We start from the raw sequence: 57591 nt of genomic DNA, 5'->3' as shown, positions 1-57591 counted from the left end.
TCTGGGCCGTGTCTCAGTCCCAGTGTGGCTGATCATCCTCTCAGAACAGCTAGGGATCGTCGCCTTGGTGAGCCATTACCTCACCAACTAGCTAATCCCACCTAGGTTCATCCAATCGCGGAAGGCCCGAAGGTCCCCTCCTTTCCCCCGTAGGGCGTATGCGGTATTAGCAGTCGTTTCCAACTGTTATCCCCCTCGACTGGGCAGATCCCTAGGCATTACTCACCCGTCCGCCGCTCGCCRCCTCAGGAGTAAACTCCCTTGYGCTGCCGCTCGACTTGCATGTGTTAGGCCTGCCGCCAGCGTTCAATCTGAGCCATGATCAAACTCTTCAATTAAAGTTTTGTTGCTTCCGTCTTGCGACTTCAGCGGCTCAATGAATTCTGATTTTTTGTTTCTAACTAAAGAAACAAACTGTACATATTACTATGAACACTCATTGTTACATTGATTTAAATTTTTGACTGCCAACCCGAAGGYTAAGCAGTTTCGATTAACTCAACACCTGTGAGTGTCCACACAGATTTCTTGTTTTATCTTGTTAAAGAGCAACTCAGTATTCGTAAGAGAACTTGAGTACCACACTGAGCGTCGAACGCTTCCAGTTGGCTAGGGCTGCGTATTCTACGCATTTCCCGTTTCGCGTCAAGGAGTTTTTGCAAACTTTCTTTTCGCTCATCAATCAGTAAACTCATCGATGAACTGTCATATCAGGCTGCTTAACGCTGTCTGCCGTGTCAGTGGATGCGCATTATAGGGAGCAGGAGATTTTGTGCAACCCCTATTTTAAGGAAATTTGCAGTTAATTCCAATTACCTAATCTAGCCACACCATATCCACCACTTACCCCCAAAGTTACCCACAATTCAGTCAAGACTACGCCCTTGTTTCGCATTATGCATAGCCAAAAGCCATCAGATGATTTGTTGATAGTTATGAAAATAGAAGACTTTCGTCTTTTAAAATGAAGATTAAACGGTGCTAAGCGTGAGATTGACCTACGGATCGGCTTAAATGGATTTGTTTTAATGGCGACAACGCGTGACCATTAGTAAGTAGCGAGTTTGTGATGTAAGGCCTAAAGCATGACTATGATAGGGTTCATTGGTGCATAATAGATGTAGAAATAAAACAAACCCACAAAAAAGCCAGCTTACGCTGGCTTTTTACATCAAGTTACCTTAACGGCAATCGATTACACTGCTGTCTGGAAGATCACTTCCGATGCTTTTTTTGTGTAAGACTCGATTTGATCGAAGTTCAAGTAACGGTATGTGTCAGCTGCAGTTGCGTCTAACTCTTTAGCGTATTCTTGATATTCTTCAGGTGACGGCAGACGACCTAACAGTGCAGCAACCGCTGCCAGCTCAGCAGAGGCTAAGTAAACGTTAGCACCTGTACCTAAACGGTTAGGGAAGTTACGGGTAGAAGTCGATACCACAGTTGAACCTTCAGCTACACGTGCTTGGTTACCCATACACAGTGAACAACCTGGGATCTCGATGCGCGCGCCTACACGACCAAAAATCGCGTAGTAGCCTTCTTCAGTCAGCTGATCTCTATCCATCTTAGTCGGTGGTGCAATCCACAGACGTGTTGGCAGGGTTTTAGCAAACTTGTCTAGCATCTTACCGGTTGCGCGGAAGTGACCGATGTTGGTCATACAAGAACCTACGAACACTTCATCAATCTTAGTTTGCGCAACAGATGACAGTAAAACGGCATCATCAGGATCGTTTGGCGCACACAGGATTGGCTCTTTGATGTCATTTAGGTCGATTTCGATTACTGCAGCGTACTCAGCATCTTTATCGGCGCTCATCAGCTCAGGATTGGCTAACCACTCTTGCATACCTTTGATACGACGTTCAATCGTACGACGATCGCCATAACCTTCAGCAATCATCCACTTGAGCATGATGATGTTTGAGTTCAGGTATTCAATGATAGGTTCTTTGTCTAACTTGATGGTACAACCGGCAGCAGAGCGCTCAGCTGAAGCATCAGACAGTTCGAAAGCTTGTTCAACTTTCAGTGATTCTAAGCCTTCGATTTCCAGTACGCGACCAGAGAAGATGTTTACTTTACCTTTCTTCTCAACGGTCAGCATGCCCAGTTCAATGGCTTTTAATGGGATAGCATGAACCAGATCACGCAGTGTGATACCCGGTTGCATTTTGCCCTTGAAGCGCACTAATACGGATTCAGGCATGTCGAGTGGCATAACGCCAGTCGCAGCAGCAAACGCTACTAAGCCTGAACCCGCTGGGAATGAAATACCAATTGGGAAACGCGTATGTGAGTCACCACCCGTACCAACTGTATCTGGTAGCAGCATACGGTTTAACCACGAGTGGATAACACCGTCACCTGGACGCAGTGATACACCGCCGCGGTTCATGATGAAATCAGGCAGAGTATGATGTGTGTTCACATCCACTGGCTTTGGATAAGCCGCAGTGTGGCAGAATGACTGCATAGTCAAATCAGCACTAAAACCTAAACAAGCTAAATCTTTCAGCTCATCACGGGTCATAGGACCAGTGGTATCTTGTGAACCGACAGACGTCATCTTAGGTTCGCAGTATTGACCAGGACGCACACCCGCTACGCCACAAGCTTTACCGACCATCTTTTGCGCAAGTGTATAACCTTTGCCAGTATCAGCGACATCTTGAGAACGTACAAAGACGTCAGATAACCCTAAGCCTAATACGTCACGGGCTTTGTCAGTTAAACCACGACCGATGATCAATGGAATACGACCACCAGCACGAACTTCGTCTAACAAGACTTCCGTTTTTAAGCTGAATTCTGAAATTACTTCGTCGCTATCGTGACGCTTAACCACACCGGCGTATGGGTAGATGTCAATCACATCGCCCATTTCCATCTTGTTCACATCAAGCTCGATTGGCAGTGCGCCCGCATCTTCCATAGTGTTGAAGAAAATCGGTGCAATTTTACCGCCAAGGCAGAAACCGCCAGCGCGCTTGTTAGGTACGAATGGAATATCATCGCCCATAAACCACAGTACTGAGTTAGTCGCAGATTTACGTGATGAACCCGTACCCACAACGTCACCCACATATACTAATGGATGACCTTGTGCTTTTAATGCTTCAATTTTTTTCACTGGGCCAACGGCACCAGCAACATCAGGCTCGATACCATCACGGGCGTTTTTCAGCATAGCTAACGCGTGCAATGGGATATCAGGACGTGACCATGCATCTGGTGCAGGTGACAAGTCATCGGTGTTGGTTTCACCAGAAACTTTAAATACTGTCAGAGTGACTTTGTCAGCCAGTTTTGGACGGCTTAAATACCAATCTGCATTCGCCCACGCTTCAACCACTTGCTTCGCAAACTCATTGCCCGCTTCCATCTTCTCAACCACATCGTGGAAAGAATCAAACATCAGCAGAGTGTGAGATAGCGCTTTAACAGCTAAAGGTGCTAACGCTGGATTATCCAGCTGCGCGATCAGAGGTTCGATGTTGTAGCCGCCTTGCATTGTGCCTAACAACTCAGTAGCACGCTCTGCAGACAGAATCGGTGATTTTTCAGTGCCTTTGGCAACCGCATCTAAAAAAGCAGCTTTAACATAAGCAGCTTCATCAACACCTGGGGGAATTCGATTTTCAAGCAGGTCGAGAACGAAAGCCTCTTCACCTGCGGGTGGATTTTGAACTAACTTAACCAGTTCAGCCACTTGATGTGCATCTAATGGCTTAGGGACTACGCCCTCTGCAGCACGTTCTGCGACGTGTTTACGATATGCTTCTAGCACGGCAACATTCCTCTTTGTTTGGCGCTCTAACAACGAAACTGCACGTCTTCTTAATTGAAGCTGACAGTCCGACATGATCGACCCGTATTTCCGGCCTGCAGTATACTACAGCTTTGCAAAAGTATGAATCAGGTCACACTCGGCAAAAAGCGAAATAAGGACTAAATCCGGCGGCGAATGCCAACTTACGGGAAGATTAAAACAAGTGAAATTAGACAATAGTTTGAAAACAGACAAAAAACCATACACTACAAATAGTTAACAATGTTTCATTAATTTTAAATCGAACAAGCAATTTTCCGTGTCAGAGAGCAAATAGGTATAAATTTTTCTCATCTTGCTGCATTTTGGCTTTTAAGATGCAGTGCGAGAACTTACACTCAGGCTTAATTTACTGCATATCTCAGTTATTTCCTTAGTCCATCGGAGTACCAATGACATCCCTTAGCATTCAAGCCGTTATTTTTGATATGGATGGCGTTTTAATCGATTCAGAACCCCTATGGCAACGAGTCGAGTATGAAGTGTTATCCGCACTCGGCGTGCCAGTGACGGTAGAGACGATTCAACAAACCACGGGCTTACGCATAGATCAATGCGTCGATTATTGGTACCACAAGGCACCTTGGCCACACTATGATAATGCCAAGGTCAGCCAAACGATTGTTGATAAAGTTGCAAATGAAATTCTGGTTAGCGGCGAAGCTATGCTGGGCGTTTACGAAACGATTGACCACTGCCAAGCGCTTGGCCTTAAAATCGGCTTAGCGACTTCATCCCCAAACACCATTATCCAAGCAGTATTAACGAAGTTAGATCTCAGTGAAAAGTTTATGGCGATAGAATCGGCTGAACACCTAATCTATGGTAAACCCCACCCAGAAGTTTATTTGAATTGCGCTAAGGCGTTAGATGTTGATCCCCGTTGTTGTCTTGCCATCGAAGATTCCTTTAACGGCTTAATTGCCGCCAGAGCAGCCAACATGCAAACGGTCGCGATCCCTGCGCCAGAACAAAGAGGCGATGCCAAGTGGATTATCGCCCATCATCAGGCCGAGAGTTTGTTGGCATTAACAACAATTTTGGCAAAATAACGTCACAACACACCGAGTTTCTGCTGGGCGGATAAGCTTAGTCTTTGCCCTACGGATAAATAGCACAATGGTGTATGCACCAGAAGGAATTCAATGTGAAGTACCTGTCCTTAATACTGCCCATGGGCTTAATACTCATGTCCACCTGTTTACCCGCTAGCGCAGGTGAGACCATGCACTGTAAACAACAAGTGATCAATACGGGCGATACTTTAACGACTGTGCAGGATAAATGCGGCTCGCCCAGTGATATTCGAGAATACAGTCTGCCCGCGACTTATCTCAACGCTAACGGAGACAGGGTGATCGATCCCAGCAAGTTGCCAACTGAGTATCAAGAATGGACCTATGACTTTGGACCAACACGCTTAATGCGTCGCCTGTATGCCACTGATAATAAAGTCACAAAAATTGAATCCTTAGGTTATGGACATTAATCGGCAGCATCATTGATTATTGTCATCAATAAAAAAGCCAGACATTGTCTGGCTTTTCTTATTTCAATCTACTGAATGTATTACCAAATTTTCACACGTTCATCTGGCGTTAAATACATTTTATCGCCTTCTTTCATCTCGAAAGCTTTATAGAAGGCTTCCACGTTACGCGGCGTACCCATGGCACGATAATGGCTCGGTGAATGCGGATCTGTCAGCAAACGACGGCTCAGCTCTTCATCACGGTAATTACGGCGCCATACTTGCGACCAACCCACAAAGAAGCGTTGCTCGCCCGTTAAACCATCGAGCACAGGTGCAGGTTTGCCGTTAAGGCTCATCAAATACGAACGTGCCGCAACGGTTAAACCACCTAAGTCGCCGATGTTTTCCCCTAAGGTCAAATCACCATTAACAAACTTGCCGGGCATTGCCTCATAACCTGAGTATTGCGCAGACAACTGCTTACCGCGTTTTTGGAACTCTTCTCTGTCTTTATCTGACCACCAATCACGCAGGTTGCCATCACCATCGTATTTAGCGCCTTGGTCATCAAAACCATGGCTAATTTCATGGCCGATCACGGCACCTATACCACCGTAGTTAACGGCATCATCGGCATCCATATTAAAGAATGGCGGTTGCAGAATCGCAGCAGGGAACACAATTTCGTTTTTCACTGGACTGTAATAAGCATTCACCGTTTGTGGTGTCATGCCCCATTCCGTACGATCAATTGGCTTGCCTAGCTTGTTAATCATGTCTTGATATTCAAACTGAGCGTAACGCATGTAGTTACCGACTAACTCGTCAGCCTTAATATCTAAACCTGAGTAATCTTTCCATTTATCTGGATAGCCAATTTTGTAAGTAAATTTAGCCAGTTTTTCTTGGGCGGCGACTTTGGTTTCTGGCGTCATCCACTCAAGTTCATTAATGCTGACTTCAAAACCTTTGATCAAGTTTTTGATCATAGTTTCCATGCGCGCTTTAGCTTCTGGCTTGAAGTATTGCTTAACATACTCTTCACCCACTAACTCACCAATCACTTGGTCAGCACCATCAACTGCTTTTTTCCAGCGTGGCTGCTGCTCTTCGATACCCATTAAGGTTTTGCTCTTAAAGGCGAAGTTCAAATCAACAAAGTTTTTACTCAGTAACTCGGCGTAGCTATCCACTAAGTGGAACGCAAGATAATCCTGCCAAGCCGATACTGGGAATGTCTCGAAACTGGCGCCGAGTTTTTCAAAATAAGAGGGCTGACGCACGATCACTTCAGTCACTTTATCGCCTAAGCCCGCACTCGCAGCAAAGGCATTAAAATCGAATTGACTGGTTAACTTTTGCAGTTCAGCACGATCTAACTTGTTGTATGCCTTGTTGGCATCACGGGATTCGACTCGGCTCCACTGACTTTTGGCGATCATCATTTCGATGTCAGCGACGTTTTTAGCCGCACGTTTAGCGTCCTTGTAACCTGCTTCAGTCAGTATCTCTGTCACATACTTCGCCATGGCTTGACGATTAGCGGCAAATTTAGGGTCATCTTTAAGGTAATAATCGCGATCCGGTAGCGTGAGGCCTGACTGGCTTAAATACACCGCATACTGAGTTGAGTTTTTAGCGTCATTATTGACGTAAAAACCAAAAGGAATACCAGAACCCTTCGTCAGTAATTTGCCCATCACAGCGGGTAAGTCAGCGTGCGTTTTTACGGCTGCGATATCTGCCAGCAAAGGCTTTAGTGGTGTAACACCTAAGGTTTCAAGTAAATCGGTATTCATGAAACTGGCATTGAAATCACCGATTTTCTGCTCATTCGAGCCTGCGGCAGGATTCTTTTTAGCGGCCGCTTCGTCGATAATTTTCTTCAATGCATCTTGGCTTTGGTCGTACAACACAGAAAACGCGCCATAGTTAGATTTGTCAGCAGGAATAGGCGTATTTGCCAACCATTTTCCGTTAACGCTGTAATAGAAATCATCTTGATGGCGAACTGAGGCATCAAAGTTTTGCAATTCAATACCAGACACCGCGACGGCTTCAGTTTTAGGCTCAGTACTACAAGCCGCTAAACCTAAACTCAAGGCGATACTCAGTGCCAGTGTGCTTATCTTCTTCATTGTTTTCCCCAGCTTCCGTTGAGAGTTATTATTTTTCCCGCAAAACCTTAGCATCTTGACACGCCTCACAGTAGTAAGATTTTGTAAAAGGATATGACACTTTAGCGACACTCTTAGCTATTTCGGCAAGATAACTTCCATGGGATAACGCTTATAGGTTTTCCATCGACCAAAAAATAAGGGCACAACCTCAGTCATGCCCTTAAGTTCTTTACACAAATCTCAAACTAGAAGTTTTTACCCACAAATAAATAGAAGGACTTATCGCCAAGATCTGTGATCCCAAAACCAAGTGCCGCGGGTCCCATGGAAGTATCTGTACCGATATAAAGACTCGATGCATAAATCAGATCGGTCAGGGTGACGTCAGTACGCTCGTCCCAGACATTCCCCGCCTCTAAGCTCCAACCTAGGTATAGAGGATAATCTGTCATACCTAGCGCATCACGCCCGAGATCATATTGATAAATAAAGGCCCCAAACACTTTATGTGCGCCCATAATGGAGTCTTTATGGTAACCAGACAGGTTTAAGAATCCTCCCAGCTCGGATAAATGCAGCGTATTGACACCATCATTATTGTTGGTAGCAATCGATGCCTTACCAACAAAAGCGTGGTTACCTACACTCAAGGCACCTTTCCAGTCGGCCTCTATTTGCACACTAAATTGGTTTTGATTATCGTCGATACTGTCATTGAAATCTTCATTGCGCACGTAGACGTTTAAGGTTACGCGATTACCTGATGTTGGAAAGCTAATGCTATCTAAGCTATCGTAACCGAACCTAAAGTAAGCACCATAGGAACTAAAATCTAAGTCCTGCGTTAGCCAAACATCATTGACTATCGACCCCTTCTCTGCGACTAAGCCTAACTCAATCATCCCTTGTAAGGTGTAGTTATAACCTATGCCTAATTCAATCGTATGGGTTTTCTTGTCGAAGGTTAAGATACGACTGTTATTATCGTATAAGTCCCAATCACGGGTATCGTATTGATAACGGGCACGGCTAAAGAACTGTTGGTCCCTGTCTAAAGGCTGATAGAACTCAGTTGCAAACAACTTTTCAATGCCGAGCTTCACCTCATTGCGCCACTCGCCACCATTAAAGGTCAAATCGGTCATGGTATAAGCCATATCAAAACTGATGGCAGATTCTGAATTAAAGTCATCCTCCCAATTAAAGCCCAGTTGGAAATAATTCGGCCCCCAAGACTTAGCCTTAGTGGTGACTGTGAGTATGCGGCCATCCTCACCTTCTACAAATTCAGCATCGACACGCTCAAATTTATTGAGGGAGTAAATACGCTTTAACGCCTCATTAAGCTCGTCTTTAGATACAGCTTGCCCAGGTTTAATATTCAAGGTTTCCGTCAAGAGATTCAAACTCACCTTAGATTGGTTTTCAAATACGATTTCATTAATGGGATGACGTACATCCGCCATTAATAATTTACCTTTGGCTTTTTTATCCTCGACGTAGGCGGCATATTCCTCGGGGCTCACGCTCATACTGCTCAACTTATAAAGCTGACCATTAGCGGCTTCTTTTCCAAGGGTTAATGCCAGCGGCATAATAGTGAAATCAGTGGTGCTGAGGGCGTCAATCGCGGGTCGGATCAATACATCTTTATCTGTCAGTAATTGTTTTTGTTTTTCAGTGCTGGCATTGGTCAAAAAATTAGAGAGCTGATCAAGCACTGCGATAGTACTGTCTAATTTATCTTTTTTAACCAGAGGCGAGCCAATATCGACGGCGATAATAATATCGGCTCCCATGGCCTTAACCACATCGACGGGCATGTTATTAGCAATACCACCATCGACCAATAACTTGCCTTCAATTTGTGCGGGCTGAAGTGCACCAGGTACAGTTGCAGACGCTTGCATGGCTTTAACCATACTGCCGTGACTAATCACCACAGGTAAGCTAGTTTCTAAGTCGGTTGCAACCGCTCGGTAGGGAATGGCTAAATCATCAAAATGACCAAATTGCTGTACCAGATCTGTCGACTGACGTAAAAGTTGTGACATAGTCTGTCCACGTAGCAGACCACTTGGCGCCCTCACTTGGCCTTCGTTATAGCCAATGTTTAACGGAATATTGTAACGGTCACGTAACTGTTTATCCCTGTAACTCAAAATATTGCGCGGTATGGTGTCCGAGTAACCACTGTCCCAGTTGACCCCCATCATGATAGCTTCCACTTCACTCGCACTGTAACCCAGTGAATACATGCCAGCGACATAGGCGCCTATACTGGTGCCCGCGATATAATCGACTGGGATGTTATGTTCTTCTAATATTTTGAGCACGCCCACGTGAGCGGCGCCTTTAGCACCACCACCACTGAGTACGACACCAATTTTAAGGCGCTCTGCAGCCAAAGACGGGGTAACACACAAACACAAAATAATAGAAGCGAGTAGTTGACGCATCATGTGAGGCTACTTTTTATGGGATAAAAATCCGAGTTATATTAACAAACTTATCGATTTAACCGTCAGTCATATTTTATCTGGACCGACTAGTGATAAGTTTGTGTACTCTTTATACAAACAGATGAAGTTTAATTGAATAAACCGCTAAACAAAATATCCATCACCACTGAAGACGATAACGTTTACATCTCAAGCTCACAGGCTTATATCGTGCAGACGATTGCCCATCAGCTGTACAAATATTAAGTATTCGCGAGCCAATAATAGACTATGTTTCTAGCTTAATGATCAATAGAGACGATTTTGTTATCTGTCTCTAAATAGCGCTCAAAATCATCAACGCACATAGGCTTAGCAAAATAATACCCTTGAATAATATAACAGCCACGGCTAAAGACTTGCTCTAACTGCTCAACCGTCTCAATCCCTTCAGCAACCACATTTAATTTAAGGTTACGGGCTAATTCAATAATACTGCTCACAATCGCCTGATCTGCGGTATTAGTGGCGATATCAATCAAAAAGGAGCGATCAATTTTTAGAGTATTGACCTCAAAATTACGCAAATAAGCAAGTGAAGAATACCCAGTACCAAAGTCATCGATGGCAACCTCGATCCCCAAAGATTTCAATCGAGTCAGATGGTCTTTAGCGACATGCAACTCCTTCATCAATACGCCTTCGGTGATTTCTAATCCTAAAGATGCTGTTGGCATTTGGGTTTCTTGTAAAATTCTTTGAATATCTTCAATAAAATCTGGCTGCCTAAAATGCACCGCCGAAATATTAACCGACAACTTAAAGCCCGAGCCATAGCGCTTAGTCCAATTGGCTCCCTGCACACAGGCTTGTCTTAATACCCAGCGGTCAATATCAACAATTAAACCGCAGGCCTCGGCGACTTTGATGAAAATATCGGGACGAATAAAGCCGTCCAGCGGATGTTTCCAGCGAATTAATGCCTCCATTCCTATGAGCTTATCGTTACGTAAAATATCAATTTGCGGCTGGTAATAAAGCTCGAACTCTTGCCGTTCTATGGCTTTGCGTAAATCGGCCTCAAGCCGTAAATGATAGAGGGCTTGAGCATTACGCTCCGAGGAATAATATTGGAAATTGCCTCGCCCTTCTTCTTTGGCATGGTACATAGCAAGATCGGCATTCTTGATAAAAGCCTCAGGCTGCACCGCATCGTCGGGCCAAATACTGATGCCTATGCTGGTCGAAATATAAAATTCCCGACCATATAACTTAAAAGGCGCGACAATTTGCTCCAACAGGCGCTCGGCGACATGGTTAATATCGTCAATGCTGTTTGCATTGCGGAGTAAAATCACAAATTCATCGCCACCAAAACGACAGAGTAAATGCTCGCTGGAAATACAAGATTGCAGTCGGCTTGATGCTTCGACCAGCAGTGCATCGCCCATGCTATGACCATAGGAATCATTAACATGCTTAAATCTATCGAGATCTAAAAACAATAGCGCCAGTTTCTCACCTGTTTGCTGCGCAGCTTGAATCGACTGTAATAAACGGCTAGAAAATAAGGAGCGATTTGGCAACCCAGTAAGTACATCGTAATTAGCCAAACGGCGTAAATCGGCTTCAGTACGTTTACGCTCCGTAATATCAGAAAATACCACCACATAGTGGGTTACTTTCCCGTTAATGCTTTGCATCACCGACACGTTTAGCCACACAGGACAAAGTTGCTGATTGGCGCGGATTAACTCCCGCTCTCCGGTCCAAGACTGACTATCACGGAGAAGTTGCTTAATCTCCGATGCTAACCCGTCATTCATCTGTACGAATTGTGCAAATGGTTGCCCAACTAAGTCGTCAGAATCTATACCAATAATTTGTTGCGCAGCGTAATTCGCAACGCGAATACCGCCTTCGACATCTAAAATCAACACACCCTCAGAGGTATTGCCAAACGCTTTCGCCAATAAATTAATTTCATCTTCTAGCTGGCGTTGCACAGTAATATCGCTATAAATACCCGCGACCCGTTCAATTTCATTTGAGTGCTTATTGCGAGCAACTGGCCGCCCTCTAACCCTCAGCCATCCCCAATTACCGTCTTTACGCTGATAGCGATATTCGGCCTCGAATCGGTCAATCTCACCCGCCATCATGTTGTCCCACTGAGCGAGAGCTTTCTCCCTATCCTGCGGATGCACAGGCAAATCCTCTAAGCTCACCACAATCTCATTGGCATGCGTACCAAGAACCGAACCGCGATTATCAAGGTGAAATGCCTGAGTATTTTTATGCCACTCCCAGAGATCTGAGTCACTGCCGCGCAAAGACTGCCTTAACCTGTCTTCACTCTCCGTTAATGCCAGATTCATCTGCTTAAATGTATTGATCTGTCGTTGTCGGTACCAAGCAAGACTTAAAGCAATAATAGAAAATAACAGCAGCAAAATACCTTTAAAACCTTGGGATAACCACCAATGCTGCTCAACATAGAAAGGGTAAGAAAACGGCTTATCTGACCATATTCCGTTAACTTGACTCAAAATATCTAGCACATAGCCACCCGCAGCTAATCCTGCGAGGTTGATCTGAGATTCCCCCTGCAACAAGACGTAATGGCTATCTTCATCCTGATAACGTAATCGGTATTTAAATTGAATTGGCGAATCATCGAGATAATCTAAGTTAGTGATTTGAAAACTCACCATATTCGCATCGGGTTTGATGGTCATCAGGTTACGCGGCAACAAGGATACTTCTGTCGTGTTGTTATAGTACACAGAGACAGATTCAAGCATCACATGGTCATCGGTTATACGATTGACCAGCCTATTGACATCGAGTCGCATCACACCTTCAGGTGTTCCTAAGTAAAAGCCTGTTTTTGGCGAATAAAAATAAGCGCCCTCGTTCATTTCATCGGAAATCAAACCATCGAGTTGATTAAACATGGCGATATTGCCAGTTTGAATATCCTGACGAATCAAAGAATCAGCACAACCCACAAGATTTGACTTAGGGGTCTTTTGAATAAAAAACACTGAACTACAATTTAATTGCCATTCGGAAGTCAGTGAAACTAACGATTCCGCCTGCTGATGATATTCAAACAAACCTTTTTCATAGGAACCAAACCAGATAATTCCCGGGGACATTTCTTCAATATGGCTAATCGTTGGTTGTGCCGCAAAAGCATTAAATAAGTGCCGTTGATCATGAAACTCGTTTTGACTGTCTATGTAACCAAAGACTTTTTTACCGCCAACCCAAAGACGACCGTCAGAGGTACGATAAATCGTGCGGATCACTGGCCGCTTGGGGCCATCAAATTCGTTCGATGACTTATCAATATCAAATGGCTGGGGCTCATAGAGTCCCATTTCCCAAAAATAGAGTCCCGTGGTAGTCGCAATCCAGACGCGTCCTTTCAGTTTGGGATCCCGATAAGTTTTATATATGAGCTTATTTTTAAAGTCATCCTGACCGTGAGTCCATTTAGAAAAACTGCTGCCTTGCAAGGTCTCTTTATCAATAACAAAAAGACCACTGGTTGTTGAGATCAGTAAATAATGGTCCTCAAACTCACTAATATCATAAATACTTTCGTGGGGATTAAACCCCTCAATCGGAATGTTAACCGCTTTTTTACTGCCCTTAGCAACAAAATCTAAACTGGAAGAACCGAGCCAAACCCCTTCATCACTGGCATGTACAGACCAAGTCATGGCATCGCTCAGCTGATAGGGTTCATCTGCCGCATAAGTATCAAGAATGAAATCAGGCGGTGACGCTAACAATGCCAATCCATCACCAGAGCCTCCAACCCACATCAAGCCTGCATCATCAAACAACATGGCTTTCAGCGTTTCCATGTTGGCCTCAGCCTTCAACTCTTGCTGATAATTCTCAATCAACCGCGTCTCAGGCGACCATTTTAACAAGCCAATACGACTGGCAAACCACAAATACCCTTTAGCATCTTCAATGATCGCTGTGCTCCAATCGGGTAATTCTGGCACAGGTGTAATTTGATGAGCGATTTGATCTAATTGATAAACACCACGCCCTGTCGCAATCCAGATCCTATGTTGAGTATCCTCCAACATATCGAGAATACTGCCCATAGATTCGGTCCAAGGGTATTGGAACAGCCGTTCGCCCTTGTTATCGAGGAGCTCTAGTTGCAACTGCCCCGCAACCAACATGTGTCCATTGGGCATAAGCAATAACTTGCGCCAAGGAAGGTCGCGATTAACAGCTAATTGAGTGATAAGGCGAAGTTCTGACTTTGAAGGGGAAAACTCATAGATCTGACCATTATCAATTAATAATCGCCATGTTTTGCTATTCTTGCGGGCTGCCGATATCAGCGCACCACCTGGAAACTGCGGGAATAGATAGGGAGAACCAAATGCGGTAAATTGATTTTGCACTATATCGTAAAGGTAAATCGCGGCATTGGTGCTGACCAATAACTTGTCTCGGTCGATGTTCACCACTGTCGTTAAAAAGTCATCCGCAAGCCGTGATTCCGTGCCAATTTTATCAATGCGCCGCACCTTAGAATTACTGACCCGATACAAGCCCTGCTCAGTCGCTGCCCATACAAAACCGTAGTCATCTAAGGCTAAACCTCGGATGCTGGTGACAGCTAAACCGTCTCTATCGGTAAAAACACGCTGCACAAAGCCGCCCGCCCAAGCCGAATGGACGCTAATCAGTGAAAGGATGAAACATGTCAGAATTGTTCTAATTATTTTTGTTTGCATGTGACAACTTACCGCATACCATAACTGTACTGTAGCAGCTCAATCCCTTCAATTCACCCGCTTGTTTACATAAAAGTTACAAAAAAATACAGGCAATAAAAAAGCGCTCAAGTGAGCGCTTTTTTAATCGACAGCTAAATTACTTTTTCTTTGCCTTTGGGTTTGGCAAATCAGTAATAGAACCTTCGTACATTTCAGCCGCTAAGCCTACTGATTCGTGCAGTGTTGGGTGAGCGTGAATGGTTAATGCTAAATCTTCAGCATCACAACCCATTTCAATCGCTAGACCTATTTCGCCCAACAGCTCGCCGCCGTTAACACCCACAATAGCACCACCGATCACGCGGTGAGTGTCTTTGTCGAAAATCAGCTTAGTCATGCCCTCAGAGCAATCAGACGCGATAGCACGACCACTTGCAGCCCATGGGAAAGTTGCGGTTTCGTAAGCAATACCTTGCTCTTTCGCTTCTTTCTCAGTCAAACCAACCCAAGCTACTTCAGGGTCAGTGTAAGCAATTGATGGGATGACTTTTGGATCGAAGTAGTGCTTCATGCCAGCGATAACTTCAGCCGCTACATGGCCTTCGTGCACGCCTTTGTGAGCCAACATAGGTTGACCAACGATGTCGCCGATAGCATAAATGTGCGGTACGTTAGTACGCAGTTGCTTATCAACCTTGATAAAGCCACGTTCATCAACGTTAACACCTGCTTTTTCAGCATCTAACGACTTGCCATTAGGTGCACGGCCAATAGCCACTAATACAGCATCGTAACGAACTGCTTCAGTTGGCGCGCTCTTACCTTCCATAGAAACATAGATACCGTCTTCACGGGCTTCGACCGCTGTGACTTTAGTTTCAAGGATCAGGTTGAATTTCTTCTTGATTTGCTTAGTAAATACGCGAACCACATCTTTATCAGCCGCAGGGATCACTTGGTCGAACATCTCAACCACGTCGATTTGGCTGCCTAAAGAAGCGTACACAGTACCCATTTCTAGACCGATAATACCGCCGCCCATCACTAACAACTTGCCTGGAACTTCTTTCAGTTCTAATGCGTCAGTCGAATCCCAAATACGTGGATCTTCATGCGGAATAAATGGCAGTTTGATTGGGCGAGAACCCGCTGCAATGATCGCTTGCTCGAAAGTCACTTTAGTCACAGTGCCATCTTCAGCAACCACTTCTAGCGTGTTAGGGCCAGTGAATTTACCAAAACCGTTAACCACGTTAACTTTACGCATTTTGGACATGCCGCCCAATCCGCCAGTTAATTGGCCAATGACTTTTTCTTTAAAGCCACGTAACTTATCTAAATCGATAGTTGGCTCGCCGAAGACCACGCCGTGAGCGGCAACCGCTTTGGCTTCTTCGATAACTTTAGCAACGTGCAGTAAGGCTTTAGATGGGATACAACCCACGTTAAGACACACGCCACCTAAAGTGCTAAAACGTTCAACTATGATGGTTTCCAGACCTAAGTCAGCAGCACGGAAAGCCGCAGAATAACCTGCAGGACCTGCACCTAATACCACTACCTGAGTTTTGATTTCGTTACTCATGTTTTCCTCTAATTCTCATTCAATCCGTTGGAGGAGCTATCCTGCCAACCGAAAATGCGCCAGCGCGTAAGGTGGGCGCATTTTAACCTGTGTTTGATACTGATCACAATAAACAAAAGGCTACTCAAGATGAGCAGCCTTATATGCTTACAGAACCAAAGTACGAATATCGGACAGAATTCCTGACAGCGTTACACTAAAACGTGCAGCCATGGCACCATCGATCACGCGGTGATCGTATGATAGTGACAGCGGCAACATCAATTTAGGTTCGAACTCTTTACCATTCCACTTAGGCTTAATTTCAGATTTAGACACACCTAAAATCGCCACATCTGGGTAGTTCACGATAGGCGTAAACGCCGTACCGCCAATACCACCTAAACTTGAAATGGTGAAACAGCTACCTTGCATATCAGCAGATTTCAGCTTGCCATCACGGGCACGGATAGAGATATCAGCCAGTTCACGAGATAACTCGATAATGCCTTTCTTATCCACGTCACGCACGACTGGCACAACCAAACCGTTTGGCGTATCAACCGCCACACCGATGTGGAAATACTTTTTCTGGATCAGTGATTCGCCATCAGAGCTTAAGCTCGAGTTGAACACAGGGAACTGTTGCAACGTTTTAGCCACAGCTTTCAGCATAAACACTAAAGGCGTGATCTTGTAATCGGCTTTTTTCTTCGCCGCTACATCGTTTTGCTGCTTGCGGAACTCTTCCATTTCAGTGATATCAGCTTCATCGAACTGAGTCACGTGAGGGATAGTCACCCAGTTGCGGTGTAAGTTAGGGCCAGAAATCTTCTGGATACGGCTTAATGGAATCTCTTCCACTTCACCAAACTTACTGAAATCAACTTTAGGTGCTGCAATCACTTGCAGACCGCCGCCATTACCTGAACCAACAGAAGTTGCCGCAGTCGCTTTCGGACGCGACAGTTCGTATTTCACATACGCCTGTACGTCTTCTTTCATGATGCGACCTTTACGGCCAGAACCTGTCACTTGGGTCAAGTCGACACCAAACTCACGGGCTAAACGACGTACCGCAGGAGACGCATGTACCGCACCAGTAGACACAGGTGTACCTGCGCTTGGGTGATGGGGTACTGGTGGACGGCTTGCAGGTGTTGGGGCTGCAACGGGTGCAGCGCTCACTGGAGCTGGAACAGCAGCTTGAGCTACCGCTGCTGGAGCTGCACCCGCACTTACTGTTGCAACAGAAGTAGTCTCAATCGTCGCAATGACGCTACCTTGAGAAACCTTGTCACCCACTTTAACAGTCAAAGACAGCAGTTTACCGGCAAATGGCGCTGGCACTTCCATGGTGGCTTTGTCAGTTTCAAGGGTGATCAAACCTTGGTCGGCAGTGATTTCATCACCGACAGACACGAGCACTTCAATCACATCGACATTGCTGGCATCGCCAATATCCGGCACTTGAATTTCTTTTACCGCAACCACACTTGCCGCTGGTGCAGCTGGTGCTGCGGCGACTGGCGCTACCGTAGTGGCAGGAGCCGCTTGGGCAGCAACGGTTGGCGCTGCTGCAGGTGCAGCGCCGCCCACTTCAAGCATGATAACTAAAGAGCCTTGCGACACTTTATCGCCAACCGCAACTTTAACGTCTTTAACCACACCCGCGAAAGGTGATGGCACGTCCATCGTCGCTTTGTCTGTTTCTAGGGTAATTAAACCGCTATCAACTTCAATCTTGTCACCGACAGCAACCAAGACTTCGATAACCGATACATCAGTGTCGCCACCGATATCAGGTACAGTGACTTCAACCACTTTGGTTGCGCCCGTCGCAGGAGCAGCAGCCACAGGGGCTGGAGCCGCTTGAACCGGTGCAGATGCTGGTGCCGCCTGAGCGGGTGCTGCAACTGGAGCCGGAGCGGCAGCTGCCGCGCCCGCCGCTTGCATCATAGCAATCAAAGTACCTTCAGATACTTTATCGCCCACAGCCACTTTCAATTCGGCTAAAACACCGGCGAAAGGCGCTGGAATATCCATAGTCGCCTTGTCGCTTTCGACGGTAAGAATCGATTCTTCTGCCGCTAGGGTATCACCCACAGCTACACAAATTTCGATCACTTGCACTTCATCGCCGCCGATATCAGGAACAAAAACTTCTTTTAATTCAGCCATTTTTATTGCCTCTTACGCGTACTGTGGATTGATCTTGTCAGCGTCGATACCATATTCTTTAATGGCTTTTGCTAACACATCGACAGGCAGCTCTTTGCGATCAACCAGTGATTTCAGTGCCGCAATAACGATGAACTTAGCATCCACTTCGAAGTGGTGACGCAGATTCTCGCGGCTGTCTGAACGACCGAAACCGTCAGTACCTAACACTTTGTAATCGGTAGGAATATAAGCACGTAACTGTTCGCCGTAAATCTTCATATAGTCAGTCGCGACGATTGCAGGTGCATCACTTGAAATCACTTGGCTGATATAGGCTTGTTTTGGCGTTTCGGTTGGGTGCAGCATGTTCCAACGTTCAGCAGCTTGACCATCGCGAGTCAATTCGTTAAAGCTGGTCACACTGAATACGTCGGCAGTAATACCAAAGTCTTTCGCCAGTGCTTGCGCCGCTTTACGGGTTTGTTCAAGGATAGTGCCACAGCTCATTAACTGAACTTTGCCTTTACCTGAACCCGCAACCGTTTCTAACTTGTAGATACCTTTCACTATGCCCACTTCCGCACCTTCTGGCATGGCTGGTTGCTCATAGTTTTCGTTCATTGTGGTCAAGTAGTAGAAGATATCTTCTTGATTCTCGCCGTACATACGACGGATACCATCTTGTACCACAACGGCAATTTCGTAGCCGTAGGTTGGATCGTAAGTAATACAGTTAGGGATAGTGTTCGCCAATACGTGGCTGTGACCATCTTGATGCTGTAAACCTTCGCCGTTAAGCGTTGTACGGCCTGAAGTACCGCCCACTAAGAAGCCACGAGCACGCATGTCACCCGCAGCCCAAGCCATGTCGCCAATACGTTGGAAACCGAACATTGAGTAGTAGATGTAGAACGGAATCATAGGTGTATCGTTGACTGAGTAGCTCGTCGCTGCTGATACCCATGAAGACATAGCGCCGAGTTCGTTAATCCCTTCTTGCAATACTTGGCCGGTTTTATCTTCACGGTAGTAAGCAACTTGGTCAGAATCCTGCGGAATATATTTTTGGCCTTCGTGAGCATAAATACCCACTTGACGGAACAAACCTTCCATGCCGAAAGTACGGGCTTCGTCAGGAATAATTGGCACAATGTTTTTGCCAATTTTCTTGTCTTTCAGCAATGCTGTCAGCACGCGAACGAATGCCATAGTCGATGAAATTTCACGGCCGTTTGAGCCCTGTAAAATCGAATCGAAAATCTTCAGTGACGGCACTTCCATCTCTTCGGTGAACTTTTGACGACGTTGTGGCACGCTACCATGCAGCGCTTCACGACGGCTCATCATGTACTTCACTTCTTCAGAATCTGGACCTGGGTGATAGAAAGGCAGATCTTCTAACTGGTCATCTGGGATCGGAATATTGAAGCGATCGCGGAAATAACGGATAGACTCGATACCCATTTTCTTCACGTTGTGAGCGATGTTTTTACCTTCACCCGCATCACCTAAGCCGTAACCTTTTACTGTCTTAGCTAAAATCACCGTTGGGCGACCTTTGGTTTTTTGTGCATGATCTAAGGCAGCGTACACTTTCACTGGATCATGACCGCCACGGTTTAAGCGCCAAATGTCATCATCTGACATGTTAGCCACCATTTCGGCCGTTTCAGGATACTTACCAAAGAAGTGTTCGCGTGTATAAGCGCCACCTTTGGCTTTACAGTTTTGGTATTCACCGTCAACGGTTTCTTCCATTAACTGCAGTAACTTACCACTTGTATCACGGGCTAATAATGGATCCCAGTAACGACCCCAAATCACTTTAACCACTTCCCAGCCTGCGCCGCGGAATTCGCCTTCAAGTTCTTGGATGATCTTACCGTTACCACGTACAGGGCCATCAAGACGCTGTAAGTTACAGTTAACGATGAAGACTAAGTTATCTAATTCTTCACGGGCCGCTAAACCAATCGCACCTAAGGCTTCTGGCTCGTCACACTCACCGTCACCTAAGAAACAGTAAACGGTTTGTGCTGAACAATCTTTCAGACCACGGTCAGTCAGATATTTCAGGAAACGCGCCTGATAAATCGCTTGGATAGGACCTAAGCCCATAGAAACGGTTGGGAATTGCCAGTAATCCGGCATCAGTTTTGGATGTGGGTATGAAGACAGACCCTTGCCATCCACTTCTTGACGGAAGTTAGCCAGTTGGTCTTCGCTTAAACGACCTTCTAAGAATGAACGCGCATAAATACCAGGGGCGATATGGCCTTGGAAATACACTAAATCGCCACCGTCTTTTTCATTGGGTGCGCGGAAGAAGTGGTTAAAACATACGTCATAAATAGTCGCGCTTGAGGCGAAGCTTGAAATATGGCCGCCTAATTCTAAATCTTTCTTAGAACCACGAAGCACCATAGCTAAAGCGTTCCAACGGATGATGGCGCGAATGCGACGTTCCATCTCTTGGTTGCCAGGCATGTGCGGCTCTTGACCCGCAGGGATAGTGTTCAGGTAAGCCGTTGTGGCGTTATAAGGCAAGTGAGTGCCATTACGACGCGCTTTATCGATCAGCTTTTCTAATAAAAAATGCGCGCGCTCTGGGCCTTCCTGTTCCAACACGGCTTGCAGGGCATCAACCCATTCCTGAGTCTCTAACGGATCTACGTCTTGTAGCATATCTTCAGACATGACACTGTCCTTCTCTATATACATGATAATGAATGGTGTTTGCGGCATATTCCGATTTAGCTGGCAGCTAAATCACAGAACTTAAGCGCCACTCTTTAAACGGCGCAAGCTTCGCTGCAACCGGCTATCTTCTTCCCGCACAGATAACATCACCTCTTCGATGTAACTTAAGTGTTCATTCGAGGCTTCTCTGGCGGCGTCGGGATCACGACGAACGATGGCAGCGAGCAAGGCCCGTCTGTGATCGTTAGCCATAGTAGAAGCTTCTTCGCGGCGGCTTAAAAGCTCCAGGTTTTGCGCCACATTTTGATGCAGCACAGGGGTTAAACTAAGAACGAGGTGTAACATAGCCACGTTATGTGACGCTTCCGCCACAGCACGATAAAAACGCACAATCGCAGCAGCTTTTTGTTCGATATCGGTGGCGGCTTCCACCTCGAGGATCATACGCTTGATATTTTGCATATCGGCGTCGGTACCACGCAGCGCCGCAAAATAGGCCATCATGCCTTCGGTGGCATGGCGGAACTCCAGTAAGTCGTACTGACTCTCTGGATCTGAATTCATCAGTTCAACAATAGGATCGGCAAGGGTCTGCCAGAGTTGTTCTTTGACATAAGTACCACCGCCTTGGCGGCGCATTAACAGTCCTTTTGCCTCAAGCTTTTGAATAGCTTCACGCAAAGAAGGTCGAGACACTTCAAACTGGATCGCCAGTTCGCGTTCAGGCGGTAACTTCTGACCGGGCTGTAAACTACCCTCTAAGATCATTTGCTCTAATTGCGCCATGATCACGTCAGAAATTTTTGGCTGATTAATTTTACTATAGGCCATCAGGCGCTCAGCTCCGTTGTAAATTGGTCTTACCAATTTTTTTGAGTGAGCGCACTTTATCAAATCAGCGTTTTGATGTCCAGATTGAAGATCACTCCTTAAAAGCGATCTCGATCAAAAGCACCCACGAAGAGAGAGCATAGCGGAAAAAAATGTTTATGGGGTCAGACCATTTGACAAAAGCACGGGCTTCGCCCTACTAGGCGCTACAAAAAGCGCAGCGGATAGATGCTAGGCTCTAGATTCTAGACTAGAAGGAGCACTGCGACGCCCTAGCAGCGAAGCGTTCTCGATTCTCGCTGCGAAGCGTCCTTCTTTTAACTCACCAATCCAAAAATGGTCAGTAATGAAAGTACTGCAACAATAAGTGTAAAGTTACGTTTACTGAGTACTAATAATGCTAAAGTTGATTGTACACATATAGGTGCACTTGCGACCTCAGGTAAAGGTTGTGCCGCTAATACCGTTTCAGCAACGACAGTGCGAGCGCTCGCATTTAAGGTCAATCCATTACGGCGCCACGCCGCTAAACCTTCACTAAATTGACCACTTAAAGCATAACCAAAGGCGAAAATCCGGCTCGGTAACCAATCCAGTATCGTAATCACTTCGTTGACTAAGGGTAGCTCTAGAGATTTACGGGCATTCTCTTCGGCATAAAAACGTACCGTGCAATACAGTACAGCACCGACTGGACCTAAAAAAATGAAAAACAACGCCACGGCACCATAATAACGATAGTTAATCCAAGCAACACTTTGACCCACTTTGGCACCAAGGTCTTTCTCGGATACAGCATCTAAACACTCACTACAATCGAGTTCGGCGGCATAATGGTAACAAGCTTGGACATCTGAGCGACAAGCCGCTTGCATATATTTTTTGAAAATATCACGCTGTTTCTGATGGTTAAAACAAACCACTGCCACAACAATCCATAGGGCTAAACTTAATAAGCCCCAAAACATTCCCGCCACTAACCAAGATAAAACATATACCAACAAGGCTGGCAGCACTAACGCCAACGCCATCATCACGCTTGTCAGTGACGCTTTATCACCAAAAAATGTTGTCTGATAGGATTGCAGTAAACGATCAAATTGCCATGATGAAGGAAGAAATTTAAGTCGCTCCACTAAAATGGCGACCAAGAGTGAAAATAATGCCATGGGCTGTACCTCTATAATTTGTCCATAAATAGTCTAGGTTTATATGGAATACGTCTAAAATCCAAAAAGTTAAGTGATTAACTAAGAGCGCAACGCCTGAGTATATTCCTTTAACTTGCCTAAATATCCTTCCCAATCAAAACTTTGCCCTGGGTCCGTTTTCCGCATTGGCGCAATATCACAATGACCCACAATCCGTTCAATACTCAGCAATGGATATTCTACCAGTAGGGCTTGTGTTAACTCGATGAGTGACTGATATTGCTCAGGAGTGTAAGGCTCAGTATCAGTGCCTTCCAGTTCAATACCAATGGAAAAATCATTACAATTCTCTCTCTCGCCATAATGAGACACCCCAGCATGCCAAGCCCTGTCATTACAGCTTACATATTGGACACGCTCGCCATTGCGGCGGATCAAAAAGTGCGCCGACACTTGCAAGCCCAGCAACGGTGCAAAGCTGGAATCGGCATTAGTATCTAAACACCCTTGAAATAATTGATCAATGTAAGGTAATCCAAAGCAGCCTGCGGGCAGACTAATATTGTGGATCACTAACAAACTCACTTCATTCAAGGGACGTTGATTAAAATGTGGCGACTCACAACGCCTCGCACTATCACACCAACCCGAATCAAACCGCATTATGAGCTTATCCTCTATGCCACATATACTGGCTTACTCTAACAGTATTCCTCCAAGCAAAGAAGAAACCCTGCGCACGGAACTTACTGACTGAGCTATCTTTTAACATTGAGATCATGGAGCAAACCATCCACTCTCAATTTAAATAAGGCTGCAGCTTACTCCTTTTGCTCAATCTGCCAACCTGTTCCGTGAGACCTAAGGCCGTGGTAATCTTAACCTAAAATGCAAGTAGGCCGTAATGCAAGGACTCCGCTTATGTTAGAAAACGATATCCGCCAATCAGTAAAATCAGCCCTCAGTGAAGACTTAGGTGGCACCGAAATCAACGATCAAACCAAAGCCATCGCTTATGGCGACATCACAGCAATGTTGATCCCCGCCGATAAGTACGCTGAAGCCACTTTAATCACCCGTGAAGAAGGCGTTTTTTGTGGTAAAGCATGGGCAGAGCAGGTTTTTAACCAACTCGGTGGTGAAGTCGCACTACATTGGCATGTGGATGATGGCGATCTAGTATTACCCAACCAGCTATTATGTGAATTATCAGGTCCTGCGCGCGCTATTCTCACAGGCGAACGCACGGCAATGAACTTTATCCAAACACTTTCTGGCGTAGCTACCTTAACCAAACATTATGTCGATAAACTGGCGGGGACTCACACTCGCTTGTTAGATACTCGCAAGACAATTCCAGGCCTACGCACGGCACAAAAGTATGCCGTCACCTGCGGTGGCGGAAAAAACCATCGTATTGGTTTATATGATGCTTTTTTGATTAAAGAAAACCACATTATGGCCTGTGGCGGTATTCGCCAAGCCGTAGATACCGCCCGCAACTTGTACCCGAATAAACCCGTTGAAGTCGAAGTGGAGTCACTCGAAGAACTCGCCTTAGCACTCGACTCTGGCACAGATATCATAATGTTAGATAACTTCGACATCACTAAGATGGTCGAAGCGGTTGAAATGAACAATCAATATAAAGCTAAAGGCGCCGGCGCTAAGCTTGAAGTCTCTGGTAATGTCACCTTAGATACCCTAGCCGAATTCGCCAAAACAGGGGTGGATTATATCTCAGTTGGCGCACTCACTAAGCATGTTCGCGCCTTAGATTTATCACTCAGATTAAAAGCTTAAAACCGCTGGATGTTAGCTGGTAGTGGAATGTTCTCGCAAAGTACCGTAAGCACATTCCACTCATAAAATATTAAGGCGAAGTGCATTTGTTTTGTAGGGCTCCTGCAAACCAAATGCAAAATCACGCCTGCACTATCATACTCAGCATTCACCCTCACGAAGCACCCAACCCGCCACCATTTCATGTCACCAATTTGACGACATAGAGAGACACGCCAGCTAAACTGATATTGTCAAAAAGTTGTTATAACCTAACATGTCGATAAGTTAGCCTTTTATACAAAAACAACACTTTATTAGTACTTTATACTTAATTTTTGTTTCCTTTTACCTAACTTTGTACTAACTTTTACCAAGGCGAGATGGCCGTTTGGTCAACCTCACCTAAGGTCAGCACTGGGATTCTTTTTAAAATTGCCTAGTTCACGTTTTTTGAGAGGCATATTTTTGAAAACGTTAGCCTAAGGTGCGGTTGCCGAAACAATTTATTCAAACAAGCGCTAACCCAGCATTAACTTAGTGCTAATTTAGCAAAGCTAGCTTGGATAAATCAGCATGAGTCATTACACATGGGTCATTCAAGATCATCGGTGTACTGTTAATGTTACATAGATCATATAAATGATTTTATTGACATAAATGAGTTATAAAGTTTGATGAGATAACACAATTTATAGAGTAAAACAGCAGTTAGGTTAAACACTCTATTCAACCACAGTAAGTCACTAAATAGTTAGCTGGAGAGAAAAAATGAAGGCCATGAATTTAAACAAAGCATTAAATAAAAAAGCTCAGGGTTTTACTCTGATCGAACTAATGATCGTAGTCGCCATTATCGGTATTTTAGCCGCGATCGCACTTCCTGCGTATAAGGATTATGTGAATAAAGGTAAAGTTAACTCATGCTTATCAGAAGCTGCTTCATTCGAAAAAGCATATGCTGCTGCAGTTATTGGTGAAATCACCCCTTTACCAGTGTACTCTGCATCAGCTTGTGCTAGCGGCCCGGTTGCTGCAGCTGCTGACACAACAAGAGTTTATGTACCGAAATCAGATCCTGTCAAAAATATTACATGTACTATGGCAACTGCTTCATGTGTAGCTGCTAGCTAATTTCTTTTTATAAAGAACACCTTGTTAGCAAGGTGTTCTTTTTTAGAAAAATGCTATAGGTTGTAGATAGTCAGAGCCAGTCTTAAAAAGTATTTTTCTTAGAAAATTTGTAGTATCACACATCTGTCAACATCAAACATATTTACAACTTAATAGCTAATCAATCCATTCACCCACATTCTAGGAAATAAGGCAGGGAGCAACTCTTCATTCTTGTAAGTGTTCAATAACACAAACGCCATAACACTCACGACTAAAAACAATAACATCCTGACTACGACACTTGCTTTATAGCCACGACATGTACCATATTGCACTTGCATGGCGACCACAAAAACCAGCATCAACTGTGCCAATGGCATGACAACAACACCGCTAAACAAAGAATAACAAAGCCCAGATAGCAGAGCATAAATAATAGGAATGACCTCGACGTCGTTTGCTAGATATAAATATCGTAATCTCTTATAAATTCGACTCAATACCCAAGCTATGCAAACGATACTGCAGATAACACCGTACTCATAAAGTAATTGCATCACTGAATTATGTGGATGAGCATGTGGTAATGGTTTACCTTCAGCCCAAGTAAAGCTCATCGGCCCAAAACCCAACCACAAACGTTCTGGAATAGATTTAAGAACATACAGCCATAAATCTAACCTTCCAGAACTCCCCGTTCTAATCTGAAAACTTGAACTGTCCATCAGCCAGTACGGAATTATGATGATAAATACTAGCCACAGGCAGATACCAAATAACATGGTTTGCAACATGGTCGAAATAAATTGTTTGCGGGTATTTGCATCTACAAAAAAAAACAGCACGACTGACGCTAAAATGAGCGAGAGCATAGCTCCCCGGGCTTCAGTCTGTAACAACACAGCCCAATGTAGTGCAACAAAAACTATGGAGACTCGTTTGAACTTAGCTAAACTTTGAACAAAAAAAGGCAAAAAAAGCAGAGGTGTCACCATTACTTGCAGTTGGTTAAAAAAGCGGACATTCACATAACCCGTAAGTAAGCCATGAATATCGAAGCTTTGTGCATCCGCATAAGAAAAGAATAAAAATAAAATATATTTAGCAAACGTCAATACAGAAAAGAATAAAACTCCCGCATAAACGGCAAAATACAAGATGCTGCGCTTCATCGAATTAATACTCAAAGCAAACAAGTAAAATGCTATTATGAGTATTCCGATATTAGTTATTTCAACCATTCCCCAAAAGGGATGTTTACTGAAAAAAGCAGATACAATAGCCAATACAAAAAAAATCGTTAAAGACACCTTGGTCAACCTTGAAAGCCTTATGAACTCAACATCCTTAACAAAACATAACCCCAACGAAGCAAGCCAAATAAAGCCAATAACAAGAAAACGCTTTAGATCATACTCACTGTCGATACCAACAAGATAAGAAAAATTAAAATAAAATACAGTCCCAAGCAGGAAAATACATGCAAATGTAATTAATAGTCCCCAAGAATAAGCTCCCAATTGCATATACAGACTTCCTCAAATAATTAATGGCTATAACGTTATAATTTACTAATTATCATACAAATTTATGTTAAGTCACCTCCATAACGTTCACCTAAGACTATAAAAGTTTGCAACTTCTTCTTTTTATTAAAACTTTAAAAATCCAAAATTTTTAATGTTTTTCTGCTAAAAATAAAATTTGATTTCATACGGTACATCTCGGAAGTTCCTTGCTATACGTATGCTCCTAGACTTACGATGACCGCAACGTTCAAAACCAACAACAAGCAATTGAAAATAAAGTAAATAATGCTTTCAATCTCACGACATCAATGAACTTCCGCACACATAAATTTGTTTGTTCCAAGGATAACTTTTTCATTAGACTAAATATGACAAAATGCTATAAAGACGTTATTATTTCAACACTTGTTTACAACTGGAGTCTCTATGCCATCTACAGGCCTGCATTTAGGGTTATCGACCCTCTTTATCCGTAAAGGTCTGCTAAATGAAGAGCAGATGGCGAATGCCATCACAAAATCCCGTCAGAATAAGCAAGCGTTAGTAAGCACTTTAGTTCAAAGTAAACTGGTTTCAGCACGTGCCATTGCTGAGATGTGCTATGAGGAATATGGCACGCCACTACTCGATCTCAATGAATTTGATCTTGCCTCGATTCCTGAGGACTTCCTCAATAAAAAACTCATTGAAAAACACCGCTGCTTACCCCTGTTTAAACGTGGTAATCGCCTCTATATAGGCACATCCGACCCGACCAATATTGCCGCCCTCGAAGATTTCCAATTTAGTGCAGGCCTGCACGCCGAAGCGATTCTGGTTGAAGAAGATAAATTGGCTAAAGCGCTAGAAAAAATCCTCGAAGAAGACATCAGCGGCCTAGATTTAGGCGGCATGGATGAAGCGGCACTGGCGAGCATTGAAATTACCGACACTGACAGACGTAATGAAGAGTCCGCAGGCGAGGCCAGCGATGATGCACCTATTGTTATCTATATCAATAAAATTCTAACCGATGCCATTCGTAAAGGAGCCTCGGATTTACACTTTGAACCCTATGAAAAGCGCTACCGCATTCGTTTTCGCATCGACGGTATCCTCCACGAAGTCTCTGAACCGCCTATAAGCCTTGCGGGTCGTTTATCAGCGCGCCTAAAAGTAATGTCAAAACTTGATATCGCCGAACGCCGCGTGCCACAAGACGGCCGAATCAAGATGAAACTTTCCCGCACTAAGTCCATCGACTTTCGGGTCAGCACTCTACCGACCTTATGGGGCGAAAAAATTGTAATGCGGATCTTGGATTCTTCCTCCGCACAATTGGGCATTGAAAAGCTCGGCTACGAACCCGACCAAGAAAAACTTTACCTTGAGATGTTAGCAAAACCCCAAGGGATGATTTTAGTGACCGGCCCAACAGGCTCAGGTAAAACAGTCTCCCTCTATACAGGATTAAATATTCTCAATACCGAAGAGCGCAATATTTCTACCGCCGAAGATCCGGTAGAAATAAACCTTGAGGGTGTAAACCAAGTTCACATAAACTTAAAAGCCGGTCTCACTTTCGCCTCTGCTTTACGCTCATTCCTGCGCCAAGACCCAGATGTGGTGATGGTGGGCGAAATTCGCGATCTTGAAACCGCCGAAATTGCCATTAAAGCAGCACAAACGGGTCACTTAGTGTTATCGACCCTACACACTAACTCGGCAGCCGAAACCTTGACCCGTTTAATCAATATGGGCGTGCCAGGTTATAACATCGCCAGCTCAGTTAACCTGATTATTGCCCAGCGTTTAGCACGTCGACTTTGCCCCGAATGTAAGCAAGCTGAAATCATCCCTGAGCATGAACTATTACGTTTAGGTTTTTCTCAAACACAAATTACCCACGGCTTTACTACCTTTAAACCTGTAGGCTGTGAACATTGCTCTGCAGGCTACAAAGGCCGGGTTGGTATTTACGAAGTGATGAAGATGTCCGATGAGATAGCGCGTACTATCATGGAAGGCGGTAACTCCTTACAAATCGCCTCCCAAGCTAAAGCGCAAGGGATGCGGGATTTGCGTCAGTCAGGATTATTGAAAGTAATTCATGGCGTAACTAGTATTGCAGAAGTCAATCGCGTAACCAGTTTTGGCTAAATCCAATCTTTTATATCTAAAATTTAGGCAATACCGTATTACTACTCGTATATTTGAATCTTAGAGTCCAAACTATTTCACAAGCACAGCGTTCAGTTAACTAGAAATCTAGAACGATTTATTTACAGGGATAATTTATGGCTACGGCAACGACAACAAGAAAGTCTCGAACTAAGAAAGCCGAGCAAAAAAGCCAGCCCAAAATCTATACCTTCGAATGGAAAGGCGTTAACCGCGATGGCAAAAAAACGGCAGGAGAGCTTAGAGGTGCTACCGCAGCCGAAATCCGTAGCCAGCTTAAATCACAAGGAGTAAACCCTAAGAGCGTTCGTAAGCAGTCCTCTCCGCTATTTAAGTTAGGTGAAGCCAATATCACCCCTATGGATATAGCCATGATGACCCGTCAAGTCGCGACTATGTTGGCGGCAGGCGTTCCTTTGGTAACGACATTTGAACTACTCGGCCGTGGCCATAAAAAAGCTAAAATGCGGGAATTACTGGGTACTATTTTAACCGAAATTCAATCGGGTATTCCCTTATCCGATGCTATGCGCCCCCATAGGCGTTACTTCGACGAACTATATGTTGACTTAGTCGCCGCGGGTGAGCATTCAGGTTCACTCGATTTGGTTTTCGATCGAGTCGCAACCTACAGAGAAAAAACGGAAGCGCTCAAATCAAAAATTAAGAAGGCCATGTTTTATCCTGCTGCAGTTGTAATTGTCGCTATTTTAGTTACGGTTTTGTTACTTCTTTTTGTGGTGCCACAGTTTGAAGATATTTTTAAAGGCTTTGGTGCAGAACTGCCCGCTTTTACGCAACTGGTACTGCATATTTCCCGCGGCTTACAATCTTCTTGGTATATCTTTTTAGCTGCCATTGTCGGCGGTGTATTTTTATTTGTACGCGCACATCGAAACTCGCAAATTTTACGGGATAGAGTCGATGAAGCCGTGCTTAAAATCCCAGCCATTGGACCGATTTTACACAAAGGTGCCATGGCACGTTTCGCCCGCACCTTAGCCACCACCTTTGCCGCAGGTGTGCCATTAATTGATGGCTTAGAGTCCGCCGCTGGCGCATCGGGTAATGCAGTTTATCGCAAAGCCATATTGAATATTCGCCAAGAGGTCATGGCGGGGATGCAGATGAATGTCGCGATGCAAACCACTGGTCTTTTTCCCGATATGTTAGTGCAGATGGTGATGATAGGCGAAGAATCCGGCTCACTAGATAACATGCTCAATAAAGTATCAACCATCTACGAAATGCAAGTCGATGATGCCGTCGATGGCTTATCAAGTCTGATAGAACCGATTATGATGGTGGTTATCGGTACTGTTGTGGGTGGTTTGATTGTTGCCATGTATTTACCTATCTTCCAGATGGGTAATATTGTTGGCGGCTAGTTATTACGCCTCACTTCCACAAATAATATATAAGAAATTGAATGACTGAATTTATCTCTCTTTTGGGCCACTCTTTTGATCAGAGTCCTTGGCTCTTTATTACGCTAAGCTTTATTTTTGCCGCCACCATAGGCAGTTTTTTAAACGTAGTGATCCACAGATTTCCTGTGATGATGAAACGGGAATGGCAGCAAGAATGTAATCAGTATTTGCAGGAATACCACTCAGAGATAGTCACACAAATCGGTATTGATAAACTCAATAAACCTATAGATAGCTTCCCCGAAAAATATAATCTTGTAGTGCCGTGCTCTGCTTGCCCTAAGTGCAAAACGGCGATTAAACCTTGGCATAATTTACCTGTATTCGGCTGGTTAATGCTCAAGGGAAAATGCGCCGCCTGTCACGCACCAATTTCCGCCCGCTACCCTATTATTGAATTCATCACAGGGCTGCTTATAGCGACTTTAGCGTGGCACTTTGGTCCAAGCTGGCAATTTGTCTTTGCGAGCATACTGACATTTGTACTTGTCGCCCTTACTGGTATCGATCTTGATGAGATGCTGCTGCCTGACCAAATGACGTTACCGTTACTTTGGCTCGGCTTGATCATCAATCTAAATCATACATTTGCGAGTCCAACCGATGCCATTATCGGTGCGGCAGCTGGCTATTTAAGCTTGTGGTCCATTTTTTGGCTATTTAAGATCCTCACAGGCAAGGAAGGCATGGGGTATGGGGACTTTAAACTGCTCGCCGTTTTCGGTGCTTGGCTCGGCTGGCAAATGCTGCCGCTGGTCATTTTACTTTCGTCCTTAGTCGGAGCACTGGTCGGCATCACTATGATTGTCAGTAAACGCCTCAAGCAAGGTAATCCCATCCCATTTGGGCCTTATATTGCTGCCGCAGGCTGGATAGCCCTAATATGGGGTCAACCTATAGTGGATTGGTACTTAAGTACGTTATAGAACAGGCTTCACTTAAGGATAACGGAACGTTCGCAAGCTTACTCACTGAACGCTTCGCTTACCGTAAGGGCGAAGCCCGTTCCGTAGACTGCAAGGACAAAGTCCGTCCTAGCAGCGTAGCGTCCTTCATAGCTTTTAAGAGAGTTTTATGTCCAAATTTGTTGTTGGTTTAACGGGTGGGATTGGTAGCGGTAAAACGACTGTTGCCAATTTATTCGCCGCAGAAGGCATTACCTTAGTCGACGCCGATATCGTTGCCCGCGACGTTGTAGCTCAGGGTTCAAAAGGACTTGAGGCCATCGTTAGCCATTTTGGCATTGAGATGTTAACGCCTGAGGGTGAACTCGATCGCGCCAAACTGCGGCAACGGATATTTAGCCACCCTGAAGAACGTGAATGGTTAAACCGGCTATTGCACCCCATGATCCGCCAAGAAATGCTAGAGCAGGTAGAAAAAGCAACCTCAGCCTATGTAATTATGGTCGTGCCCTTGCTATTTGAGAACGGGTTAGATAGGTTAGTCAATCGGACTTTAGTGGTGGATATTTCGCCAGAGTTGCAAATCAGCCGCACCATAAAAAGGGACAATGTTGATGTATCTCAAGTAAATAACATCATTAATAGCCAATTGAGCCGCAGCGAAAAACTCGCCCGAGCCGACGACATTATTGATAATCAGGGAGAGATATCAACCTTAAAACGAGAGGTGCTAGCATTGCACCAACGCTATTTACAACTATCTGGTACTCATAACGCCCATGACTGAATTAGTTTACGAACAGCCCCTAAACGAGAAAATTCGCAGCTACTTGCGGCTCGAATACCTCGATAAACAGCTGCAAAGTAACCTAAGCAATGACCACCAACATAGATGTTTTTATCCGCTGTTTTCCCTCTGTGAATTGTCTGAACGCTGCGATTATCGCAATGAAGTATTAAAAGATATTGAGCGGCACTTGCTGCAACTGAACAAATGGCAAGAATTAGATCACGTCGACCACCAGCAAATCAATATCTATATCAACGCCCTCACCCAAGCCCGCGAACCGTTACAAAAGCCTGAACGCTTCGGCAGCCAATTAAAACAAGACAAATTTATTTCCGCACTACGACAACGCTTCGGCATGCCAGGTGCTTGCTGTAACTTCGACCTACCACAACTGCATTATTGGCTATCTAAACCTTGGGAAGAAAAACAGCACGATTATCGCTCTTGGATAGCGCATTTCGAACCTTTACTTACCCCGATCACGTTACTACTTCAACTTACTCGTAGCACGTCCCATTACGACAATGCCGTTGCCCACGCAGGCTTTTATCAAGGTGACAGTGCCCAAGCACTTGCTTTGGTAAGGGTTAAAGTCGATGCTTCCCACGGGTGTTATCCTACGATTAGCGGCCATAAAAACCGTTTCGCTATCCATTTTGTGCAATTTGAACAACAACGCCACTCCGACCGTTCAATTGATTTCTTACTGGCTACCTGTGCATGAAGCCTTTACACTAATGGCCTGAAAGACATTCGTATTGGCGGCCGCTTTATCGCCGTTAACCAAGAGAACAATTATGCCATTGACCGTTAACTGCCCTATTTGTAAAGCCCCTGTCGAGTGGGTGCCACAATCTGCATTTAAACCTTTTTGCAGCGAACGCTGTAAGTTGATCGACCTCGGCGATTGGGCGTCAGAAAAACACGTCATCCCAGTCAAAGCCGAATTTGATCCAGAAGCATTTGATGAATTTGATCTCGATGAAGGCGATTTTTTTAAAGAGTAATTTGTGGGTTTACACACGAATAACTCAGCTCAAGCCTTTAATGCACTTACTTTTACCCACTCATTAATCGATAAATATTATGACTAAACGCATCCATGTTGCCGTCGGCATTATTACTAACTCGGCCGGTGAAATTCTGTTGGCAAAACGCCCAGATCATTTACATCAAGGTGGAAAATGGGAATTTCCTGGTGGTAAAGTTGAGACTGGCGAAACTGTCACTCAGGCATTGATCCGTGAACTCAAAGAGGAAGTCGCGCTCAATGTCACTGATAGTCAGCCATTTATGGCGTTGAGTTTCGATTATCCCGATAAACAAGTGCTACTCGATATCCATTCAGTCACAGAATTTAACGGCACAGCTCAAGGCCTTGAAGGTCAGCTTATCGCTTGGGTCACTAAAACCGACTTAACCAATTACGACTTCCCCGAGGCTAATAAGCCTATTTTAGAAAAAATTCTCGCTCAGTAATCGAGCCATTTAGCTTATTATTTCAATACACTCTATCCCCGAATCGCGGTTCGGGGATGTGCTGTTTCAATGCCTTAACTCCAGAAACTATGCAATTATGTGATCGTTAAGCTGATAGATATTAGCAATGCGTGATCTTGCTTGCAGCAAATCAATTAATCGCTTTAATCGCATCCAGAATAATGTTTGAATCGAATTTCATTCTTTCTCTTCGATTTCGAGGTCGCATCATGCACAATAACGTTAAGGCATTCCTAGCCACTACCGCCTTATTTTTTAGTTGTCAGGTACTGGCCAATGGTGGCTGTGGATTTGAAGAACAACAACAGGGTTTAATTGCGACCTGCAGTGAGGAGAAACAAGAAGTGATTTTAACTGGCATAGTAGAAGCACAAAATTTAGTCACAGATCTCAATGAGTTTGCTGAAGGGTATAAAACCTATCAAGTCGATACCACAGCAATCACCCCGCTTAAAAGCATCACTGAACCTACAGAAATTGTAGTGATCATTGGTACTTGGTGCCCAGATTGTCACCGGGAAACGCCGCGCTTTATCCGTATTATGGAAGAAGTCGCTAATCCCAATATTAAAGTGACCTATATTGGTGTCGACCGAACGAAAAAAGATCCCGAAGGCTTAGCCGCAAAATACGACTTTACCCGCATTCCAACCTTTATTGTACTGCAGCAAGGTAAAGAAGTTGGCCGCATCGTAGAGCGCCCAACAGTTTCCTTAGAAAAAGATCTCGCCGATTTATTGAAATAATCGACACAGTACAAAGAATATACAAACAATAAAGGCCGCATCGCGGCCTTTAGTTTTTATCATGTTTTAATAAAATATTAGCCGACTTCGTCAATAATCCGCTGAGCTAACATCACTAAAACACCTTCACGTAATGCGCCGCCAGATAAGGCTAAATGCTCGATCCCCAGCAACTCAAACAAAGCCAATAGAATAGCGACACCCGCAGCAAAAGTCGGTGCTCGCTCACTGCAAAGCCCAACAATCCCCATTAAGCTAATATCTTCTTGAGCGAGGATCTCAGCTTTCAACTGAGTAAGCACATCGAGTGTGATAGTTTCAGATAACCCTCGGTATAGTAACACTTCTACCACGGACTGTACAGCCCCGGAGGCACCAACGACACAATGCCAACCAAGATCACGTAGGGTTTGTCTATGCTCTGCTAATGCGATTAGTACTTGCTGCTTAGCATCATCGAAATCTAACTGCTGCAGCGGCAAACTGCTGAAAAATTGGCGATTATAAGTCACGCTACCAAAGGGTAAACTGGTTTTGAACAGCACTTGATGCCCATCGCCAATGATGAACTCTGTACTCGCCCCACCGATATCAATAACCAAGCGACGGCCTTGACCACAAGTGGTCGCCACCATACCTTGATAGATAAGCTCTGCTTCACGCATTCCAGAGATAATTTCGATCGGATGACCTAAGAGTGGCAATGCACGCTGATTAAACTCATCAGCATTGCTAATACTGCGAAGAGTTGCAGTTGCAATCACAGCAACATGGTTTGCTTCAATCTTATGTTGCACCAACATCTGGGCAAACATACTCAAACAGTCGAGGCCGCGCTGCATGACATCGGGGCTTAATTTGCCATCGTTGCCTATGCCTTCGGCGAGCCTCACCTTGCGTTTATATTTCGCAATAATATGCGGCTGACCACCACGCGTTTTGGCGATCAGCATATTAAAACTATTTGAGCCTAATGTTATAGCGGCATAAGCGGGTGTTGGCATTTACGAATGTCTACGTGTCCTATCATGACGAGGAGGGCGAGCACCACTGCGTTGAGCACCTGGACGGCTTGCCCCTGAACGATCACGCAAGTTTCGAGTGCCGCTAGGGTGTTTACGGTGGATCTTCGCTGGCGTAGGAATATCGGCCAGTAAAGCTTCACTGTCGTAGTTACTTACTGGAATCGAATGATTGATGTAGCTTTCGATTGCAGGCAAGTTCAATGCGTACTCTTCACAGGCAAAGCTTATCGACATGCCTTTGTTACCCGCACGACCCGTACGACCGATTCGGTGAACATAGTCTTCGCAATCATCAGGTAAATCATAGTTATACACGTGTGAAACGTCAGAAATATGTAAACCACGAGCCGCTACATCGGTAGCAACCAATATATCTAATTGACCACTGGTAAATTGCTCAAGGATACGAATACGCTTTTTCTGTGGCACATCACCCGTTAATAAACCCACACGATGTCCGTCACCTTCAAGCCAAGACCAAAGCGTTTCACAACTGTGCTTAGTGTTGGAGAAAACGATGGCTTTTTCTGGCCAATCTTCTTCAATCAAGGTCAACAGCAAACGCATCTTCTCTTCTTGGGAAGGATAGAAGATTTCTTCTTTGATGTTTTTGGAGGTTTTTTCTTCGGGGGCGATTTCAACTTTAACGGGCTCATTCATATGATCATAAGCCAGCTCTTGTACTTTCATGGACAAGGTTGCCGAAAATAACATATTAAGACGTTGATTTGCCTCAGGCATACGTCTAAATAAGAAGCGGATATCTTTAATAAAACCAAGATCAAACATACGATCGGCTTCATCAAGTACCACAGCCTGAATTGAATTCAAGCCAATAATACCTTGGCGAACGTAGTCGATAATTCGACCCGTTGTACCAATCAAGATATCAACACCTTGATCTAATACTTTACGCTGCACATCGTAACTTTCACCGCCATAAACAATACCCACTTTTAAGTGTGTGTGCTTAGCGAGTAAAATCGCATCTTTGGCAATCTGAATCGCCAGTTCGCGAGTCGGGGCCATAATGATGGCGCGGGGCTGATTAATCAGTCGACCTTCAGGTATGGGAGTCGATAATAAATGATTAAACGTGGCGACCAAAAAGGCCATTGTCTTACCAGTGCCCGTTTGTGCTTGGCCTGCGATATCTTTTGATTGGAGTAATACAGGCAGTGATAACGCCTGGATCGGCGTACAAAATTCGAAGCCGTTCTCGGCAAGGGCCTGTTTAACCTCAGGATGTAGAGGTAGGTCGGCAAACCTTTGGGTAGATAGATGTGTTTCGCTCATAGCGCAAGCTTACCTGTTGAGGTTGCAATAAGATACTCGATCGTTTGAAATAGCCACATTGTAAAAAGGTAACTTGAAAAGCTATTTTTCAGCCCCAATATACATGGTAAGCCATTAACAAACCAGCAATGGCACCCAAACTGGAGAACATCATGAGCGATAAAATTATATACCTGAGTGACGACAGCTTCGAAAACGACGTATTAAAGTCTGATTTGCCAGTATTGGTAGACTTCTGGGCCGAGTGGTGTGGTCCTTGTAAAATGATCGCTCCAATTTTAGACGATGTGTCTGAAGAATATGCAGGTCGCTTGACTATCGCTAAATTAAACGTTGACCAAAACAATGTTTCTCCAGCGAAATATGGCGTTCGTGGCATCCCAACTTTACTGCTATTCAAGAACGGCGAATTAGCCGCGACTAAAGTTGGCGCACTCTCAAAAACGCAATTGAAAGAGTTTATTGACGCTCAAATCTAATTTGACGTCGTAATGAGTGACCTCCGGCACAAGCTATAAATTAATTGTGCCGGAATTGCCCTAAATTTCTGGACGCCCCGCTTTGTTAGTGCTACTTTAATAACCAGATTCTTTCTAATAACCTCTTCTCGCTCGTCAATCACTATCCTGAATTACATCCTTACTGATTGATCGCGGTAAGCTTTGTCGCGTAACACAAGACCCCCAAAATGAACTTAACTGAATTAAAAGACACGCCGATTTCTGACCTAGTCTCGCTAGCTGAAAATATGAAGCTCGAAAATATGGCCCGCGCTCGCAAGCAGGACATTATTTTCTCAATCCTTAAAGCCCACGCAAAAAGTGGAGAAGACATTTTCGGTGGTGGGGTATTAGAAATACTCCAAGACGGTTTCGGCTTCTTACGCAGCTCAGACGGTTCTTATTTAGCTGGTCCAGATGACATCTATGTCTCACCAAGCCAAATTCGCCGCTTCAACATGCGAACGGGTGATACCATTTTTGGTAAAATTCGCCCACCAAAAGAAGGCGAGCGTTATTTTGCTCTATTGAAAGTCAACGAAGTTAACTTCGATAAACCAGAAAACTCCCGTAATAAAATCCTCTTTGAAAACTTAACCCCACTCCACGCAGAAGAACGTATGCGTATGGAGCGCGGCAACGGCTCAACTGAAGATATTACCGCACGTATTCTGGATTTATGCTCACCGATTGGTAAAGGTCAACGTGGTTTGATCGTTGCACCACCAAAGGCCGGTAAAACGCTATTACTCCAAGGTATTGCTCAAAGCATCAGCTACAACAACCCAGAAGTGGTGTTGATGGTTCTGCTGATCGACGAACGCCCAGAAGAAGTAACAGAGATGCAGCGCCTCGTTAAAGGCGAAGTTATCGCATCAACCTTCGATGAGCCAGCCAGCCGCCACGTTCAAGTTGCCGAAATGGTGATTGAAAAAGCAAAACGTTTGGTTGAGCACAAGAAAGACGTCGTTATCTTACTCGATTCGATTACTCGTTTAGCCCGTGCTTATAACACTGTTATCCCGTCATCGGGCAAAGTGTTAACGGGTGGTGTAGATGCCAACGCCCTGCACCGTCCAAAACGCTTCTTCGGTGCGGCACGTAACATCGAACACGGCGGCAGCTTGACCATTATCGCCACAGCCTTAGTTGATACGGGTTCTAAGATGGACGAAGTGATCTACGAAGAATTTAAAGGTACAGGTAACCAAGAGCTACATTTGTCACGTAAAGCGGCAGAAAAGCGTGTGTTCCCAGCCATTGACTTCAACCGCAGCGGTACCCGTCGTGAAGAAAAACTCACGACTCAAGAAGAACTGCAAAAAATGTGGATCCTGCGTAAGATCCTCAATCCTATGGATGAAGTCAGCGCAATGGAATTCTTAATCGATAAATTGGCGATGACCAAGACTAACGAAGAGTTCTTTACCGCCATGAAACGCACTAAGTCTTAAATCTCACTCAGTGAGTCTCTAAACTAAAAGCCGCATTATGCGGCTTTTTTGTTATCTAAGATTTTTTCACTGCTAATATTTTACTCAAGTTTTTACTCAAAGCCTGTGTTCGCTGCCGGAGCATTTCCCGCAGTAAGAGCACGACAGGCGTGACATGTTCACGTCCTGGGCACACTAAATACAAATCGACGGGCTCCCCCTGATACTCAGGCAACAAACGTACTAATCGCCCTGAGATTAAGTCATCGGCCAGATCTAGACTCGACTTAAAGACCAACCCTTTGCCAGCCACAGCCCAACGGCGGGCAATCTCGGCATCATTAGCACTACGATTGCCCGTGACACGCACTTTGAATTCTTGACCATCACGCCTAAATAGCCATTGATCGTGGGTGCGATCATCTAACTTATAAAACAAGCAATTATGCTCAACTAATTGTTCTAATGAATCAAGCGCACCAAACTTGGCGAGATATTCAGGTGAGGCGCACAAGACACGATCAACACTGCAGATAGGAAAAGCCACTTGGTTAGAATCCTGCGGTTTTCCATAGCGCACGGCGACATCAATTTTATCGTGGTAAAAACTGCTGATATTGTCACCAAGGTGCAAGCGCACTTGCAGTTGAGGAAAATCGAGCAAAAAATCGTCGAGCCAAGGCACAAACAAATTACGACCAAAGTCTGAAGAAACCGACAGGCTTAAAGTGCCAGATATTTTACCTTTATCACTGGCGATAGCCTGTTCGCCAAGCGCTAAATCGCTTAGTGCACGTCGGCAATGAATAAGATAACGTTCACCTTGCACAGTCAAACGTAAGCTGCGTGTCGTGCGGATAAATAAACTAGTATCAAGCTGTTTCTCAAGCCGTTTTATTGCAGCGCTGGCAGAAGCAGCCGAGATATCCATCTCGGCTGCTGCGGCAGATATATTGCCGCAATCAGCGACTCGCACGAACAAAGCTAAATCATTAATTAGCATGATTATCAAAAATCCTTTGAAAAAATTACAAACTTTATCCTGTTTATCTCTTAGCTAATATTCCACACAATGGCTACACGATACAAGTACACTCAAACAAGTAAACTCCAGCAAGTACACCCAGAGGAATAAACATGAAAGCCATTGGTTACCAGACAGCAGGTGCAATCACAGCGCCCAATGCATTAGAAAACATCACGCTAGCCGAGCCAACTGCGACAGGTTTTGACCTTTTAGTGGAAATCAAAGCCATTTCTGTCAATCCGGTTGATACAAAAATCCGTGCATCTAGCTCTGCACCTGCAGGCGAATACAAAATTATCGGCTGGGATGCGGTCGGTGTCGTCAAAGCCGTTGGTGAGAAAGTCAGTCTTTTCAACGTTGGCGATGAAGTGTGGTATGCGGGCGATATCAGTCGCAGCGGAAGTTATGCAGAATATCAATTGGTTGATGAGCGAATTGTCGGCCATAAACCTAAAAGTTTAACCTATACCCAAGCCGCGGCATTACCTTTAACGGGGATTACGGCATGGGAGATTTTATTCGACCGTTTAGCTTTACCCCAAGATGGTTCGGCAACTGACGCCCGTATTTTAATTATCGGTGCGGCCGGCGGTGTGGGTTCAATCATCACTCAACTTGCAGTAAAACTCACAGGTGCAGAAGTGATAGGCACTGCATCTCGTCCAGAATCCGCCGCTTGGGTGCATAAGCTTGGTGCCGATGCTGTTATCGACCACACCAAGCCACTTTCACAGGAACTTGCCAATATTGGCATTACTAATGTGACCCATGTGATTAGCTTAACCCAAACCGATCAGCATTTTGATGAAATAGTACAAGTGCTTAAGCCACAAGGAAAACTAGCATTAATCGATGATCCTAAGGGGCCATTAGATGTGATGAAACTTAAGCGTAAAAGCTTATCCTTACACTGGGAACTGATGTTTACCCGCAGCCTATATCAGACCGAGGATATGATTGCGCAACATCACTTACTCAACCGCTTAAGCGCCCTTATCGATACAGGCGAGTTACAGAGTACGTTCGGTGAGCACTACGGCACCATTAATGCCCAAAACTTAATCAAAGCTCACGCTCAGATAGAGTCTGGCAAAGCGATCGGTAAAATTGTTTTAGAAGGTTTTAACCAATGAAAATAACAGTATTTGCTCAAATCATAGCGAATCAAGGCCAAAGCGATACGCTATTTAAGATACTCAAGCAACTCGTGACAGACACTCATACCGAGGCTGGCTGTATCGAATACAAACTGCATCACTCATTAGATGATGAAAATATCTTCTGGATGTACGAAATTTGGCAATCCCAAGCTGCACTGGATGAACATATGGCGAGTACGCACTTTCAAGCATTCGTCGCTCAAACCGCAGACATAATCAATCGAGCTGACATTCACAAATGCTACGCCTGCTAATCAGCAAAAAAGCGCCAAACACGTTGGCGCTTTTCATCATTTATCACTCATCAAATCAAAGTCATGGCCATCTTACGGCGTAAATACGCAATTTGCTGCATGTGTGGCAAATCCTTAGGACAGTTGTCTTGGCAGCCGAGTAAAGTCATACAACCAAATACGCCATCCTGATTGCCAATCACATGGTAAAAATCCTCAGCAGTACGAGCGTCACGGCTATCCATCTCAAAACGAGCTATTTTCATCATACCCACAGCGCCGACAAAAGTTTCACGCATTTGTTTAGTCGCACAGGCGGAAACACACACGCCACATTCAACGCAGCGCTCTAGCTCATACAAACGCGCAGCTTCATCTGGATCCATAGGATCTTCAAGCCGATGCACGCTTATATCATTGGCCTTAGGGTGTAACCACAGCTTTAAGCGTTCGGCCAGTTCCCGCATAAACTTACCAGTGTTAACCGAGAGATCACCAATCAACTCAAAACCTGGCAGCGGCATTAAGGTGATTTCGCCCTTAGGATATTTGGCCGTTAAGGTGCGGCAAGCTAGCGTCGGGAAACCGTTGATCACCATAGCGCAGCTACCACAGATACCAGCACGACAGACAAAGTCGAACTGCAATGAAGTGTCTTGTTCTTCCCTGAGTTTATTAAGGGCGATAAATACCGTCATCCCCGGCGTTTCGGTGAGCTGATAACGCACCATTTTCGGCTTATCGTTTGGCTCCTGCGGATCATAACGAAAGATATTAAAGGTTAACTGACGACCTTGGCTCATTATGATTTTTCTCCTAACGCATTGGCAGATGGACTTTTTAAAGTATCACTTAAACGTTCGTTATTAGGTTGTAAGCTCTCGGGTAATTCAAAGGGCATAAGAGCCCGCTGCCTTTGATAACGGTCAGCATCATCACCTAGCTCAGCTAAAATCTCGGCAATTTGCTGTTCACGCTTTTCGGTATCGGGATGCACTATGGCGTTGTTGATGCCATAACCACGATAACCCGGCGGGAGTTCCATCTTCATCACATCGAGTGCTTCGTAGTTAAGCACAGGTTCGAGTGCCTCGGGATCAGGCCAGCTGGCCAGGGTGCGATTCAGCCAGTCTCGATCATTTCGCTGCGGATAATCCTCGCGAGCATGGGCACCACGACTCTCTGTTCGCGCTGCGGCCCCGCAGGCTACGGTTAGCGCCACTTTTAGCATACGCTTGACCCGCAGGGCTTCAACTAACTCGGGATTGGCGTGACGCTTTTTACACTTAAGTCCGAGTTTACGCGAACGCTCGAGCAACACTTTTAGCTCGGCAACCGCTTTTTCAAGCTCGGGGCCATTACGGAAAATCCCCACATAATCCATCATGATGCGCTGCATTTCGCGCTTGAGTTCAAAGGCGCTCTCGTGACCATCACCCTCGACCAGCACATCGATTTCACTCTGCACCTGCTGCATAAACCGTTCAGCAAGCTGAGTGTCGATCTCAAGGCTATTGTTCTCACAAAAATCGGCGACATATTTACCAATAATCATGCCGCCAACCACGGTTTCGGCCAACGAATTACCGCCTAAACGGTTAAAGCCGTGCATGTCCCAACAGGCCGCCTCACCTACGCTAAATAAGCCTTTAAGCTGCGGACTTTCACCTGTGGCATTAGTCCGAATACCGCCCATAGAATAATGCTGAGTTGGGCGTACAGGGATCCAATCTTTAGCGGGATCGATGCCAAGGAAATTCTCACAAATTTCCTGCACTTCCCTAAGATTCGTTTCAATATGCTTGCGACCTAAAAGGGTTATATCTAGCCACAAATGCGGGCCATAAGGGCTATCGACGCCCTTACCTTTACGTATATGTTCGGTCATGCGACGCGATACGACATCCCGCGATGCCAACTCCTTTTTATCGGGCTCATAGTCAGGCATAAAGCGATAACCGTCTTTATCGCGCAATAAGCCGCCATCACCACGGCACCCTTCCGTTGTTAAAATACCCACGGGAACAATGGCAGTGGGATGGAATTGTACCGCCTCCATATTGCCAAGCCTTGCCACGCCCGTTTCCAATGCCAACGCTTGGCCAATACCTTCGCAGATAATCGCATTGGTCGACACTTCATAAATTCGGCCATAACCGCCAGTGGCTATCGTAGTGGACTTAGCCACATAGGCTCTAAGTTCACCCGTAATCAAACAACGAGCAATTACGCCATGGCAACGCTTACCATCGTGAATAAGTGCCAAGGCTTCGATACGTTCATGGACGGGAATATCCATGGAAATCGCTTTGTTATCCATAGCGTATAACAGCGAATGCCCCGTACCATCGGCGGTATAACAAGTGCGCCATTTTTTAGTCCCGCCAAAATCACGGGCGTTGATAAGACCATGGGCTTCTTGGGCCTCATGTAGCGTGACTTTTTGCGCATTGACTATCACTTCTCTCGGGCCAGCAGTCACCCGAGACCAAGGCACGCCCCAATTGGCCAACTCACGTACTGCCTTAGGTGCACAATGGGCAAACATTCGTGCGACATCTTGATCGCAGCCCCAGTCGGAACCTTTTACCGTATCTTGAAAATGCACATCCTCATCATCGCCCATTCCCTTAACGGCATTGCCTAAACTCGCCTGCATCCCTCCTTGAGCGGCAGCAGAGTGGGAACGTTTTGCAGGAATGAGTGACAGAACTAAAGTGTCAAGCCCACGCTCTTTCGAAGCGATAGCGACCCTTAAGCCCGCGAGCCCAGCTCCTACCACCAATGAATCGGTATAAATCAGTTTCACGCCTGCTCCTTAATGGGGTCTATTGTTTTGTGCTGTTTTTTTATGTTCGACATTCTATTCACTGATTAACTTAATCATTGATTAAAAGCGGAATTAACTCGCGTAGGGTAAAAATGCCAGAAGTGAGGCGACGCCAACAGTGACAAATAGCACACTCACTATGGTCTTGATCTTACGTAATCGACTGCGGTTGTTGAGATCCCGCGCCGCGCCCCATTTCAAAGCCACACGGTAAATACCAATTGCTGCATGTAACTCCACAGTGAGCAGTAAAGGCAGATAAACCATCCAGACACCTTGATTCCAAATACGATCGGCGCTTCCCTGAGGGCCAATGGTTTCGGGAGCCGAGCCAATAAGCCACAAATGCACAGGCAACAGCAGTAAAATCACTACACCAGTAATGGCTTGCCAGCGCCACAAGCGAGTATCGCTGTGGTTGATCACTTGCATTTGTTGGCGTAGCGCCCTTTGCTGACGCAGACTCATGGGTAATTTTTGCAATGCCACTAACACGTGCACTAACGTCAAAATGGCAATACCAATGGCAATACAAGTCACTACCCAAGGATAACCGTGTCCATCAGCGGACAGAAAACTCAGCTCCATGGTGCGTGCCACCCAACTCATGGCATCCGCACCCAATAAAATCGATGACACTAACACTAAGTGGGTCCACAAAAAGACTGCGAGTATTACCCCTGACAAACTCTGGCTTAAATCCAGCCAAGCACTCCATTTTTTAATATTTAATTTGATCGCCATCCTATCGCCTCACGCCGTTGACCTTATCGAGCCAATCTCATTAAGTCTTATCGCAAACTAATATCGCTCACACATCCACACGAAAACGTGAGCCAGATCAATTGAGTGCTGAATAATTAACCAAATGCTTAATAATAGCAGTGAAACAAAATCCTGCTGCTGGCTTAAAGCCTACTCAGGTACGAAGGGCTGCACAGGAATACCGAGCTCGCTACCGATAAATAGATATGAAACAAGGCTCGCAGTACCAAGGCATAGCAAGTAAATAATCAGCACCTTAGCGAATTTTCGCAGACCTGAGCGCTGAGTGGTTATGCCCCACTTTACCGCCACGCGATAGAGACCAATCATGGCGTGTACCACTACAGCAGGAAGTAACAGCGCATACAGCAACCAAGCATTATCGTGATAAACCCGCTCAGCTGATAAATGCGGGCCAATTTCGGGATTCAAAATCATAGTGAAGAGGTGAACAGGAACGAGGAAAAATAAGATAAAGCCAGTGATCAGTTGCCAAAACCACGCATGGGTATCCTTATGCTTGATATTCCCCATGTGCGAACGCAGGGCTCGCCATTGCCCTAGCTGCGCCGGAAAACGCCGTAGCGCCATCGCGGCATGTACTATCACCACCAATAGCATAAACACTGAAAACACTTTAGTGACTATAGGAAAACCATGTCCTGTGCTGCTAAACATTCCACCTTCAAGCAACTGAACGACCCGATAAAAAGCCTCTTTACCCAGCAAAATACTCGATTCAAAATGCATGTGTAATAGTAAAAAGCTACCAAGCATAATCCCTGTCGCACTCTGCAGCCTATCAGCCTTAGCCGACCAAGGATGACCTAGCGGTGTACTCACCCTATTGTGAACTCGAGTTATGCTTGTCATCTTGAATTAACCTATGTCGTTTATCGTTGGCACCTCTTGGCAAACTACACCATAGCAGCAACTCAAATCAGGCTTCAGTGTCACAGATTTAAAGCGTGAGCCAACTCACCTGACGGAGTTAAACTCTTAGAAGATGATCACAAAAAACGTATCAAAACCAAACAAAGGTAAAACCAATTAACCAATATTTTTCATAGTGTTATATCAAATAATAAAACTGACAATTCGTTTTTTAACACCAATCCATACCCGCCAGCTAACGCCTTGTCTGTATAGACAAAAGCGTAATACCAGGATAGCCAGTCGTCGAACCTAAAGCCTAGTGATAACCAAACGACCTTACCTAAAGCGCTTTAAATTCCCGCTACATCCTGCATTTTGGGATAGTTTGGGTATACAATACCGCGATATTTTGAACCCTTAGTTTATGAACACTCAGTCACAGGATGCCCCCATGCCTTGGATCCAACTCCGTATAAACACCAATAGCGATGACGCTGAAACCATCAGCGACTTGCTCATGGAAGAAGGTTCAGTCTCTATCACCTTCGAAGACGGTAAAGATACCCCTATTTTTGAACCTAAATTGGGCGAAACCCCACTGTGGCGCGATACCGTGGTAGTGGCCTTATTCGATGCAGAAACCGATCTGACACCGACCATCGCCATGCTGAAAACCTTGCCTTTCCTCGGTGAGAACTTCAGCCATAAAGTCGAACAAATTGAAGATAAAGACTGGGTACGCGAATGGATGGATAACTTCCACCCAATCCAATTCGGCACACGCTTATGGATCTGCCCAAGCTGGCGCGAAATTCCTGATCCAACCGCGGTTAATGTGATCTTAGATCCGGGTCTTGCCTTCGGTACTGGCACTCATCCCACTACAGCACTGTGTTTAGAGTGGCTAGACAGCTTAGATTTAAGCGATGAAGAAGTGATCGATTTTGGCTGTGGTTCAGGCATCTTAGCCGTAGCCGCACTGAAACTGGGCGCGAAAAAAGTCACAGGTATCGATATCGACTATCAAGCCATCGACGCCTCGCGTGCCAACGCCGAGCGCAATGATGTCGCTGACAAGCTGGCGTTGTACTTACCAGAAGACCAACCCGCCGATCTCAAAGCCGACGTACTGGTCGCTAACATTCTTGCAGGCCCTCTGCGTGAATTAGCGCCTTTGATCGCAGAACGCGTAAAAACCGGTGGCAAACTTGCCCTTTCCGGCCTCCTCAAAGAACAAGCCCAAGAAATCTCTGACTTTTATAGCCAATGGTTCGATATGGACGCAGCGGCTCACAAAGAAGATTGGAGCCGCTTGACAGGTAAGCGTAAATAGCGCTAAAGGGTGGCGCAACATGCGCCACCGCTGGCTTCCAACAATTTAGCCTCTGACTTCTCGTCGATTAAAAGTCAAGAAAAAAAATTACCTCTAGGTCATTTATTGACCTTTTCACGGCCAACAAAAAGGGCTACTATAGCGCCCCTTTGAAGAGCTAAGGTGAAACATAAAATGCAGATTGGACCCTATCAACTGAACAATCAGCTGATCGTGGCACCAATGGCAGGTGTCACCGATCAAGCCTTCCGCAATCTTTGTCTTCGTTATGGCGCAGCCTTAGCGGTTTCCGAGATGCTTTCATCCAATCCCGAGGTTTGGGATACAGATAAAAGCCGCCAGCGCATGACGCATTCTGGCGAGGAAGGCATCCGCTCAGTGCAAATTGCAGGGGCTGATCCTGATTTAATGGCGCAAGCCGCCTTGTTCAATGTCGAACAAGGTGCTCACATCATTGATATCAACATGGGTTGCCCGGCGAAAAAAGTGAATAAAAAGCTGGCAGGCTCGGCGCTAATGCAAAATCCACCGCTGGTAAAAGAGATTTTACAAGCCGTGGTCGCCGCAGTGAACGTGCCTGTCACGTTAAAGATTCGCACCGGCTGGGAGCCAGAGCACAAGAATGGTGTTCAAATCGCCCAGATTGCAGAGGATTGTGGCATAGCCTCGCTCGCCGTTCACGGCCGCACGAGACAATGTATGTACAGAGGCAACGCCGAGTACGACACGATCAAAGCAATCAAACAGAATGTCTCGATTCCTGTTGTCGCCAATGGGGACATCGACAGTCCGGAGAAAGCCCGCTTTGTGCTGGAATACACCGGTGCCGATGCCTTGATGATAGGACGGGGTGCTCAAGGACGGCCTTGGATTTTCAGAGAAATCCAGCACTACTTGGAAACGGGTAATAAGCTAGCGCCCATTGAGGTTGCCGAACAGCGTCAAGTGATGCTGGAACACCTCACCAAACTGTATGACTTATATGGTGAATACAAGGGTATCCGCTTCGCCAGAAAACATATGGGATGGTACCTAGACCAAGAAGCTCAGCGCCAATTTAGGGCTGACTTTAATCGGCTGGAAACCGCTGCAGAACAGTATTCCCTCGTGGAATGTTATTTTGATGAATTAGTACAGAATTAATAAAGAGCAGAATAGAATGTTTGATCAGACAACTAACACAGAAGTTCACCAGCTTACCGTTGGCAAAATCGAAACCGCAAACGGCACTATCAAGCCCCAGTTATTACGTGACGCCGTCAAGCGTGCCGTAACTAACTTCTTCGCACAGTTGGACGGTCAGGAAGCACAAGAAGTTTATGAAATGGTGCTAAGCGAAGTTGAAGCGCCTCTGCTTGACATCATCATGCAACACACTCGTGGCAACCAAACCCGCGCAGCAAACATGCTAGGTATCAACCGTGGTACTCTGCGTAAAAAATTGAAAAAATACGGCATGAATTAATCCGCAAGGATTAAGCTGTTGTATTGAAAAAAAGAAAAGGCCTGAAGAGATTCAGGCTTTTTTGCTTTCTGATACACCATTTTCTAATGTAAACCTTTCTAATGCGCGCCCTTCTTATGCACATAGTTACACAGTTACCATCATGCTTGGTTTGCCACGCCTCTCACGCCAACTAAGACATCATTCACCAATACAATGCACTTAGCTGCTCTAGAGACCAAAATCAATAAATAATCCATACAGCCCATAGCACAACCTTAACACGAGCCATCGGGTTTTAAGTTATAATGCATTTATAAATCAGTCTGTTAATTCTAAAACTTTTTAGCCGTAGGTTTTACATTGTCATTGAATCACTCTGAACAAGATATCAAACACAGTTGGTTTGGCCGTTTCTTTATTGGCAAAGCTGATGCGGTAAAACTCACCACGAGTGGTATTAGCATTAATCGCACTAAAGGCGGCTTTTTTGCTCACTCTCGCAGCGCTAACAAAGTAGAAGCTGACGAATGTTTTACCTGGCAACAGCTCGATTCCCCACCATTTTTTACCTTAAGTCCACTAGGTTATCTACTCGGTTTCACGGTATTAGGCAAAGCCTATCAACTGCCGTTTCTCAGCTATTTTGCACAACATCAATTTAGCTATCAAATCGCACAGTATTGGGCAAATGCCAATGGGCCGCGCGTTGCTGAGTTAATGGCGAAAGTGGATAAGACACTGACACACACTTATTTACGTGAATCACGGGTGGAAATGATACAAGCCAGAGTCGCGCGCGAATATCAGCGTTGGTTCCCTTGGTGTGAAAACCTGCCATTGTCTGCACATTTACACACAGTGTTAGCGAGGCTTAAGCAAATCCACCGCTGGACTCGTGCCGATATAAAGCAACTGCGTGAAGATTATATTCAGTCGCAGCTCATTAAATTTGCTGACTATTTTGAGCATGTAGAATCTAATCCCTTAACCGAAAAACAGCGCCGAGCTTGTATTATCGATGATAACAATAACTTGTTATTAGCAGGCGCAGGCACGGGAAAGACCAGTGTGATGGTTGGTCGAGCAGGATATTTGCTTAAGAGTGGTCAAGCAAAAGCCGATGAAATATTGCTATTAGCCTATGGCCGTAAAGCGGCTGACGAGATGGATGAGCGGATTAAAAACAGGCTCGGTACGGATGATATCAAGGCGAGCACCTTCCACAGTTTAGGCTCAAAAATTATCGCCGACGTTGAGCGAGCAAAACCGAGTTTGTCCCCTTTAGCGGAGGATGACAAAACCAAAGAGCTGTGGGTGCACAATACCCTTGAGACTTTGATTGAAAATGAGGCTTACCGTAAACAGCTTTTCGAGTACTTCAGTCGTTTCTATTATGTTGAAAAAAGCCCATTCGAGTTCGATATGGAAGGCGAGTATTTTCAATACTTGAATGATAACGATATTCGCAGTCTTAAAGGTGAGCGAGTCAAAAGCTTTGGTGAGCTCTACATTGCCAACTGGCTATTTAGCAATGGCATCGAATATGTCTATGAAGCTAAGTACGAGCATGATGTGCGCAGTATTGATTTTCGTCAGTATCAACCCGATTTCTATCTACCTGAATACCAAATTTATCTTGAATACTATGGTATTGATGAACACCAGCATACCGCTCCTTATATCGATAACCAGAAATACTTGGAATCGATGGCATGGAAACGCCAGCTACATCAACAGCATGGCACTAAGTGTGTTGAGCTATTTTATTACCAACATAAAAAAGGGTTGTTAATCAGTAAGCTTGAGCAAGCTTTACAGGTCTTTAAAGTACAATATGCGCCCTTACCCGATGAAGCCATACTAGCAACCCTACATGAACTTGGCCGCGTGACCGAATTGGCAAAAATGTTTAGTCAGCTGATAGGGCTGTATAAAGCGGCTTGCCTTGATGAACATGGGCTTGAGGGTGTATTTGCTCGCGCCGCCGATGCTCAGCAGACCCGCAAGGCATTCGAACTGCTTGAGCCTATACTCATGCGCTATGAGCAGCATTTAGCAATAAATGGCGACATTGATTTTGAGGACATGATAGGTAAAGCGTTGACGTATTTACAACGCGGGCAATTTATTAGCCCGTGGCGTTTTATTATGGTGGATGAGTTCCAAGATATTTCAGAACCACGTGCCCGCTTAGTGCGTGCCTTGAGGGATTCCTGTGCGCCCCATTCTAAAGCGTTGGCGTCTTTATTTTGTGTCGGGGATGACTGGCAGGCAATTTATCGTTTTAGCGGTGCAGATGTAAGTTTAACCACGCAATTTAGCCAATATTTTGGCCCAACAGCCCAAAGCTACTTGGATCTGACTTTTAGGTTTAACAGTAGTATTGGGCAAGTCGCCACTCAGTTTGTTACCCAGAATCCCACGCAATTGAGGAAGGACATTCGCTCCCTCATGCAGGTAGCCTACCCTGCAGTCTCAATATTACGCCGCGGAGAAAACGAGCAGTCAAGCCTAAATGAACCAAGCCCAAATGCACTGGAACAAGCATTAACGGCCATTAGTGCAAGGATAAGCGCTAGAAGTGACAAACTTAACAGCGTAGCAAGCGTCTATTTACTGGCACGTTTTTGGTTTCAGTTACCCGATAACATCCAAGTTAACCAACTTAAAGCTAAATATCCCAACTTGAAGATTGAGTGCCAATCTTTTCATGCTTCGAAAGGGAAAGAAGCCGATTATGTGGTGATCATGGGGATGAAAACGGGAATGCATGGCTTCCCTTCAATGAAAATCACTCCTCCGATACTAGATGCATTTTTACCAAAAACGGAAGCGTTTGAATTTGCAGAAGAACGTCGACTGTTTTATGTCGCGTTAACGCGGGCAAAACACCGCGCCTATGTGATTGCCGATATGACAGACGTGAGCCCATTCGTCACCGAACTGCTTACAAAAGGCTACGCAATTGAACAAGATGAGTTCAGCACCTCTTTAGTACAAAGGTTATTTGAAGACATAAAATGCGTGCGTTGTAGCACGGGAACGCTTAAGCCTAGAACGGGAAAATTTAAATCGTTTTATTCCTGCTCACATTTTCCCCTTTGCGATCACAAGGAAGAAGGTTGTGAGCTCTGTGCTAGCCCAATGACCCGCACACGCTTTGCTGGCTTTAAGGTATGTTTGAATGAGAACTGTGGTCATATAGCACCACTTTGTAGCCTCTGTGGTGGCGATATGCTGTTAAAGGATGGTCGATTCGGTCCCTTTTGGGCTTGTCGCAATTACCGCGGGCAAAACCTACCCAGCTGCGTGAATATTCTAAACAAGGCCAAGTTGTCGCTCCCATGCGAGCGACCCACAAAGCATGTGAGCTAGATGCAAGAATGCTCAACAAAAGCCTATAACAATGAGTCGCAACTCATTTTTATAGGCAGGGGATTTAGAGTAAAAAGAAGAAATAAACAACGAGGAAAAAGGAGCTGAGTGCGCCAATAACCACTGGGTAAATGAGATAAGCATCTTGCGCTCTGGCAGCACGAATAAAACATAAATGAGCCAGAAAATAATTATAGATAAAAATCATAATTGAAATCATAACACCATGGCTAAAGCGTAATGTATTCATATTGAGTGCAACAATAATAAGCAATAGCCAATTCAGCAGAATAAGATACAGAAAGACCTTCTGTAATTTATCCGAGCCGTTTCGATGAAAAGATGCAGCCATTGCATATCCTATATTTTCGCCCGAAGTCTAATTGCATCAATCAAGTTCTGGACTTCAGCTTTATCACGATAAATCCAGCGAGCGCCTAAGAACTTCAATCGACCTTTAATCGTGTGTTCTCGAGTTACCTCACATAAGACTCGTGTTTGCTCAAGTTCAATATAGAATCTCCTCCCTACTGATAGTGGTTCATTGCACAAAATCCCAACACCGCCAATGCTAATATCTTTTATATTTGCAGTTCCAATCGGTGTAATAACAAACCAGCGAGTTGTTGATAAATTTACTGTCAGGCCATCGCATGCAAATGCGAGTGGCGCTCTTTTATTTCGTCTCAGGCTAAATCTTTGATGAGTTCGACGATTATCAAATTCAATAATCTGATACTCAGGGGTCGCTTCAACTTCATCCTCAGAATGTACAAACTCTTCATACAGATTCATAGTCATCCCTAACAAATGAGAGCAGGTATTAACACTAGCGAGTGTTTGCTTGGCGCTTAATTTCGTTGATTGTAACGCCACTTGGGACTGTATCGATCGGAGCGCCAATCATGCCTCTTAATAACTGTTCAGCAGAGGAGGTTAAAATAAGCGCCTCAATCCGACGATTAGCCGCCGCAGCAGTATCCGAAGTGATGTAAGGAACCTGATCAGCCATACCCGTCACCTGAATAACCTGATCGCGTTTAACACCGCCACGCTCAAGCACTCTTCGTGCTAATAGTGCTCTTTCACTCGATAATTCCCAATTAGTAAATAAACTGCCCGCATAAGGCGTTGAATCCGTATGACCAGAAATAACCATGCTATTAGTTATATTTTTTAAAATAGGCCCTAAAGATAAAAGTAATTCTTCAAAATAGGGCTGCATCTGTGCACTGCCCCGCGTGAACATAAATTGATTCACATTATCGTGAATTAAGATGCGTATGCCTTGAGGCACAATCGTCACGGCAATGTTTTCAGCCATGCTCGAGCTTTGCACGACTCGATTCAATTCTCTGGCGAGCACAGTTAATTGCGCCTGAGTATCAAATTGCCCAGGGATGAGCGCACCTTCCTCTAATCCTTCTGACTCCGAACCTCTAGGCATAGAATTGGAAGGTATGATTGGAGGAGCAATAGACATATTTCCTTCTAAATCAATAATCGAAGATGACTGACTTAGCTCAAATGGATTCATTGGACCAGTGGGATTCATATCACCACGTAAATACTGCACTATCATGGTTCGCTCTTTTTGATCAGCGATTTGCATGATCCACAGCACCATAAAGAGCGCCATCATAGCAAGCGTGAAATCGGCAAAAGCGACTTTCCACGCACCACCATGCCCATGATTACGCTTTCCTCGCTTTCGCCGCTTGATAATAATCGGCTCATTTTTATGGAGCATTAGCTTCTCTGCCCTTCCATCCAACGTTCTAACTCGATAAATGAAGGACGATTTTCACTTTGTATTTGTTTCCGTCCCGCATCAATAGCCATCATTGGTGGTTTACCTTTTGAAAAGGTCACTAAAATAGCGGCTATGCACCGAAGCTGTGCCGATTTACGATCAACTAGATGTTCTAATGCCTTTGACATTGGGTCAAAGAAACAATAACACGCGAAAATACCGATAAATGTACCGACTAATGCCGCGGCAACTTTGACACCAATCATAGTAATTGGGCCATCAATATTAGACATAGTAATGATAATACCGAGAACAGCAGCTAAAATACCAAAGCCAGGCATAGCCTCTCCCACCTTACTAAAAGCTTCCGATGGTCGTAATCTGTCCTCTTCTATTCGATGAATCTCTTCTTCTAGGATATGCTCTAAGTCATGGGGAGATATTTTCCCAATAGACTGCACTCGTAAGTTATCAATTAAAAACTGTAAAACATTTGGGTGATTAAGCACGGCTGGGTACATTAGAAAAATAGAGCTCTGATGAGGATTTTCTAAATGTTCATCGAGCACTTTTAAGCCTTGAGATTGGATCTGAGCCATTAAAGTGCCCATCAAAGGAAATAACTGAGGATATAATTCAGGATCTTCCTTGCCCTTATTAAATAATTCTTTTAACTGCTCAAGCATTTCTTTTAATACTGATTGTGGGTTAGCAATAATGAGCGCTCCAACTCCGGCCCCCATAATGATTAAAATTTCAGCAGGCTGCCACAATGCAGACAAAGCTCCACCCGCCCAAACATATCCACCAAACACAGAAGCTAAAATGATTAACAGCCCAACTAGTTTACTCATTACGATCTTCTCACTTTTAAACTTTAGCGCTGCAATATTGTTTTTAACTGTGAAATAGCTGATTTATGCAGTTGGCAAATACGCGTTTCAGTCAATCCCAATGCCATAGCTATCTCTTTTAAATTCAGCTCATGATGATAGTAAAGCGACAGAATTAGCTGTTCTCTTTCATTTAATTTTGAAATAACTTTGATCAAAGTTTGCTTCAGTATTAACCGCTCAACATCATTACTTCTGTCTACTGGATGATCACCGCCCAATAGCAACTCATCTAAGCTTTTCATCGACTCAGCTTGCGTCGAGTATAAACGTTCCCGATAATCCTCCGCGCTCAGCCCAAGCGCACTGGCCACTTCAAGATCGCTTGGTTCACGTCCCATCTCTCGACTCAAACGTCTAACAACATCATTAAGCTCATGGGCCTGCTGTCTAACAGGTCTAGGACGCCAATCCTGCCGCCTCAACTCGTCGAGTATGGCACCGCGAATCCGTTGCCCAGCGAAGGAAATAAATCCATTATCCAGCTCGCCAGGATACCGACGTGATGACTCAAGCAAGGCCATCATGCCAATTTGCTCCATATCCTCGAGTGATAACATCACGCCGCAGTGACTGCGCATCTGCGAGACTATACGTTTGATTAATGGCAAGTATTGTCGAATAATCTGTTGTTCAGATTGACGCTCTTCGACTGGATAATCACAGGTTTGTTGATATGCGAGTTGGCCCGCTGCTGTCATGATAAGGCCTCTTACTGGATCACCATGCGAGTAAAGAGTACTTCATCAATATCTGATGGTAATTGGTTATCTGACAGCACTTTAACCATCAATATCAACGCTTCTGATTGTAAACTGTCAAGCTGATCTAAGTGGTTCAACTGCTCAAATGTTTTACGTGAGAACATCTTCATCATAGCGTTTCGTATAAGTGGATCTGACTCCAGCAACACCGCTTTCATATTGGGATTACGGCTTTTTAATGACATTTCAAGCAGCATGTAATGGGGATACTTATCCCCGGGAATCGATATCACAAACTTTTCTAACGGGTAAAACTTTGCAACTGGTATAGGTTCGACTTCCGGTTCCGATGCAAAAAGCTCTGCTAGCTTCCAATCTCCACTACTTGTTCCAATCCAGAATGCACCTGCGGTCGAACTAATGAGCACAAGTAACGCTACGATAATCTTTACTAAACGAGATTTTAAAATTGCCATTAAACGACTCCGGCACTTAAGCCAATAAATCTAATTGGGATTTCTCTCTCGCCATCACATCGACTACATTATCCGTTGTAGTCTCAGCCGCTATCGAAGAGGAGAATAATGCAGTTTCCTGTTGATGCTGTTGCGATTCACCTTGACCAATATCGACATCAATTTGACCGCCATGATCCATTGCTAAATCCACTCTCAAACGATCCAAACCATTGAGTAATGCATCTCGAATTGCCGGATTTACTGCATGCATTTGCACCTGTAAACGATCGCCCTCTAAACGGATATTGAGCTCAATCTTGCCCAGCTCTGGCGGATCTAACCTTAATTCGGCTTTCTTAATATGTTGATCGACTTGGAAACGAAGATGCTCTCTTAAGGGAGTAAGGATCTCCTGAGAGTGCTGCGCTAAAGAAGCCATGGGAGTGATAGATACCGGGCCCCATTGAGTAGCACTTGCAGCCTGCGTACCCGCAACCTGCTGAGATCCTATCGCATTAATATCTTTAACTTCATGCCCCCTAAGTTCTGCCAACACACGCTGAAACACTGACGAGTCAGATTTCAAATGCTCAAAATCCCCAGAGAAAGTTGCCAGCGTTGAATCCTGCGTAAATACGCCGCTCATTTTCAAGGATTCGCCACTCATGCCCACTGGCTGAGTACTGCTTCCTGCAAGAGCCATAGATGAGGTCATACCTGAACTAAATAGCGTTCCTCTTTGATCTGTGGCTGAGAGCCCAATTAAAGACGCAGGAGTTCGACCTATCGGATCAGTTTTAATAGCTTCCGCGGGAAAAATCACAGGAACAAACGGCGCTACAGCAGTCGGTGAAACGAGACTAGCCTGAAGCGTGGCGGCTAAGCCATCTTGAATAATAGGCGCTGAGTTAATCTCAGTATTTAACAGTGGCTGAGACAATACTGGTACAACAGGAACAAAAGATACTGAGTCAGATAAATTGCTATTAACATATTGATTTAAAAAAGTATCAGCATCTCTTTCTAAAGCATGTTCGGCATTCTGAGTCCACTGAGTCCCCTCTAACGGGAGAGGCGCTGCAGACAATCCGACTGGCAACCCCAACAAGGTAAATGACTCTGATTTATCTTGATCAACTGCACTTGCCACTTTAGTCGTCAAGCTGGTATTTGTGCCAACAGGACGAGTTGAAAGAAGATCAGAGATCATCCAAAGCTCCACTTACTTGTGTTAATTGATAGGCGGCTAAACCTGGTTGTTGCGCCTTAAAGCGACCCATTTCAGCGGCTAATTCATCACGAGCCAAGATCAACTCTTGTAGCACTTGGGAATGAACCCGCTTTAATTCTGCACGTGCCAATTTCTGCTCAATATCATGAGCCTCACCAGCCTGTTGCAGTGCTTTGATCAAAGCGATGTTCACTTTTCGGACGCTTTCCCAATCCTGAGCATCTGCATATTGGCGTAAAGCATTCGCAAAACGCGCCC

Annotated in this window: 46 protein-coding genes and 1 rRNA gene (1 of these 47 cut by a window edge); 20 read left to right on the top strand and 27 right to left on the bottom strand. The window is 44.9% G+C overall.

Annotation, left to right across the window (positions count from 1 at the left end; translation table 11 throughout):
• Positions 1-338 (bottom strand): 16S ribosomal RNA (locus L5L91_RS14895); the annotation flags it as partial.
• 857 nt (positions 339-1195) lie between these two features.
• Positions 1196-3793, bottom strand: coding sequence for a bifunctional aconitate hydratase 2/2-methylisocitrate dehydratase (acnB, locus tag L5L91_RS14890; RefSeq protein ID WP_173247838.1), 2598 nt, complete (start codon positions 3791-3793; stop codon positions 1196-1198).
• A gap of 434 nt (positions 3794-4227) precedes the next feature.
• Between acnB and hxpB the strand changes: the two genes are divergently transcribed.
• The gene (gene hxpB / locus L5L91_RS14885; RefSeq protein ID WP_219235611.1) at positions 4228-4887 is read left to right on the top strand and encodes a hexitol phosphatase HxpB; all 660 of its coding nucleotides are present in this window, start codon (positions 4228-4230) and stop codon (positions 4885-4887) included.
• A gap of 95 nt (positions 4888-4982) precedes the next feature.
• Entirely contained in the window at positions 4983-5324 is a 342-nt protein-coding gene (locus L5L91_RS14880) for a DUF2845 domain-containing protein (RefSeq protein WP_028759308.1), read from the top strand.
• Positions 5325-5404: 80 nt separating this feature from the next.
• Here L5L91_RS14880 and L5L91_RS14875 read toward each other — a convergent pair whose 3' ends face one another.
• From L5L91_RS14875 to ampD, 9 genes are all read right to left on the bottom strand, one after another.
• Positions 5405-7447, bottom strand: coding sequence for a M13 family metallopeptidase (locus L5L91_RS14875; protein WP_263236999.1), 2043 nt, complete (start codon positions 7445-7447; stop codon positions 5405-5407).
• A gap of 227 nt (positions 7448-7674) precedes the next feature.
• Positions 7675-9891: a patatin-like phospholipase family protein gene (locus tag L5L91_RS14870; RefSeq protein ID WP_263164569.1), complete on the bottom strand. Its 2217-nt coding sequence runs from the start codon at positions 9889-9891 to the stop codon at positions 7675-7677.
• Between the two features lie 281 nt (positions 9892-10172).
• Positions 10173-14645: an EAL domain-containing protein gene (locus tag L5L91_RS14865; RefSeq protein WP_263236998.1), complete on the bottom strand. Its 4473-nt coding sequence runs from the start codon at positions 14643-14645 to the stop codon at positions 10173-10175.
• A gap of 139 nt (positions 14646-14784) precedes the next feature.
• Entirely contained in the window at positions 14785-16212 is a 1428-nt protein-coding gene (gene lpdA / locus L5L91_RS14860; protein ID WP_263223094.1) for a dihydrolipoyl dehydrogenase, read from the bottom strand.
• A gap of 147 nt (positions 16213-16359) precedes the next feature.
• Entirely contained in the window at positions 16360-18372 is a 2013-nt protein-coding gene (gene aceF, locus L5L91_RS14855; protein ID WP_263223093.1) for a dihydrolipoyllysine-residue acetyltransferase, read from the bottom strand.
• A gap of 12 nt (positions 18373-18384) precedes the next feature.
• On the bottom strand, positions 18385-21051 hold the full coding sequence (gene aceE, locus L5L91_RS14850) for a pyruvate dehydrogenase (acetyl-transferring), homodimeric type (protein WP_105250400.1): 2667 nt from the start codon (positions 21049-21051) through the stop codon (positions 18385-18387).
• An 81-nt stretch (positions 21052-21132) separates the two neighbouring features.
• Positions 21133-21885: a pyruvate dehydrogenase complex transcriptional repressor PdhR gene (pdhR, locus tag L5L91_RS14845; protein ID WP_105250401.1), complete on the bottom strand. Its 753-nt coding sequence runs from the start codon at positions 21883-21885 to the stop codon at positions 21133-21135.
• A gap of 317 nt (positions 21886-22202) precedes the next feature.
• Positions 22203-23054 (bottom strand): beta-lactamase regulator AmpE, encoded by an 852-nt coding sequence (gene ampE / locus L5L91_RS14840; RefSeq protein ID WP_263236996.1) that lies wholly within the window; start codon positions 23052-23054, stop codon positions 22203-22205.
• 81 nt (positions 23055-23135) lie between these two features.
• Positions 23136-23699: a 1,6-anhydro-N-acetylmuramyl-L-alanine amidase AmpD gene (gene ampD, locus L5L91_RS14835; RefSeq protein ID WP_263236995.1), complete on the bottom strand. Its 564-nt coding sequence runs from the start codon at positions 23697-23699 to the stop codon at positions 23136-23138.
• Positions 23700-23957: 258 nt separating this feature from the next.
• On the opposite strand from ampD, the gene nadC reads away from it, so the two are divergent.
• Entirely contained in the window at positions 23958-24839 is an 882-nt protein-coding gene (nadC, locus tag L5L91_RS14830) for a carboxylating nicotinate-nucleotide diphosphorylase (protein ID WP_263236993.1), read from the top strand.
• A gap of 750 nt (positions 24840-25589) precedes the next feature.
• Positions 25590-25952 (top strand): prepilin-type N-terminal cleavage/methylation domain-containing protein, encoded by a 363-nt coding sequence (locus L5L91_RS22685; protein WP_317629653.1) that lies wholly within the window; start codon positions 25590-25592, stop codon positions 25950-25952.
• Positions 25953-26101: 149 nt separating this feature from the next.
• Here L5L91_RS22685 and L5L91_RS14820 read toward each other — a convergent pair whose 3' ends face one another.
• Complete coding sequence (locus L5L91_RS14820) at positions 26102-27460, bottom strand: O-antigen ligase family protein (RefSeq protein ID WP_263164580.1); 1359 nt, start codon at positions 27458-27460, stop codon at positions 26102-26104.
• Between the two features lie 429 nt (positions 27461-27889).
• Between L5L91_RS14820 and pilB the strand changes: the two genes are divergently transcribed.
• From pilB to L5L91_RS14780, 8 genes are all read left to right on the top strand, one after another.
• The gene (pilB, locus tag L5L91_RS14815; RefSeq protein ID WP_263164581.1) at positions 27890-29602 is read left to right on the top strand and encodes a type IV-A pilus assembly ATPase PilB; all 1713 of its coding nucleotides are present in this window, start codon (positions 27890-27892) and stop codon (positions 29600-29602) included.
• 137 nt (positions 29603-29739) lie between these two features.
• Positions 29740-31011 (top strand): type II secretion system F family protein, encoded by a 1272-nt coding sequence (locus L5L91_RS14810; RefSeq protein WP_263236992.1) that lies wholly within the window; start codon positions 29740-29742, stop codon positions 31009-31011.
• Between the two features lie 41 nt (positions 31012-31052).
• Positions 31053-31979: a prepilin peptidase gene (locus L5L91_RS14805; RefSeq protein ID WP_263186433.1), complete on the top strand. Its 927-nt coding sequence runs from the start codon at positions 31053-31055 to the stop codon at positions 31977-31979.
• A 148-nt stretch (positions 31980-32127) separates the two neighbouring features.
• Positions 32128-32745 carry a dephospho-CoA kinase gene (coaE, locus tag L5L91_RS14800; protein WP_263186434.1) on the top strand — a complete coding sequence of 206 codons (618 nt, stop codon included), beginning with the start codon at positions 32128-32130 and terminating at the stop codon, positions 32743-32745.
• On the top strand, positions 32738-33472 hold the full coding sequence (gene zapD / locus L5L91_RS14795; protein ID WP_212601342.1) for a cell division protein ZapD: 735 nt from the start codon (positions 32738-32740) through the stop codon (positions 33470-33472). Before coaE ends, zapD begins: the two co-directional genes overlap by 8 nt.
• 73 nt (positions 33473-33545) lie before the next feature.
• The gene (gene yacG / locus L5L91_RS14790; protein WP_006083355.1) at positions 33546-33755 is read left to right on the top strand and encodes a DNA gyrase inhibitor YacG; all 210 of its coding nucleotides are present in this window, start codon (positions 33546-33548) and stop codon (positions 33753-33755) included.
• Positions 33756-33834: 79 nt separating this feature from the next.
• On the top strand, positions 33835-34227 hold the full coding sequence (gene mutT / locus L5L91_RS14785) for an 8-oxo-dGTP diphosphatase MutT (protein WP_131523409.1): 393 nt from the start codon (positions 33835-33837) through the stop codon (positions 34225-34227).
• Positions 34228-34457: 230 nt separating this feature from the next.
• Entirely contained in the window at positions 34458-34994 is a 537-nt protein-coding gene (locus tag L5L91_RS14780) for a thioredoxin family protein (protein WP_263186435.1), read from the top strand.
• Between the two features lie 77 nt (positions 34995-35071).
• Here L5L91_RS14780 and L5L91_RS14775 read toward each other — a convergent pair whose 3' ends face one another.
• Positions 35072-35998 carry an exopolyphosphatase gene (locus tag L5L91_RS14775; RefSeq protein WP_263236990.1) on the bottom strand — a complete coding sequence of 309 codons (927 nt, stop codon included), beginning with the start codon at positions 35996-35998 and terminating at the stop codon, positions 35072-35074.
• Positions 35999-37315 carry an ATP-dependent RNA helicase RhlB gene (rhlB, locus tag L5L91_RS14770; protein WP_063884693.1) on the bottom strand — a complete coding sequence of 439 codons (1317 nt, stop codon included), beginning with the start codon at positions 37313-37315 and terminating at the stop codon, positions 35999-36001. It lies immediately after the preceding gene.
• A 152-nt stretch (positions 37316-37467) separates the two neighbouring features.
• On the opposite strand from rhlB, the gene trxA reads away from it, so the two are divergent.
• Positions 37468-37794 (top strand): thioredoxin TrxA, encoded by a 327-nt coding sequence (gene trxA / locus L5L91_RS14765; protein WP_105250415.1) that lies wholly within the window; start codon positions 37468-37470, stop codon positions 37792-37794.
• A 209-nt stretch (positions 37795-38003) separates the two neighbouring features.
• A complete protein-coding gene (gene rho, locus L5L91_RS14760) occupies positions 38004-39269 on the top strand; it encodes a transcription termination factor Rho (RefSeq protein ID WP_011787892.1) in 1266 nt (421 codons plus the stop codon).
• Positions 39270-39324: 55 nt separating this feature from the next.
• Here the strand turns inward: rho and L5L91_RS14755 are convergent, their stop codons facing one another.
• A complete protein-coding gene (locus tag L5L91_RS14755; protein ID WP_263186437.1) occupies positions 39325-40251 on the bottom strand; it encodes a LysR family transcriptional regulator in 927 nt (308 codons plus the stop codon).
• A gap of 134 nt (positions 40252-40385) precedes the next feature.
• Here L5L91_RS14755 and L5L91_RS14750 point away from each other — a divergent pair, with 134 nt between their 5' ends.
• Together L5L91_RS14750 and L5L91_RS14745 are read left to right on the top strand one after the other, a co-directional pair.
• A complete protein-coding gene (locus L5L91_RS14750; RefSeq protein ID WP_198573104.1) occupies positions 40386-41408 on the top strand; it encodes a zinc-binding alcohol dehydrogenase family protein in 1023 nt (340 codons plus the stop codon).
• The gene (locus L5L91_RS14745) at positions 41405-41689 is read left to right on the top strand and encodes a putative quinol monooxygenase (protein WP_263186438.1); all 285 of its coding nucleotides are present in this window, start codon (positions 41405-41407) and stop codon (positions 41687-41689) included. Before L5L91_RS14750 ends, L5L91_RS14745 begins: the two co-directional genes overlap by 4 nt.
• Positions 41690-41739: 50 nt before the next feature.
• Here L5L91_RS14745 and L5L91_RS14740 read toward each other — a convergent pair whose 3' ends face one another.
• From L5L91_RS14740 to L5L91_RS14725, 4 genes are all read right to left on the bottom strand, one after another.
• The gene (locus tag L5L91_RS14740; RefSeq protein ID WP_113940800.1) at positions 41740-42471 is read right to left on the bottom strand and encodes a fumarate reductase iron-sulfur subunit; all 732 of its coding nucleotides are present in this window, start codon (positions 42469-42471) and stop codon (positions 41740-41742) included.
• Entirely contained in the window at positions 42471-44477 is a 2007-nt protein-coding gene (locus L5L91_RS14735; RefSeq protein WP_263236989.1) for a fumarate reductase flavoprotein subunit, read from the bottom strand. The genes L5L91_RS14740 and L5L91_RS14735 overlap by 1 nt, the downstream gene beginning before the upstream one ends.
• A 93-nt stretch (positions 44478-44570) precedes the next feature.
• Positions 44571-45242, bottom strand: a complete 672-nt coding sequence (locus L5L91_RS14730; RefSeq protein WP_263198005.1) for a fumarate reductase cytochrome b subunit — start codon at positions 45240-45242, stop codon at positions 44571-44573.
• Positions 45243-45413: 171 nt separating this feature from the next.
• Positions 45414-46136, bottom strand: coding sequence for a fumarate reductase cytochrome b subunit (locus L5L91_RS14725; RefSeq protein ID WP_263236988.1), 723 nt, complete (start codon positions 46134-46136; stop codon positions 45414-45416).
• 454 nt (positions 46137-46590) lie between these two features.
• Here L5L91_RS14725 and prmA point away from each other — a divergent pair, with 454 nt between their 5' ends.
• The 4 genes from prmA to L5L91_RS14705 all read left to right on the top strand — a co-directional run bounded on the left by prmA (position 46591) and on the right by L5L91_RS14705 (position 52294).
• Positions 46591-47472, top strand: a complete 882-nt coding sequence (gene prmA / locus L5L91_RS14720) for a 50S ribosomal protein L11 methyltransferase (RefSeq protein ID WP_105250427.1) — start codon at positions 46591-46593, stop codon at positions 47470-47472.
• A 174-nt stretch (positions 47473-47646) separates the two neighbouring features.
• The gene (dusB, locus tag L5L91_RS14715) at positions 47647-48615 is read left to right on the top strand and encodes a tRNA dihydrouridine synthase DusB (protein WP_105250428.1); all 969 of its coding nucleotides are present in this window, start codon (positions 47647-47649) and stop codon (positions 48613-48615) included.
• Between the two features lie 16 nt (positions 48616-48631).
• Positions 48632-48937: a DNA-binding transcriptional regulator Fis gene (gene fis, locus L5L91_RS14710; protein WP_006083371.1), complete on the top strand. Its 306-nt coding sequence runs from the start codon at positions 48632-48634 to the stop codon at positions 48935-48937.
• 342 nt (positions 48938-49279) lie between these two features.
• A complete protein-coding gene (locus tag L5L91_RS14705) occupies positions 49280-52294 on the top strand; it encodes a UvrD-helicase domain-containing protein (RefSeq protein WP_263236987.1) in 3015 nt (1004 codons plus the stop codon).
• A 64-nt stretch (positions 52295-52358) separates the two neighbouring features.
• On the opposite strand, the gene L5L91_RS14700 is transcribed toward L5L91_RS14705, so the two are convergent.
• The 8 genes in view from L5L91_RS14700 to L5L91_RS14665 are tightly spaced (at most 34 nt apart) and all read right to left on the bottom strand, a layout consistent with a single transcriptional unit that may run on beyond the window.
• Positions 52359-52646: a hypothetical protein gene (locus L5L91_RS14700; protein ID WP_113940804.1), complete on the bottom strand. Its 288-nt coding sequence runs from the start codon at positions 52644-52646 to the stop codon at positions 52359-52361.
• A gap of 8 nt (positions 52647-52654) precedes the next feature.
• Positions 52655-53089, bottom strand: a complete 435-nt coding sequence (locus L5L91_RS14695; protein WP_219251928.1) for a pilus assembly protein PilZ — start codon at positions 53087-53089, stop codon at positions 52655-52657.
• A 34-nt stretch (positions 53090-53123) separates the two neighbouring features.
• Positions 53124-54044, bottom strand: a complete 921-nt coding sequence (locus L5L91_RS14690; protein ID WP_113940806.1) for a flagellar motor protein MotB — start codon at positions 54042-54044, stop codon at positions 53124-53126.
• Positions 54044-54901, bottom strand: coding sequence for a flagellar motor stator protein MotA (motA, locus tag L5L91_RS14685; RefSeq protein ID WP_113940807.1), 858 nt, complete (start codon positions 54899-54901; stop codon positions 54044-54046). The genes L5L91_RS14690 and motA overlap by 1 nt, the downstream gene beginning before the upstream one ends.
• A 23-nt stretch (positions 54902-54924) precedes the next feature.
• Entirely contained in the window at positions 54925-55641 is a 717-nt protein-coding gene (locus tag L5L91_RS14680; protein ID WP_173496201.1) for an RNA polymerase sigma factor FliA, read from the bottom strand.
• An 11-nt stretch (positions 55642-55652) separates the two neighbouring features.
• Positions 55653-56120 (bottom strand): flagellar basal body-associated protein FliL, encoded by a 468-nt coding sequence (fliL, locus tag L5L91_RS14675; protein WP_168825867.1) that lies wholly within the window; start codon positions 56118-56120, stop codon positions 55653-55655.
• A gap of 16 nt (positions 56121-56136) precedes the next feature.
• Positions 56137-57312: a flagellar hook-length control protein FliK gene (locus L5L91_RS14670; protein WP_173496200.1), complete on the bottom strand. Its 1176-nt coding sequence runs from the start codon at positions 57310-57312 to the stop codon at positions 56137-56139.
• Positions 57302-57591, bottom strand: the 3' portion of a protein-coding gene (locus tag L5L91_RS14665; RefSeq protein WP_113940811.1) for a hypothetical protein. Its footprint extends 37 nt past the window's final position; 290 of the gene's 327 nt are visible here — the last part of the coding sequence; its start codon lies beyond the right edge, outside the window; it ends in the stop codon at positions 57302-57304. The genes L5L91_RS14670 and L5L91_RS14665 overlap by 11 nt, the downstream gene beginning before the upstream one ends.

It is taken from the genome of Shewanella sp. SM55 (assembly GCF_025654025.1).
Taxonomy (GTDB): Bacteria; Pseudomonadota; Gammaproteobacteria; order Enterobacterales; family Shewanellaceae; genus Shewanella; species Shewanella oncorhynchi.
This window is presented reverse-complemented; position numbering and strand designations above follow the sequence as displayed.

What these genes read in the sequence shown, in the direction of transcription:
- L5L91_RS22685 (WP_317629653.1), top strand. Translation starts at nt 25,590, where the DNA reads ATGAAGGCCATGAATTTAAACAAAGCATTAAATAAAAAAGCTCAGGGT.
- fliL (WP_168825867.1), bottom strand. Translation starts at nt 56,120, where the DNA reads ATGGCAATTTTAAAATCTCGTTTAGTAAAGATTATCGTAGCGTTACTT.
- L5L91_RS14745 (WP_263186438.1), top strand. Translation starts at nt 41,405, where the DNA reads ATGAAAATAACAGTATTTGCTCAAATCATAGCGAATCAAGGCCAAAGC.
- L5L91_RS14750 (WP_198573104.1), top strand. Translation starts at nt 40,386, where the DNA reads ATGAAAGCCATTGGTTACCAGACAGCAGGTGCAATCACAGCGCCCAAT.
- dusB (WP_105250428.1), top strand. Translation starts at nt 47,647, where the DNA reads ATGCAGATTGGACCCTATCAACTGAACAATCAGCTGATCGTGGCACCA.
- L5L91_RS14820 (WP_263164580.1), bottom strand. Translation starts at nt 27,460, where the DNA reads ATGCAATTGGGAGCTTATTCTTGGGGACTATTAATTACATTTGCATGT.
- L5L91_RS14865 (WP_263236998.1), bottom strand. Translation starts at nt 14,645, where the DNA reads ATGCAAACAAAAATAATTAGAACAATTCTGACATGTTTCATCCTTTCA.
- hxpB (WP_219235611.1), top strand. Translation starts at nt 4,228, where the DNA reads ATGACATCCCTTAGCATTCAAGCCGTTATTTTTGATATGGATGGCGTT.
- ampE (WP_263236996.1), bottom strand. Translation starts at nt 23,054, where the DNA reads ATGGCATTATTTTCACTCTTGGTCGCCATTTTAGTGGAGCGACTTAAA.
- L5L91_RS14870 (WP_263164569.1), bottom strand. Translation starts at nt 9,891, where the DNA reads ATGATGCGTCAACTACTCGCTTCTATTATTTTGTGTTTGTGTGTTACC.
- L5L91_RS14725 (WP_263236988.1), bottom strand. Translation starts at nt 46,136, where the DNA reads ATGACAAGCATAACTCGAGTTCACAATAGGGTGAGTACACCGCTAGGT.
- nadC (WP_263236993.1), top strand. Translation starts at nt 23,958, where the DNA reads ATGTTAGAAAACGATATCCGCCAATCAGTAAAATCAGCCCTCAGTGAA.
- ampD (WP_263236995.1), bottom strand. Translation starts at nt 23,699, where the DNA reads ATGCGGTTTGATTCGGGTTGGTGTGATAGTGCGAGGCGTTGTGAGTCG.
- L5L91_RS14670 (WP_173496200.1), bottom strand. Translation starts at nt 57,312, where the DNA reads ATGATCTCTGATCTTCTTTCAACTCGTCCTGTTGGCACAAATACCAGC.
- pdhR (WP_105250401.1), bottom strand. Translation starts at nt 21,885, where the DNA reads ATGGCCTATAGTAAAATTAATCAGCCAAAAATTTCTGACGTGATCATG.
- aceE (WP_105250400.1), bottom strand. Translation starts at nt 21,051, where the DNA reads ATGTCTGAAGATATGCTACAAGACGTAGATCCGTTAGAGACTCAGGAA.
- zapD (WP_212601342.1), top strand. Translation starts at nt 32,738, where the DNA reads ATGACTGAATTAGTTTACGAACAGCCCCTAAACGAGAAAATTCGCAGC.
- rho (WP_011787892.1), top strand. Translation starts at nt 38,004, where the DNA reads ATGAACTTAACTGAATTAAAAGACACGCCGATTTCTGACCTAGTCTCG.
- mutT (WP_131523409.1), top strand. Translation starts at nt 33,835, where the DNA reads ATGACTAAACGCATCCATGTTGCCGTCGGCATTATTACTAACTCGGCC.
- rhlB (WP_063884693.1), bottom strand. Translation starts at nt 37,315, where the DNA reads ATGAGCGAAACACATCTATCTACCCAAAGGTTTGCCGACCTACCTCTA.
- L5L91_RS14740 (WP_113940800.1), bottom strand. Translation starts at nt 42,471, where the DNA reads ATGAGCCAAGGTCGTCAGTTAACCTTTAATATCTTTCGTTATGATCCG.
- L5L91_RS14700 (WP_113940804.1), bottom strand. Translation starts at nt 52,646, where the DNA reads ATGGCTGCATCTTTTCATCGAAACGGCTCGGATAAATTACAGAAGGTC.
- L5L91_RS14805 (WP_263186433.1), top strand. Translation starts at nt 31,053, where the DNA reads ATGACTGAATTTATCTCTCTTTTGGGCCACTCTTTTGATCAGAGTCCT.
- L5L91_RS14695 (WP_219251928.1), bottom strand. Translation starts at nt 53,089, where the DNA reads ATGAATCTGTATGAAGAGTTTGTACATTCTGAGGATGAAGTTGAAGCG.
- fis (WP_006083371.1), top strand. Translation starts at nt 48,632, where the DNA reads ATGTTTGATCAGACAACTAACACAGAAGTTCACCAGCTTACCGTTGGC.
- pilB (WP_263164581.1), top strand. Translation starts at nt 27,890, where the DNA reads ATGCCATCTACAGGCCTGCATTTAGGGTTATCGACCCTCTTTATCCGT.
- lpdA (WP_263223094.1), bottom strand. Translation starts at nt 16,212, where the DNA reads ATGAGTAACGAAATCAAAACTCAGGTAGTGGTATTAGGTGCAGGTCCT.
- L5L91_RS14780 (WP_263186435.1), top strand. Translation starts at nt 34,458, where the DNA reads ATGCACAATAACGTTAAGGCATTCCTAGCCACTACCGCCTTATTTTTT.
- L5L91_RS14810 (WP_263236992.1), top strand. Translation starts at nt 29,740, where the DNA reads ATGGCTACGGCAACGACAACAAGAAAGTCTCGAACTAAGAAAGCCGAG.
- coaE (WP_263186434.1), top strand. Translation starts at nt 32,128, where the DNA reads ATGTCCAAATTTGTTGTTGGTTTAACGGGTGGGATTGGTAGCGGTAAA.
- prmA (WP_105250427.1), top strand. Translation starts at nt 46,591, where the DNA reads ATGCCTTGGATCCAACTCCGTATAAACACCAATAGCGATGACGCTGAA.
- yacG (WP_006083355.1), top strand. Translation starts at nt 33,546, where the DNA reads ATGCCATTGACCGTTAACTGCCCTATTTGTAAAGCCCCTGTCGAGTGG.
- motA (WP_113940807.1), bottom strand. Translation starts at nt 54,901, where the DNA reads ATGAGTAAACTAGTTGGGCTGTTAATCATTTTAGCTTCTGTGTTTGGT.
- L5L91_RS14875 (WP_263236999.1), bottom strand. Translation starts at nt 7,447, where the DNA reads ATGAAGAAGATAAGCACACTGGCACTGAGTATCGCCTTGAGTTTAGGT.
- L5L91_RS14775 (WP_263236990.1), bottom strand. Translation starts at nt 35,998, where the DNA reads ATGCCAACACCCGCTTATGCCGCTATAACATTAGGCTCAAATAGTTTT.
- aceF (WP_263223093.1), bottom strand. Translation starts at nt 18,372, where the DNA reads ATGGCTGAATTAAAAGAAGTTTTTGTTCCTGATATCGGCGGCGATGAA.
- L5L91_RS14690 (WP_113940806.1), bottom strand. Translation starts at nt 54,044, where the DNA reads ATGCTCCATAAAAATGAGCCGATTATTATCAAGCGGCGAAAGCGAGGA.
- L5L91_RS14680 (WP_173496201.1), bottom strand. Translation starts at nt 55,641, where the DNA reads ATGACAGCAGCGGGCCAACTCGCATATCAACAAACCTGTGATTATCCA.
- L5L91_RS14755 (WP_263186437.1), bottom strand. Translation starts at nt 40,251, where the DNA reads ATGCTAATTAATGATTTAGCTTTGTTCGTGCGAGTCGCTGATTGCGGC.
- trxA (WP_105250415.1), top strand. Translation starts at nt 37,468, where the DNA reads ATGAGCGATAAAATTATATACCTGAGTGACGACAGCTTCGAAAACGAC.
- L5L91_RS14730 (WP_263198005.1), bottom strand. Translation starts at nt 45,242, where the DNA reads ATGGCGATCAAATTAAATATTAAAAAATGGAGTGCTTGGCTGGATTTA.